The sequence below is a fragment of the Sunxiuqinia sp. sy24 genome, assembly GCF_052677165.1.
On the sequence record NZ_JBQYLH010000009.1, the window covers coordinates 107,583 to 164,625 of the forward strand.

Annotated in this window: 56 protein-coding genes (2 of these 56 only partly in view); 30 read left to right on the forward strand and 26 right to left on the reverse strand. The window is 43.8% G+C overall.

All coding sequences use genetic code 11. The features are described 5' to 3' along the window. From ACUNWA_RS09750 to ACUNWA_RS09770, 5 genes are all read right to left on the reverse strand, one after another. A protein-coding gene (locus ACUNWA_RS09750; RefSeq protein ID WP_445591711.1) for an alkaline phosphatase crosses the window boundary here: on the reverse strand, positions 1-1,113 show its 5' portion. 36 nt of this gene lie to the left of the window's left edge; the window shows 1,113 of its 1,149 coding nt (coding positions 1-1,113); the start codon lies at positions 1,111-1,113; its stop codon lies off the left edge, out of view. A 171-nt stretch (positions 1,114-1,284) separates the two neighbouring features. Further along, positions 1,285-2,061: a hypothetical protein gene (locus ACUNWA_RS09755; RefSeq protein WP_445591712.1), complete on the reverse strand. Its 777-nt coding sequence runs from the start codon at positions 2,059-2,061 to the stop codon at positions 1,285-1,287. Positions 2,062-2,210: 149 nt separating this feature from the next. Next, a complete protein-coding gene (locus ACUNWA_RS09760; protein ID WP_445591713.1) occupies positions 2,211-2,879 on the reverse strand; it encodes an AlbA family DNA-binding domain-containing protein in 669 nt (222 codons plus the stop codon). A gap of 46 nt (positions 2,880-2,925) precedes the next feature. Beyond that, positions 2,926-3,807 carry a VIT1/CCC1 transporter family protein gene (locus tag ACUNWA_RS09765; protein WP_445591714.1) on the reverse strand — a complete coding sequence of 294 codons (882 nt, stop codon included), beginning with the start codon at positions 3,805-3,807 and terminating at the stop codon, positions 2,926-2,928. Between the two features lie 3 nt (positions 3,808-3,810). Next, the gene (locus tag ACUNWA_RS09770) at positions 3,811-4,260 is read right to left on the reverse strand and encodes a GNAT family N-acetyltransferase (RefSeq protein WP_445591715.1); all 450 of its coding nucleotides are present in this window, start codon (positions 4,258-4,260) and stop codon (positions 3,811-3,813) included. Positions 4,261-4,335: 75 nt separating this feature from the next. On the opposite strand from ACUNWA_RS09770, the gene yjjX reads away from it, so the two are divergent. Beyond that, on the forward strand, positions 4,336-4,860 hold the full coding sequence (gene yjjX, locus ACUNWA_RS09775; RefSeq protein ID WP_445591716.1) for an inosine/xanthosine triphosphatase: 525 nt from the start codon (positions 4,336-4,338) through the stop codon (positions 4,858-4,860). A 16-nt stretch (positions 4,861-4,876) separates the two neighbouring features. Here yjjX and ACUNWA_RS09780 read toward each other — a convergent pair whose 3' ends face one another. From ACUNWA_RS09780 to miaB, 3 genes are all read right to left on the reverse strand, one after another. Next, positions 4,877-5,185 carry a NifB/NifX family molybdenum-iron cluster-binding protein gene (locus tag ACUNWA_RS09780; RefSeq protein ID WP_445591717.1) on the reverse strand — a complete coding sequence of 103 codons (309 nt, stop codon included), beginning with the start codon at positions 5,183-5,185 and terminating at the stop codon, positions 4,877-4,879. 42 nt (positions 5,186-5,227) lie between these two features. Beyond that, positions 5,228-5,572, reverse strand: coding sequence for a carboxymuconolactone decarboxylase family protein (locus ACUNWA_RS09785; RefSeq protein WP_445591718.1), 345 nt, complete (start codon positions 5,570-5,572; stop codon positions 5,228-5,230). Between the two features lie 118 nt (positions 5,573-5,690). Continuing rightward, positions 5,691-7,022 carry a tRNA (N6-isopentenyl adenosine(37)-C2)-methylthiotransferase MiaB gene (miaB, locus tag ACUNWA_RS09790; protein WP_445591719.1) on the reverse strand — a complete coding sequence of 444 codons (1,332 nt, stop codon included), beginning with the start codon at positions 7,020-7,022 and terminating at the stop codon, positions 5,691-5,693. A gap of 215 nt (positions 7,023-7,237) precedes the next feature. On the opposite strand from miaB, the gene ACUNWA_RS09795 reads away from it, so the two are divergent. After that, positions 7,238-7,714, forward strand: a complete 477-nt coding sequence (locus tag ACUNWA_RS09795; protein WP_445591720.1) for an SPOR domain-containing protein — start codon at positions 7,238-7,240, stop codon at positions 7,712-7,714. Beyond that, entirely contained in the window at positions 7,707-9,605 is a 1,899-nt protein-coding gene (locus ACUNWA_RS09800; protein ID WP_445591721.1) for an amidophosphoribosyltransferase, read from the forward strand. Before ACUNWA_RS09795 ends, ACUNWA_RS09800 begins: the two co-directional genes overlap by 8 nt. A 114-nt stretch (positions 9,606-9,719) precedes the next feature. Here ACUNWA_RS09800 and ACUNWA_RS09805 read toward each other — a convergent pair whose 3' ends face one another. After that, a complete protein-coding gene (locus tag ACUNWA_RS09805; protein ID WP_445591722.1) occupies positions 9,720-10,676 on the reverse strand; it encodes a GNAT family N-acetyltransferase in 957 nt (318 codons plus the stop codon). A gap of 76 nt (positions 10,677-10,752) precedes the next feature. Then, the gene (locus ACUNWA_RS09810; RefSeq protein ID WP_445591723.1) at positions 10,753-11,595 is read right to left on the reverse strand and encodes a 1-acyl-sn-glycerol-3-phosphate acyltransferase; all 843 of its coding nucleotides are present in this window, start codon (positions 11,593-11,595) and stop codon (positions 10,753-10,755) included. 308 nt (positions 11,596-11,903) lie between these two features. On the opposite strand from ACUNWA_RS09810, the gene ACUNWA_RS09815 reads away from it, so the two are divergent. The 15 genes from ACUNWA_RS09815 to ACUNWA_RS09885 all read left to right on the forward strand — a co-directional run bounded on the left by ACUNWA_RS09815 (position 11,904) and on the right by ACUNWA_RS09885 (position 28,886). After that, complete coding sequence (locus tag ACUNWA_RS09815) at positions 11,904-12,359, forward strand: division/cell wall cluster transcriptional repressor MraZ (RefSeq protein ID WP_445591724.1); 456 nt, start codon at positions 11,904-11,906, stop codon at positions 12,357-12,359. A gap of 2 nt (positions 12,360-12,361) precedes the next feature. Next, positions 12,362-13,264 (forward strand): 16S rRNA (cytosine(1402)-N(4))-methyltransferase RsmH, encoded by a 903-nt coding sequence (rsmH, locus tag ACUNWA_RS09820; RefSeq protein WP_445591725.1) that lies wholly within the window; start codon positions 12,362-12,364, stop codon positions 13,262-13,264. After that, a complete protein-coding gene (locus ACUNWA_RS09825) occupies positions 13,261-13,629 on the forward strand; it encodes an FtsL-like putative cell division protein (protein ID WP_445591726.1) in 369 nt (122 codons plus the stop codon). Before rsmH ends, ACUNWA_RS09825 begins: the two co-directional genes overlap by 4 nt. Continuing rightward, the gene (locus ACUNWA_RS09830) at positions 13,630-15,747 is read left to right on the forward strand and encodes a penicillin-binding protein (protein WP_445591727.1); all 2,118 of its coding nucleotides are present in this window, start codon (positions 13,630-13,632) and stop codon (positions 15,745-15,747) included. It abuts the gene before it with no gap. Continuing rightward, the gene (locus tag ACUNWA_RS09835) at positions 15,747-17,204 is read left to right on the forward strand and encodes a UDP-N-acetylmuramoyl-L-alanyl-D-glutamate--2,6-diaminopimelate ligase (RefSeq protein WP_445591728.1); all 1,458 of its coding nucleotides are present in this window, start codon (positions 15,747-15,749) and stop codon (positions 17,202-17,204) included. The genes ACUNWA_RS09830 and ACUNWA_RS09835 overlap by 1 nt, the downstream gene beginning before the upstream one ends. Positions 17,205-17,214: 10 nt before the next feature. Next, positions 17,215-18,465 (forward strand): phospho-N-acetylmuramoyl-pentapeptide-transferase, encoded by a 1,251-nt coding sequence (gene mraY / locus ACUNWA_RS09840; RefSeq protein WP_445591729.1) that lies wholly within the window; start codon positions 17,215-17,217, stop codon positions 18,463-18,465. Positions 18,466-18,467: 2 nt separating this feature from the next. Further along, positions 18,468-19,805, forward strand: a complete 1,338-nt coding sequence (gene murD / locus ACUNWA_RS09845; RefSeq protein ID WP_445591730.1) for a UDP-N-acetylmuramoyl-L-alanine--D-glutamate ligase — start codon at positions 18,468-18,470, stop codon at positions 19,803-19,805. Positions 19,806-19,876: 71 nt separating this feature from the next. Continuing rightward, on the forward strand, positions 19,877-21,076 hold the full coding sequence (locus ACUNWA_RS09850; protein ID WP_445591731.1) for an FtsW/RodA/SpoVE family cell cycle protein: 1,200 nt from the start codon (positions 19,877-19,879) through the stop codon (positions 21,074-21,076). Between the two features lies 1 nt (position 21,077). Then, positions 21,078-22,178, forward strand: a complete 1,101-nt coding sequence (gene murG / locus ACUNWA_RS09855) for an undecaprenyldiphospho-muramoylpentapeptide beta-N-acetylglucosaminyltransferase (protein ID WP_445591732.1) — start codon at positions 21,078-21,080, stop codon at positions 22,176-22,178. Next, positions 22,179-23,564, forward strand: coding sequence for a UDP-N-acetylmuramate--L-alanine ligase (gene murC, locus ACUNWA_RS09860; RefSeq protein ID WP_445591733.1), 1,386 nt, complete (start codon positions 22,179-22,181; stop codon positions 23,562-23,564). Then, positions 23,557-24,306, forward strand: coding sequence for a cell division protein FtsQ/DivIB (locus tag ACUNWA_RS09865; RefSeq protein ID WP_445591734.1), 750 nt, complete (start codon positions 23,557-23,559; stop codon positions 24,304-24,306). The genes murC and ACUNWA_RS09865 overlap by 8 nt, the downstream gene beginning before the upstream one ends. A 5-nt stretch (positions 24,307-24,311) precedes the next feature. Beyond that, on the forward strand, positions 24,312-25,610 hold the full coding sequence (ftsA, locus tag ACUNWA_RS09870) for a cell division protein FtsA (RefSeq protein ID WP_445591735.1): 1,299 nt from the start codon (positions 24,312-24,314) through the stop codon (positions 25,608-25,610). A 19-nt stretch (positions 25,611-25,629) separates the two neighbouring features. Then, positions 25,630-26,898 (forward strand): cell division protein FtsZ, encoded by a 1,269-nt coding sequence (gene ftsZ, locus ACUNWA_RS09875; RefSeq protein WP_445591736.1) that lies wholly within the window; start codon positions 25,630-25,632, stop codon positions 26,896-26,898. A 19-nt stretch (positions 26,899-26,917) separates the two neighbouring features. Next, positions 26,918-28,336, forward strand: a complete 1,419-nt coding sequence (ftsZ, locus tag ACUNWA_RS09880) for a cell division protein FtsZ (protein WP_445591737.1) — start codon at positions 26,918-26,920, stop codon at positions 28,334-28,336. Between the two features lie 100 nt (positions 28,337-28,436). After that, the gene (locus ACUNWA_RS09885; RefSeq protein ID WP_445591738.1) at positions 28,437-28,886 is read left to right on the forward strand and encodes a GatB/YqeY domain-containing protein; all 450 of its coding nucleotides are present in this window, start codon (positions 28,437-28,439) and stop codon (positions 28,884-28,886) included. Between the two features lie 165 nt (positions 28,887-29,051). Here ACUNWA_RS09885 and ACUNWA_RS09890 read toward each other — a convergent pair whose 3' ends face one another. The 4 genes from ACUNWA_RS09890 to ACUNWA_RS09905 all read right to left on the reverse strand — a co-directional run bounded on the left by ACUNWA_RS09890 (position 29,052) and on the right by ACUNWA_RS09905 (position 32,597). Then, positions 29,052-29,981, reverse strand: a complete 930-nt coding sequence (locus tag ACUNWA_RS09890; RefSeq protein WP_445591739.1) for a glycoside hydrolase family 43 protein — start codon at positions 29,979-29,981, stop codon at positions 29,052-29,054. An 85-nt stretch (positions 29,982-30,066) separates the two neighbouring features. Beyond that, positions 30,067-30,639, reverse strand: coding sequence for a hypothetical protein (locus ACUNWA_RS09895; RefSeq protein WP_445591740.1), 573 nt, complete (start codon positions 30,637-30,639; stop codon positions 30,067-30,069). Positions 30,640-30,774: 135 nt separating this feature from the next. Beyond that, the gene (locus ACUNWA_RS09900) at positions 30,775-31,485 is read right to left on the reverse strand and encodes a LytR/AlgR family response regulator transcription factor (RefSeq protein ID WP_445591741.1); all 711 of its coding nucleotides are present in this window, start codon (positions 31,483-31,485) and stop codon (positions 30,775-30,777) included. Beyond that, entirely contained in the window at positions 31,473-32,597 is a 1,125-nt protein-coding gene (locus ACUNWA_RS09905; RefSeq protein ID WP_445591742.1) for a sensor histidine kinase, read from the reverse strand. Before ACUNWA_RS09905 ends, ACUNWA_RS09900 begins: the two co-directional genes overlap by 13 nt. Positions 32,598-32,822: 225 nt before the next feature. Here ACUNWA_RS09905 and ACUNWA_RS09910 point away from each other — a divergent pair, with 225 nt between their 5' ends. Beyond that, a complete protein-coding gene (locus ACUNWA_RS09910; protein ID WP_445591743.1) occupies positions 32,823-33,206 on the forward strand; it encodes a MotA/TolQ/ExbB proton channel family protein in 384 nt (127 codons plus the stop codon). A gap of 54 nt (positions 33,207-33,260) precedes the next feature. On the opposite strand, the gene ACUNWA_RS09915 is transcribed toward ACUNWA_RS09910, so the two are convergent. The 3 genes from ACUNWA_RS09915 to ACUNWA_RS09925 form a co-directional block, all read right to left on the reverse strand. Next, positions 33,261-34,232, reverse strand: a complete 972-nt coding sequence (locus tag ACUNWA_RS09915) for a GDP-mannose 4,6-dehydratase (RefSeq protein WP_445591744.1) — start codon at positions 34,230-34,232, stop codon at positions 33,261-33,263. A gap of 134 nt (positions 34,233-34,366) precedes the next feature. Further along, positions 34,367-35,056, reverse strand: coding sequence for a lipid-A-disaccharide synthase N-terminal domain-containing protein (locus ACUNWA_RS09920; protein WP_445591745.1), 690 nt, complete (start codon positions 35,054-35,056; stop codon positions 34,367-34,369). Between the two features lie 96 nt (positions 35,057-35,152). After that, complete coding sequence (locus tag ACUNWA_RS09925; RefSeq protein WP_445591746.1) at positions 35,153-36,856, reverse strand: glycoside hydrolase family 10 protein; 1,704 nt, start codon at positions 36,854-36,856, stop codon at positions 35,153-35,155. A 214-nt stretch (positions 36,857-37,070) separates the two neighbouring features. On the opposite strand from ACUNWA_RS09925, the gene lepA reads away from it, so the two are divergent. From lepA to ACUNWA_RS09940, 3 genes are all read left to right on the forward strand, one after another. Further along, positions 37,071-38,858, forward strand: a complete 1,788-nt coding sequence (lepA, locus tag ACUNWA_RS09930; protein ID WP_445591747.1) for a translation elongation factor 4 — start codon at positions 37,071-37,073, stop codon at positions 38,856-38,858. 168 nt (positions 38,859-39,026) lie between these two features. Next, positions 39,027-39,647: a class I SAM-dependent methyltransferase gene (locus ACUNWA_RS09935; protein WP_445591748.1), complete on the forward strand. Its 621-nt coding sequence runs from the start codon at positions 39,027-39,029 to the stop codon at positions 39,645-39,647. A gap of 191 nt (positions 39,648-39,838) precedes the next feature. Beyond that, positions 39,839-41,833 (forward strand): cation:proton antiporter domain-containing protein, encoded by a 1,995-nt coding sequence (locus ACUNWA_RS09940; RefSeq protein ID WP_445591749.1) that lies wholly within the window; start codon positions 39,839-39,841, stop codon positions 41,831-41,833. A gap of 203 nt (positions 41,834-42,036) precedes the next feature. Here ACUNWA_RS09940 and lipB read toward each other — a convergent pair whose 3' ends face one another. Next, positions 42,037-42,705, reverse strand: coding sequence for a lipoyl(octanoyl) transferase LipB (lipB, locus tag ACUNWA_RS09945; RefSeq protein WP_445591750.1), 669 nt, complete (start codon positions 42,703-42,705; stop codon positions 42,037-42,039). A 61-nt stretch (positions 42,706-42,766) separates the two neighbouring features. Beyond that, a complete protein-coding gene (lipA, locus tag ACUNWA_RS09950; RefSeq protein WP_445591751.1) occupies positions 42,767-43,630 on the reverse strand; it encodes a lipoyl synthase in 864 nt (287 codons plus the stop codon). A gap of 116 nt (positions 43,631-43,746) precedes the next feature. On the opposite strand from lipA, the gene ACUNWA_RS09955 reads away from it, so the two are divergent. From ACUNWA_RS09955 to ruvC, 3 genes are all read left to right on the forward strand, one after another. Next, positions 43,747-45,630, forward strand: coding sequence for a tetratricopeptide repeat protein (locus tag ACUNWA_RS09955; RefSeq protein ID WP_445591752.1), 1,884 nt, complete (start codon positions 43,747-43,749; stop codon positions 45,628-45,630). Between the two features lie 148 nt (positions 45,631-45,778). Further along, complete coding sequence (locus ACUNWA_RS09960) at positions 45,779-47,071, forward strand: S41 family peptidase (RefSeq protein WP_445591753.1); 1,293 nt, start codon at positions 45,779-45,781, stop codon at positions 47,069-47,071. Beyond that, positions 47,071-47,625 carry a crossover junction endodeoxyribonuclease RuvC gene (gene ruvC / locus ACUNWA_RS09965; protein WP_445591754.1) on the forward strand — a complete coding sequence of 185 codons (555 nt, stop codon included), beginning with the start codon at positions 47,071-47,073 and terminating at the stop codon, positions 47,623-47,625. The genes ACUNWA_RS09960 and ruvC overlap by 1 nt, the downstream gene beginning before the upstream one ends. 172 nt (positions 47,626-47,797) lie before the next feature. Here ruvC and ACUNWA_RS09970 read toward each other — a convergent pair whose 3' ends face one another. From ACUNWA_RS09970 to ACUNWA_RS09980, 3 genes are all read right to left on the reverse strand, one after another. Continuing rightward, a complete protein-coding gene (locus tag ACUNWA_RS09970) occupies positions 47,798-48,193 on the reverse strand; it encodes an HIT family protein (protein WP_445591755.1) in 396 nt (131 codons plus the stop codon). Between the two features lie 3 nt (positions 48,194-48,196). Beyond that, entirely contained in the window at positions 48,197-48,670 is a 474-nt protein-coding gene (gene greA, locus ACUNWA_RS09975; protein WP_445591756.1) for a transcription elongation factor GreA, read from the reverse strand. Between the two features lie 151 nt (positions 48,671-48,821). Then, positions 48,822-49,256: a hypothetical protein gene (locus ACUNWA_RS09980; RefSeq protein WP_445591757.1), complete on the reverse strand. Its 435-nt coding sequence runs from the start codon at positions 49,254-49,256 to the stop codon at positions 48,822-48,824. 76 nt (positions 49,257-49,332) lie between these two features. Between ACUNWA_RS09980 and ACUNWA_RS09985 the strand changes: the two genes are divergently transcribed. Next, positions 49,333-49,767: a Rieske (2Fe-2S) protein gene (locus tag ACUNWA_RS09985; protein ID WP_445591758.1), complete on the forward strand. Its 435-nt coding sequence runs from the start codon at positions 49,333-49,335 to the stop codon at positions 49,765-49,767. Here ACUNWA_RS09985 and ACUNWA_RS09990 read toward each other — a convergent pair whose 3' ends face one another. From ACUNWA_RS09990 to ACUNWA_RS10000, 3 genes are all read right to left on the reverse strand, one after another. After that, positions 49,768-50,202, reverse strand: coding sequence for a hypothetical protein (locus ACUNWA_RS09990; RefSeq protein ID WP_445591759.1), 435 nt, complete (start codon positions 50,200-50,202; stop codon positions 49,768-49,770). A gap of 49 nt (positions 50,203-50,251) precedes the next feature. Beyond that, on the reverse strand, positions 50,252-51,670 hold the full coding sequence (ahcY, locus tag ACUNWA_RS09995; protein ID WP_445591760.1) for an adenosylhomocysteinase: 1,419 nt from the start codon (positions 51,668-51,670) through the stop codon (positions 50,252-50,254). A 120-nt stretch (positions 51,671-51,790) separates the two neighbouring features. Beyond that, positions 51,791-52,732 carry a bifunctional riboflavin kinase/FAD synthetase gene (locus ACUNWA_RS10000; protein ID WP_445591761.1) on the reverse strand — a complete coding sequence of 314 codons (942 nt, stop codon included), beginning with the start codon at positions 52,730-52,732 and terminating at the stop codon, positions 51,791-51,793. Positions 52,733-52,899: 167 nt separating this feature from the next. On the opposite strand from ACUNWA_RS10000, the gene ACUNWA_RS10005 reads away from it, so the two are divergent. The 3 genes from ACUNWA_RS10005 to ACUNWA_RS10015 all read left to right on the forward strand — a co-directional run bounded on the left by ACUNWA_RS10005 (position 52,900) and on the right by ACUNWA_RS10015 (position 56,012). Beyond that, complete coding sequence (locus ACUNWA_RS10005) at positions 52,900-54,048, forward strand: thioredoxin-like domain-containing protein (protein WP_445591762.1); 1,149 nt, start codon at positions 52,900-52,902, stop codon at positions 54,046-54,048. A gap of 102 nt (positions 54,049-54,150) precedes the next feature. Then, on the forward strand, positions 54,151-54,924 hold the full coding sequence (locus ACUNWA_RS10010; RefSeq protein ID WP_445591763.1) for a UDP-2,3-diacylglucosamine diphosphatase: 774 nt from the start codon (positions 54,151-54,153) through the stop codon (positions 54,922-54,924). Positions 54,925-54,929: 5 nt separating this feature from the next. Beyond that, a complete protein-coding gene (locus tag ACUNWA_RS10015; RefSeq protein WP_445591764.1) occupies positions 54,930-56,012 on the forward strand; it encodes a 3-oxoacyl-ACP synthase III family protein in 1,083 nt (360 codons plus the stop codon). A gap of 104 nt (positions 56,013-56,116) precedes the next feature. Here the strand turns inward: ACUNWA_RS10015 and ung are convergent, their stop codons facing one another. Then, a complete protein-coding gene (gene ung, locus ACUNWA_RS10020) occupies positions 56,117-56,779 on the reverse strand; it encodes a uracil-DNA glycosylase (RefSeq protein ID WP_445591765.1) in 663 nt (220 codons plus the stop codon). A 203-nt stretch (positions 56,780-56,982) separates the two neighbouring features. Between ung and rmuC the strand changes: the two genes are divergently transcribed. Next, positions 56,983-57,043, forward strand: partial view of a DNA recombination protein RmuC gene (gene rmuC / locus ACUNWA_RS10025; protein WP_445591766.1) — the start only. The gene runs 1,253 nt beyond the window's last position; only the first 61 of its 1,314 coding nucleotides appear in the window; it begins with the start codon at positions 56,983-56,985; its stop codon lies off the right edge, out of view.

Genomic DNA, 57,043 nt, shown 5'->3' on the forward strand with positions numbered 1-57,043 from the left:
GTCGGTGTTATCCATGATGCCAGTAAATTGCCCGGCTCCGGGGCCAAAGGCAAAAACAGGAACCATTACGCCGGTATGACCACCGGTTGTGAAACCTCCTTTAACGGTTTGTTTGGGCATATTGCCGTTGTTGATTGCCATTCCACCCGTTTCGTGGTCAGCGGTCACAACAATCAATGTTTCTTTATCCTTGGCTGCAAACTCAAGTGCTTTGGCAATGCACTGATCAAAATCAAGAACCTCTTCAACGACGTAAATCGAATTATTTTGATGTCCACCCCAATCAATTTGAGAGCCTTCAACCATTAGGAAGAAACCATCTTTACTTTTGCGTAGAAGGTCAATTGCCTTAGCAGTGGCTTTGGGAAGCATGTCGTTTCGTTCAGGTGCACGGTCATTGTGTTCAGGAGCCGTTAAGCCGGCCAGTTTTCCCGAGTTGAATTTTTCAATGTCGTTGATGTCCTGCAATACAGTGTAGCCTTTGTTTGTCAATTCAGTGGTCAGGTTGCGTCCATCTTTGCGGTCAGTAAAGTGTTTGTATCCACCACCAATGAATACATCGATATCTGTTTTTAGAAAATCGGCAGCGATGTCTTCATATTGATTTCGCGAGGGCACATGAGCGATGAATGAAGCTGGCGTGGCATGTGTAATTGCTGAGCTGGAAACCAGTCCGGTTGCCAGACCTTTGGCTTCTGCTTTTTCCAGAATCGATGGCTGTGCAAGCGTATCGGTGTCAACTCCGATAGCTCCGTTGTAGGTTTTATATCCGGAGGATAGGGCGGTTCCTCCTGCGGCGGAATCGGTCACATAATCATTTGCTGACTGCGTTTTTGAGAATCCGACATGCTTGAAGTTATTCAAAAATAGATGACCACCATTGGCTGTCAGCCCAGCATAAACCTGCGAAACACCCATGCCATCACCAATCATGAAAATGATATTTTTTGGTTTCTTGGCTTTGTGCTTTTCAGTGTAGGTTTTGACCTCATAGGTCTGCTGTCCAATGTAAATTTTTACAGAGTCTTCTTTGGATAGTGTTTTGTAATTTTCTTGTGCCAACACAGGAACGGCTATAAGGAAGGCAAGAATAGCAAATAGTAAATTCTTCATACGATTATATTTTAAATAAATGATTTAGGTCAAGATAAAAACAGGTCGGCCTCGGCTTGGTTCAGATCTTGGTTGAAAATTTAGCTTGTCATGAAAAAATCGCGTCAAATCTAGTGATAAAATGCTGAATTGATTCTTGTGCTTGATTAAAATTTAATTAATCATTTGAGGCTATTTCCCTCCATTGTTCTTTAAATCATTCAGGCATTGTTCCCGGAGCGAGGGAACAATGCCTGCAATAAAGTTGGACAGGAAGTCACTGGTTTCTGCGGTATAATGCATTAGGCAGTTATTGTTTGAGCAATGTTTATCGTGTTGCGTGTCCAGGTGGTTATTAACCATAGGGGTACCCTTGTTTACTAAACCCAGAATGTGGCAAAACTCGTGTTTCAGCACTGTCGATTCAAGGACCTGCGTTGAGGGTTCTTCGGGTTCGCCGCTGAATTCCTGAATTGTTTTTCCAAAAAGTGCCATCGATGAGGCTCCGTATGCAACACCTAATGCTTTTGTGTCGTTTTCGTTTGCTGAGTAGTCTGTATCAACAATGGCAATCCAGACCGATAATGCTTTGTCAGTAGCTTGGTGCGAGCGGTATTGCTCTTCGAGGTCTTCCAAGTCAGTAATGGAGTAAACAACCTTTTCTTCAGATGGAATAGCCTTCGATATGATTGAAATACCGGCGCTTTTATGCAGGCGTTCTTCCATAAAAGAAGCCAGCTGGTAGAGCGAATTGGTATTAAGCTTGAATCCTTCAATATAAACAATTTCAACAATGAGTTGGTCGTATTGCTCTTCGGAAAGAAAGTCAATTGGCTGGATCGTGATTCCTTTCGGATCCTGTTCTTCGGGAACTTCTGCCTCCTGATTAGTTGGTGAATGGGTATTGCAGTTGGTGAGTAGTGCCAAGCACAAGATAGCCAAGAGCAAGTAGTTTATTGGGGTTTTCATTTCATTCTGTTTCTTTAACTAGTAAACTGATTTTAAGATTAAAAGTTTGCCGTTTATAAAGAAATGATTGAGTGATTAGCTCATGACTGGTCTTGTGAAGCTTGAATTGGTGCTGGTTGAAAAGAGGCCGATTTTCTGAGCTTCATTTTCTAACTAAGCTTTTGGGTATTCCATTCTTCGCGATCAAAGTTTTTTGAAATGGCATAACGGATCATATTCTCCTCCGTTTGTATTTCCAAAATGCCCAGAACAATCAGGTCCGAAATGATTCGCTCGGCCTCGCGGTAGGTAATCCGCGCCTTTTTGCTAAATGCAGACTGGCTAATGGTTCCGTTTTTATCCAAAAAGTCGAGCAGCATTTGTTCTTTGTCCGAATAGCTTAGAAAGATGCCTTGTTTTCTGTTTTGCTTTTTCCATACTTCGATCATGATTTTGTTGGCCAGTTTGTTTTCATCATGCAGACGAAAGTAGGCCAGCCATTTCCCCTGGTCATTTTTGGCGTAGTGGGGCTTACGTTTGCTGGGATCTATAGTCACCTCAAGTACTGCTTTGCCATCGATGAGGTGCTGGCGTGTGGTGAAATCAATTTCAGGTTTGCTGAATACTTTCGCGGCCGCTTCCACCATGTAATATTCTTCTTCAGACCGTACGCCGGCAATGTTGCCATTGTCTTTTACACCGATCAGCAGGCGTCCTCCATCCGTATTGGCAAAGGCAACCAACGATTTAGCTATCTTCTTGGAGTCACTGATGCAGTATTTGAAATCTTGTTGCTGGTGCTCTCCCTCTTGTATTAATTTGGTCAGGTAATAGCTCACAATAATCCTCCATTTCTGAAATCAACAAGCCCGGCTGATGATTGTTTTAAAGCTCAATGCCGAATGCAATACGTGCCAGGTAACCTAGCCCGAATGAGATTAAGCCCACTACGGTACTTAAAATGACCATTTCTCCAAAGCGTTTTCGAAAGGGTTGATCGTTAGCAATGGAAATGTAATAGCTGTATAGGAAAACCACGAAAATGGAATCGATGACAGCCACGATTAGAGCCATAAAGGGGGATGTGAAGATTAAATAAGGTGCAACCAAAAATACGACGGCAAACAAGTAGGCTATTCCTGTAAAAACAGCCGACTTTACCGCACCTTCGTCGTTGCCTTCCGAGCGATGAGAAAGGTATTCGGAGGAGGACATGGACAAGGCGCCGGCTATTCCGGCAATAATTCCGGTGAGCGCCACAATTTTGGTATTTTGCAGGGCGAAGGTCAATCCCGCCAATGTACCCAAAATTTCCACCAGAGCATCATTCAGTCCCAAAACGATTGACCCGATGTATTCGAGCTTGTCTTCTTTTAGAATTTTGATCAGCTCTTCTTCATGGTCATTCTCCTCTTTACTGATGGTTGCTGCCTCGGGAATTTCTTTTGCTAGCTGATCGTAGTTGATTTGCGCACTCTCTTCTCCTTTTTCCATCAGTTTGATACCGAAGGTGATTCCGAAAATAAGGGCAATCCAGTAAAATTTGAAAATTTCCCAGCGACTGGGGTTTACTGCTCGTCCGGTGTAGTTCTCCCAGATTTTGTAGTGCTTCAATTCATCTTCTGCAATGGCCTGCAAAACCTGACTGTTGTGCTTGTCTTTAATTTTTGACGCCAGACGCGTGTAAATGGCATGTTCCGTTATTTCATTACGCTGGGCAATGATTAATTGCCTGCGCACTTCGGGCGAGATTGGTTTTCGTTCCATCAATTAGTTTTTTAGCCATTCAAATAGTTGGTAATGTTCGGCGGTCATGCCCAGTTTTTGATAAACCTGCTGTGCACGGGTGTTGTTTTGGTCAACGTAAAGCCGAATCCCTTTTAGTTTCGAATTTTTCTCAACCAGCTGCTGAATATGTTGATACATTTTTTTATACACGCCACCTCCGCGGGAAGCTGGCAATACGAACACCGATTGAATCCAAAGCACGGTGCCATTTCGCCAGTCGCTCCACTCAAAGGTGGTCAGTAGCGAGGCAATGACCTGCCCGTTTTTTTCGGCTACATAATAAGTTCCTTTGGTACGATCGTTAAATACGTGGTTTACACCAAGCTCAACCGTATCTTTATTGAGTTGAAGATTTTCAGTTTCCATTGCCATTTCCAATTGAAAGGCTGCTATTTGCCTGGCATCTTCTTTTTTAGCTTCGCGAATAATCATTTTCGGATTGAAAATTTGAAGTTTGTAAAATGTAAAAGTAGTTTTATTGACTGAATATTTAAACGATTTAAAGGAATGAAGATTCTCATCGCGTCTCAAAATCCGGTTAAAGTTAATGCCGTTAAAGAAGCTTTCAAAATTTGTTTTTCAGAGCCTGTTCACGTTTGTGGGCTAGCTATTAATTCAGGAGTTTCCGATCAGCCAAGCAGCGATGAGGAAACCCTTGTAGGAGCTAAAAACAGGGTGTGCGGTTTGTTGCAGAGTGGTGAGTCGGCTGATTACTTTGTGGGTATTGAAGGTGGAATTGAGCTGGTGGATGGCAGCTTGCAGGCTTTTGCCTGGCTTGTTGTTTCAGACGGCGAAAGGCAGTCGTTGGGGAGGACCGGAAGTTTTGAACTGCCGCCTGAAGTAGCTCGCTTAATAGCAGAGGGAATGGAGCTGGGCGATGCCGATGATCAGGTTTTTAAAAAGCAAAATTCGAAGCAGCAGAACGGGGCTGAGGGCTTATTAACGCATGACAGGGTGACTCGTCAGACATTATACCAACATGGTTTGGTGCTGGCATTAATCCCTTTTATGAATAAAGAACTTTACCGTTGAATGAAAATAGATTGTGCTAGAAACTGATCTTTTTGAGAACCTGGTTAATCTTGATGCGCTCTTCATCAAGCATAATGATTTGGATGTTTCCCTTTTGCAAACTCGTATGTGCTTTGGGCCCAACTTCACCCGTAATTATCCTATCCACTTTTTCTTCGGACAATAACTTTACGACCCGGGGGGCTACATCATGTTCTTCGTGACAATAGGGATTCACGATAAAGCGTGATTCATTGCCGTCGGTGAGGTAGAAATAGGGCGCTCGTCCGAACCGGAGATCCATCGGAGCAGTCAATTTTTTGTCAGTGGCGCTGATTGCAATCATATTCATTTATTTTTATGTATTCACGTTTTTAGCTTGGGTGTATTACTTCGCCTGAAGTGCTTCCCAATACTCCACAGCTCGTCTTGTATGAGGAATAACAATCGTACCTCCAACAAGGTTTGCAATACTGAAAACTTCAAAGATTTCTTCAGTTGTGGTGCCTTGCTCAAAGCATTTTTCCAGATGGTATTTGATGCAATCGTCGCAACGTAAGACCATCGATGAAACTAATCCCAACATCTCTTTGGTTTTAACATTTAAAGCACCATCCTGATAAGCAAGGGTGTCTACGCTGTAAATTCGCTTCATGACTTTATTGTCAGACGAAAGTATTTTGTCGTTCATTTTTGAACGGTATTCCTGAAAATCATCGATTAAGTTGCTCATTGCAATTCATTATTATAAGTTCGAATTTCTAAATTCAACGATTCAATTAGCCGGCTTGGCAATTGAGGCGTTTGCTGCTTCGACTGCCAAGCCTTGGGTCTTTTGAGTGCTGCCTGATTTAGTCAACCAATTCTCCAATCAAGGTCGTTTGTGTACATCGGGTCACCCTGACTTTAACCAATTCGCCCTTCTGAAAGTTGCGGTTCGGAAAAACAACGACTTTATTGGTTGGTGTTCTTCCGAAAAGCTCGGCATCGCTCTTTTTCGAAGTACCTTCAACCAGTGCTTCTACTACGCGACCAATGTCTGTTTGGTTGCTTTCCAGCGATAATCGGTTTTGTAGGGCGATAATTTCATTTAACCGACGGGTTTTGATCTCCTCCGGAACATCATCTTCCAAATGCTTGTGTGCATACGTTCCCGGCCGTTCTGAATATTTAAACATGAAGGCCATGTCGAATTTAGCCCATTCCATTAGCGAGAGTGTTTCCTGATGGTCTTCTTCCGTTTCGGTGCAGAATCCGGAAAAAACATCTGTTGAAATACCACAGTCAGGAAGAATTGAGCGGATAGCCTCAATGCGTTTCATGTACCACTCCCGGTCGTATTTGCGGTTCATCAAATTCAGAATTTTCGTGCTGCCCGATTGCATGGGGAGATGGATGTGCTGGCAAATGTTGGGGTAGGCTGCAATTACTTTCAACACTTTGTCCGACATGTCTTTGGGGTGCGATGTGGTAAACCGGATGCGCATTTTGGGAAATTCTTTGGCAACTTGTTCCAGTAGGTCCCAAAATTTCACCGGTTTGCGTTCTCCTTCGGGCAACCATTTGTACGAGTTTACATTTTGCCCCAGCAAAGTTACCTCCTTGTAGCCTTTCGTGCTTAGGTCGCGCACTTCGTTGATAATGTCTTGTGGAAAGCGGCTTCGCTCGCGGCCACGGGTATAAGGCACAATACAGTAGGTGCAAAAGTTGTTGCATCCGCGGGTAATGCTCACAAAGCCACTAATGGTTTTATCGCCAATGCGGACCGGCGTTATTTTATCGTACGTTTCGTTGGTCGAGAGTTCCACATTAATGGCCGGCTCGTGATCCAGCGCCTTGTCCATCAGGTAGGGCAGGTCGCGATAGGCATCCGGGCCTGCTACAAGATCAACGGCATCGTGTTCCAAAAACTGCTCACCTACACGTTCGGCCATGCAACCCAAAATGCCAACCACCAGTTTTTTGTTTTTCTTTTTAAATGCTTTCAGGTGGTTTAGCCGCCCCCAAATACGCTGCTCAGCATTGTCGCGAATGGAGCAGGTGTTGATGAAAATGGCATCGGCATCTTCTGCTGTATCGCATAATTGGTATTGTCGGTCTTGCAAAATGGCAGCGACAACTTCACTATCGGCTACATTCATCTGGCAGCCATATGTCTCAATAAATAGTTTTTTCTCTCTCATCTCTTTCAGAATCAGTTGGCAAATTTATCTATTTTAAACAGAATGAGAAATGCAAAATTTTTGTTTGGAGAAAACGTTATACCTTTTTATAGGAATTGGAGATGAGGCCATCTGATGTTAATGTAAAGTTTTTTGATTTTTTGGAATGATAAAAACCGTGCGCTGTTGTATTCCGACAATTAAATATATATTTGCACTTTTAAAGGACACCTGTTATGAAATTTGTATTTGTAGGGATCTTTTTTATCCTTTTTTGCTTGACCCTCAGTGCTCAAGAGTCCTCTTACAGCCCCGGTCAGCATGCTTCTGATAACACCTCCGGAACACTTACTCAGCATTTTCCAGTAATTCAAGATGCCCGAATTGACACCTTGTTGGAAAGGCATATTGGGATGAATAAGCGTTTGAATGGTACCGAAGGATATCGGTTGGAGATTTTTTTCAGTTCGGGCTTGCTGGCTCGCGATGAAGCGATGGATGTGAAGACGGAGTTCTTAAGGGATTACCCCGATGAGCAGGCTTATATGATCTTTCGAAGCCCCGACTTTAAGGTTAGGGTAGGGAATTTCAGAACAAAAAATGAAGCATTGGCGTTAAAAGCAAAAATCAGAAAGAGCTACCCCAATGCCTTTATTGTGAAAGATATTATTCAGTTTCCAAAATTATTTACTGACAAACAGAGCAATGAGTGAATCGATTAAACACGAGTGTGGAATTGCGCTAATCCGACTGAAAAAACCATTAAGTTACTACCAAGAAAAATACGGCACCTGGCAGTACGGAATCAACAAACTTTACCTTTTGATGGAGAAACAGCACAACCGCGGGCAGGATGGTGCCGGGGTGGTGAGTGTGAAAATGAATCTGAATCCAGGACAGGAATACATCAACAGGTATCGGTCAATTGAGCAAAATCCGATTAAGGATGTTTTTGATAAAATTGGCAAAAGTGTGAAGAAGGCTATCAAAGGCGGCAATAATATTGATGATACCGAATGGGCATACGAAAATTTACCCTATGCTGGAGAGCTTTATTTGGGACACTTGCGTTATGGTACTTTCGGCCGGAATAGTATTGATTTTGTGCATCCGGTGATGCGTCAGAACAACTGGAAATCAAGAACCCTGGTTTTGGCTGGTAATTTCAACCTGACCAATACCGATGAGTTGTTTCAAAAGCTGATTGACTTGGGGCAGCATCCCAAAAATTATACGGATACGGTTACCGTACTCGAAAAAGTGGGTCACTTTTTGGATGAGGAGAATCAATTCCGCTTCCGTCAATATAAGAATGAAGGCTACAGTAACCGGGAAATTTCGCCATTGATTGAAGAAAACCTGGATGTGCAAAGCGTTCTGGAAAATGCCAGCAAAGATTGGGATGGTGGTTATGCCATTGCCGGAATGGTTGGGCATGGCGATGCTTTTGTGGCCCGCGATCCGTGGGGAATTCGTCCGGCACATTATTATGAGGACGACGAAATTGTGGTTGTTGCTTCGGAACGTCCGGTAATTCAAACGGTCATGAATGTGAAGGCTGATCAGGTGAAGGAAATCAAACCTGGTGAAGCGATGATTATTAAGCGAAACGGAAAAGTGTCGCATGAAATGGTTCGGGTGCCACACAAACGGGTTTCCTGTTCGTTCGAGCGGATTTATTTCTCTCGCGGTAGCGATAAAGATATTTATCAGGAACGCAAGCAATTGGGCCGCTTATTGGCTCCTGCCATTCTGAAGTCCATTGATTTTGATATTGAGAATACCGTATTTAGTTATATCCCCAATACTTCAGAAACGGCCTTTTATGGCATGATGCAAGGGGTTAATCAGCACTTGCTGGAGCGGAAGAAAAAGTTGATTCGCGCCGGCAACGGAACGATGACGGAAGAAGAGTTGGAGGAAATTATTTCGCTGGAGCCTCGGGTTGAAAAAATCGCCATTAAGGATGTTAAGCTGCGAACGTTTATTGCAGACGATGCCAGTCGCGATGATTTGGTGGCTCACGTGTATGACGTTACTTACGGTGTGATTCGCGAGAATAAGGATTCGCTGGTAATTATTGATGATTCGATTGTTCGGGGAACGACCCTTAAGACCAGTATTCTGAAAATTCTGGATCGATTGAATCCGAAGAAGATTATTGTCGTGTCGTCGGCTCCGCAAATTCGTTATCCTGACTGCTATGGAATTGATATGGCTGTGCTGGAGAAATTCATTGCTTTCGAGGCTGCTATTGAGTTGTTGAAAGACAAGGGACTACAGTCAGTTATTGATGAAGTATATAAGAAGTGTAAGGCGCAGGAAAATCTTCCGAAAGAGGAGATTATGAATTATGTGAAAGATATTTATCGTCAATCTACCGCCGAGGAAATCTCAGCTAAGATTGCCGAGCTGTTGAAACCTGAAGGTTGTAATGCGGAAGTGGAAATCGTGTACCAAAGCATCGAAAATCTTCATGAAGCTTGTCCGGGCGATAAGGGCGACTGGTATTTCACCGGCAATTATCCGACTCCTGGGGGAAATAAGGTTGTTAATACGTCTTTTATCAATTTTGTTGAAGGTGTTCATGGGCGTGCCTACTAATCGAGGTGGCTGCTCAGCATTTTCGAAAGATTGGAAAACGTTAAAAATAAAGCATAAAAAAAGCAGGCTAATTAGTCTGCTTTTTTTATTGTATGTTGTTCGATTGGATCTTCTTTATTCGGGCATTGGGAAATCATCTTCTTTTCCCTTGATGTAGGTTTCAATGTGCCTGTCTTTTTTGGCTTCGTAAATGTCTTTGATGGTCAGGATGATTCCTGTTTCTTCAACATCGCCAAACCGGTCGTTAAGAACCGTTCCAAAGGTTTTCATGGAAGGACTCAGGTTCATGTAAGCATTAATTAGTGGTGGAATGTTTTCACCATGCTCACGTACTTGCTGAGTCAGTATTTTGTAATCTTCTTTATATGATCCGCCATTGAAAATCGGCTCCAGAGCTTCCATGTTCATGTGCAATTCCATGGGTTTTTTCGGACTCACCAAGTTGTCATGATCACGGAAGTATTTCAGGAAGAAATATTGGATTAGATTTCGTGCATCCGACTGGAAGTGCGAATACATGGTTACTTTTCCAAAGAAATATTTCATTTCCGGGTGGTCTACTATTAGAGCGCCAAGGCCGTCCCACAGGTTATCCAGTGCAAAAAGTGCTTTAGCTCCTGCTTTACTCGATTGGTAAGCTGGCTGAACAAATGAACGGCCAAGCTCCAGGGTATAGGGCAGATACTCTTTTTTAAATTCTTCGGAAAAATGAAACAGGCGAGAGGTTGCCAGTATTACATCCCCGTTTTCATCAACAGGAAGGTTGGGGCACATAATGTAGCGATAGCCGCCAAGAATCTCCTGTGCGTCCGGATCCCAAACAATCAGTTGTTTGTAAGGGTTTTCACTTGTGTCGTATTGGTCAATGTCGATCTCTTTCCCTGTACCGCCTCCTGCATCGCGAAATGTAATTTCACGTAGGCGGCCAATTTCATGCATAATACAAGGAGAATCGTGATATGTAATCACGTAGATCTCATTGGCACCTTTGTTCGTCTTCCGTAAAAGCTTTTGGGGTGTTAGTTCCGCAATTACAGCTTCTTTGGGCATCGGTGCAACAATATCTTTCATACTTCGTTCGCTAATTTTGTTGAGGTACAAAACTATAAAAATTTATTGAAGAAATAGAGTTCATAGTTCTTTAAATTCAGTGCTTGTGTGATTCTGCCATCGAGTAAACGTGGTCGCGCACAACCTTAGCCCATTCCTTATGTTTTTTGCCTTTGTCAAAGCTTGTCCAGGGGATCGGTTTTCCAAAGGAGATAGTGAATTTCTGTCCCCGGTGTCGGAAGGTTTCATCGGGCAGGAAAAATTGCTCCAGGTTCCACTTTAGGCGCAGCCATTTTCGCAGGTTGGCTAGCCTGTAGAAAAAGTTTGAGTTTCTTCCGCTGACATGAACCGGGATGATGTCGCGTTGGTACTGGATTGCCTTTTGGATGAAGTGTTTCTTCCATTCCATGTCGGTAATCTGTCCTTTTATTTTCCGGGAAGCGTAGCCTGAAGGGAAAATCAATATCTGGGCATCTGAATGGTATTGCTCGTGAACGATTTTTGCAATGTCACGCCCGTGTCCTCCTTGTTTGTTGATAGGCACAAAGACACCCTCAAGTTGAGGGATGTTCATGAGAATATCATTGACCAAAAAGCGAACTTCTCCAAGCAGTTTATTTACGTTAGACATCAGTAGTAGTCCGTCAAATCCGCCCAATGGGTGGTTGGCTGCAAAAATGAATCGGCCTTCTGTTGGCACATTTTCAATACCAATTACACGTTCTTTCACATCGAAGTGATTCACGATCTGGTGGACGAACTCTATTCCTTGAAGCTCCCCATAGTTTTCCAGAATCTCGTTTACATCGTGAATATGCATAATCCGTGTGATGTAGTTGTAGATAAATCCTGGTATAAGTTGGGCCAGCTTCGGGTTTTTTTCCTGAAAAACTTTTCGAATGTCAATTGGCTTTACTTTCTTTGGACTTTGATCATCCATTGTCTTTTGTTTTAGGGGCGAAAAATAGAAAATATAATCGAACCCCGTAAGGCTTGCCTCCATTTTGTATTTTTATATTCTTTGAACTTCCGTTTTATTAACCATTGTTGAAAAATGATTGCTCTCGTGCATGTTGTTGATTGATAATGATTTGGCGCTCCGTGTGTCTGCGCTTTTCGGGGTTGTCAACAACATATGAACAATTTGGAGATAGTAAAAAAGTGGAGGATGGTGACTTAAAGTGACTTAAAGTGGTATTTAGATGAAGAAATTACTATTTTTACGATAGGAAAATAGACATTTTACGCATGGATTTCTCAGCAGAAAAAAAAGCAACATTTGACGAAAAAGGACGTGTTGTGCTGCCTGTCGACTACAAGAATGAGATGGGGGGGCGGATTCCTAATGGTCAGTTAGCTGTTGAGATTGACCCGTTTGAGAAGTGTTTAAATGTTTATACGATTGAGGCTTGGGAGAAAAGGCTGGCCTCATTTAAAGCAAAATTGAATAGAAATAATCGCCGGCAAAGTCGTTTGCTGGATATGATTTACCGCAATTTTAAAATCATAAGCGTACCTGAAAGCTGCCGGATGAACTTCCCCAATAATTTTCTGGAGGAAGTGAATATCACCAAAGATGTCGTCTTTGTTGGGGTTGGCGACCGGATTCGTTTGTGGGATGCCTTGGAATACGACGCTTACCTGGATACAGGTGGCGACTACGGAGAGTTATTTTCAGAGTTTTTTGGATCAGAGGAGGAATAATAGTGGAGCAGCCGTATCATATACCGGTTTTATTGAATGAAAGCATCGAAGGGCTAAACATTCAAAAGGAAGGTGACTATGTTGATGTTACCTTTGGAGGGGGAGGTCATTCCCGCGAAATCTTGAAATTTATTGAGTCTGGGCACTTGTTTGGTTTCGATCAGGACGAGGATGCAGCCAATAATGCGTTTGATGACCCCCGTTTTATTTTTGTACGACACAATTTTAAATACATCCGCAATTTCTTGCGTTATCATGGTGTTGAAAAAGTCGATGGCATTTTGGCTGATTTGGGAGTTTCATCGCATGATTTTGATGTCGCTGAGCGTGGGTTTTCTTTTCGCTTTTCGGGGGCGCTCGATATGCGAATGAACCGAGACGCCAAGATGACTGCAGCTGATGTGGTGAATGATTACAGCGAGCAGCGGTTGGTGAGAATCTTCAGAGAATATGGTGAAGTGGACAATGCATACCGCCTGACGAAGCAGATTGTAGCTGCCCGTCAGCAGCAGCATATTGATACGATCGATGAGTTTAAAGCGGTTATTGCCGATTGTGTATCGAAAAAGAATGAGGCCAAATATTTAGCGAAGGTTTTTCAGGCGCTTCGGATTGAAACCAATAGGGAGCTGGATGTGTTGAAGGATTTTCTGGAGCAAAGCGCCGAATTGCTGAAGCCGGGTGGTCGTCTGGTGGTCATAACCTATCATTCATTGGAAGACCGACTGGTTAAGAACTTTATTAAAGCCGGAAATTTTGAGGGTAAACAGGATAAGGATTTCTATGGAAATGTGAGCTCTGTATTGAAGGCCATCAACCGAAAAGTGATTATTCCGGATGAGGAGGAAATAGCGAGAAATCCGAGAGCTAGAAGTGCAAAACTTCGAATTGCTGAAAAAGTATGAGTGTTGAAGAACTGAAATCAGGAAAAAGTAAAACCCGGAGGATTGGGTTAAAATCGTTTTTGGGAGGTAGTCTGTTGGCTAGCGAAAAGACGATGCAGCAAATGCCTTTTTTCTTTTTTCTTGCTTTTCTTGGTATTCTGCTAATCTCGAACCGGTATTGGTCAGAAAAAACCATTCGAAAGATGGAGGCGGTGCAGGATTCGATAAAAGAGCTGCGTGCCGAATCAGTAACCTACGAAACCGAGTTGATGAAGATGAATCGGCCATCGGAAATTGTAGGAAAAATAAAAGCCAGTGGACTGGACTTGTTGGAGCCCACAGAGCCAGCCCGTAAACTGAATGTTGAAAAATTGGATAGGGAATAAATGGAGATTAGAAAAGACATAACAGCCCGTTTTGGGATTATCTATTTTCTAGCCGTGCTGATTGGGATCATCATCGTGGCTAAAATCTTCATGATCCAGAATATGGATACCAATAAGTGGAAAGGTATTGCCAAAAATTTGAAAAACAATACAGCGGAAATTCCTGCGAAACGAGGAAATATTTGTGCTGATGATGGTAGTATTTTGGCTACTTCAGTACCGCAATATGAATTGCGACTGGATTTGGCAGCTCCCATGGTTAAGCGCGTATATCAGGAAAAGGCCGATGCTTTTGCGCTGGAAGTGGCCGAGTTTTTTGGAATCTCAAAATATCGGTTTAAGCAGAAATTGGACCGATCATTTAAAAAAGGGAATCGCTGGTTTTTGATTTATCCGCATGAGGTCAACTATAACCAGCTTCAGCGTTTCAAGCGCCTGCCCATGATGGAGCGCAGTAGCTTTGGGTCTGGTTTGATTGTGGTTACCGAAAACGAACGAGTCATGCCGCACACCGATCTCGCCAGTCGAACAATTGGCACCTTAAATAAAGGTGCCTTTGGTGGTATTCATGGTAATGTTGGTTATTCCGGCATTGAAGGACTGATGGAAGGGTACCTGAGTGGGGAGAACGGAAAAGCGGTTAAGCGCAACTATTCCGGTCGGTGGATCAATGTTCCGATTATTGAGCCGAGAGATGGAAGCGATGTGATTACAACGCTGAATGTCAATTTGCAGGATTTTGCCAGCAATGCTCTGCATCGTCAGATGAAAACTTCGCAGGCCGAATGGGGAACAGCCATTGTGATGGAAGTTAAAACCGGAGAAGTGAAAGCCATTGCCAACCTGGGGAGGCGCAAGGATGGTGAATATTCAGAGATTTATAATTACGCACTCGGAAATGAAGGCTGTAGTGAGCCCGGATCAACGTTTAAGTTAATGTCCTTGATGGTAGCTATGGAACACGGGTTTGTGGATACCTCGGATGTGTTTGATACGGGTAATGGAGCCTGGAATTATCACGGTCAAACGATCTATGATAGTGATTACCATCGTGGAGGGCATGGTAAATTGACTATGAAACGAATTTTTGAGCTTTCGTCTAATGTGGGGGTGGCCAAAATTATCACCAAGTACTATGAAGGACGCGAAGAAGAATACATCGACAGGATTTACAATTTTGGATTGAACAAGCCATTAGGGCTGGGATTTGCCGGCGAGGGTGTTCCATACATTAAATATCCGGGAGATAAGGTTTGGTGGGGCCCATCGCTGGCTTGGATCTCCTATGGTTATGAAATAAAGTTGACTCCTTTGCAAACGGCCACATTTTATAATGCCGTAGCCAATAATGGAAAGATGGTGAAACCAAAGTTTGTGAAGGAAGTGCGCCGGAACGGCTTGTTGGAAAAAGAGTTTAAGACGGAAGTGATCAACCCGGCTATCTGTTCAAAGGAAACCTTGAGCAAAGCTCGTGAATTGCTGAATGGCGTTTGCAGCTCGGGAACAGGTCGTTCGTTGAACAATCCGTATTTTCCCATTGCGGGAAAGACCGGGACAGCGCAGGTAGCATACAATAATCAGGGATATACCAAAGATGGTCGCAAAAATTACCAGGCTTCCTTTGCCGGTTATTTCCCGGCTGACGACCCGCAGTACACTTGCGTGGTGGTGATTGTTGGCCCCAAAGGGTTGTATTACGGAGGCTCTGTTGCCGGACCGGTATTTAAAGAAATTGTTGGCAAAGTTTACGCCAGTTTTATGGAGCCTCGGGAAAGTGAGGTCGATCATTTGGCAGCGCTTCCGCGTGTTAAGTCAGGATTTAAAGATGAAATTGCTTTGACTGCTGACGAGTTAGATTTGGAGATTGATGCGGATGATATTGATTCAGAATTAATCCGGGTAAAACCGGATCATGATAAACTGAATGCCGAGAAGTTGGCAGTGAGTGAGGGGTTAGTGCCTGATGTTCGCGGAATGGGCGGAAGTGATGCCCTTTATTTGCTGGAGAGCTCGGGGCTGAAAGTGAAAATGAAGGGGATTGGAAAGGTGCAGAAGCAATCGCTCAAAGCCGGCCATAGGATCAGAGCGGGACAAACTATTTATATTGATTTAGGCTAATGATGAAGTTAAAAAAGATATTAAACGGACAAGAATACGAATTGATAGCAGGCAGCTTGGCTGTTGAAGTGGGAAGCTTGCATTTCGATTCGAGACAGGTGAAGCCGGGCGATGTTTTCGTAGCCGTTGCCGGAACTCATGTGGATGGACATCAGTTTATTCTGAAGGCTATTGAGCAAGGAGCCGTTGCGGTCATTGCTCAGCAGTTTGAGGGTGAGGAATCAGCCGATGTTAGCTTGATTAAGATAAAGGATACAGCGCTTGCCTTGGGCCAATTGGCGGCTAATTATTACGAAAATCCGTCTTCAAAGTTAAAGGTGGTTGGGGTTACCGGAACCAATGGGAAAACGACCATAGCCACCTTATTGTATCAGCTGTTTAAAAAAATGGGATGCCAGGTTGGTTTAATCTCGACGATTAAATATTATGTGGGTGACCAAGAGTTACCCGCAACGCATACCACGCCGGATGCCTTACAAATTCAATCGTTGATGGCGAAGATGGTTGATGCCGGATGTGAGTATTGCTTTATGGAGGTTAGCTCGCATGCTATTCATCAGGAGCGAATTTCCGGAGTGACATTTGACGGCGGCATCTTTACAAATTTGACGCATGATCATCTGGACTACCATGAAACCTTTGCAGAATATCTGAAAGCGAAGAAGAAATTCTTTGATCAATTGCCACAAGAAGCTTTTGCGTTGACCAACGCCGACGAAAAGAATGGTATGGTGATGCTTCAGAATACAAAGTGTACGAAAAAAACGTATGGTTTAAAATCTTTGGCCGACTATAAATGCAAGGTGCTGGAAAAACACTTTGATGGCATGCTATTGCGAATTGATGAGCACGAAGTATGGACACATTTTGCTGGCTTGTTTAATGCCTATAATCTGATGGCAGTTTATGCTTCGGCCTTGTTGCTTGGCGAGTCGGCCGAGTCTGTCTTGCCGGTGATTAGTGATCTGAAGCCTGTAGCTGGACGCTTCGAAATCTTACGCTCACCCGATGGTAAATATGGCGTGGTTGATTATGCGCATACGCCTGATGCTCTGAAGAATGTATTGAGTGGAATCACAGAGATCCGTACCGGAAATGAGCAGGTTATTACGGTTGTTGGTGCCGGCGGCGACCGCGATAAAACCAAACGCCCGATTATGGCACGCGAAGCGGTTCAGCAAAGTGACAAGGTGATTTTGACTTCGGATAATCCGCGTAGCGAAGTGCCCGAGCAAATTATTGCGGATATGCAGACTGGCATCGAGCCTCACCAAACCAGCAAGGTGCTGGCTATTGTTAATCGTCGGGAAGCTATTCGCACAGCCTGTATGCTTGCACAGGCTGGTGATATCATTTTGGTGGCCGGCAAAGGGCATGAAGACTATCAGGAAATCAAAGGTGTGAAGCATCATTTTGATGATAAGGAAGTGATTAAAGAGGTATTCAACTTAATATAGGAGAAGCAGGATGTTTTATATACTGTACGAGTGGTTAAGAGGTCTAGATATTCCGGGATCAGGAATGGTTCCCTACATTAGTTTCCGGTCAGGAGCTGCTGTTATTACTTCGTTGCTGATTACAATGGGGTTTGGGCGTAAGCTAATTAATTACTTGCAGCGAAAGCAAATTGGAGAAGACGTGCGTGATTTGGGTCTGGAAGGACAACTTCAGAAAAAAGGTACACCCACAATGGGAGGATTGATTATTCTGGCATCCATTATTATTCCAACGCTGCTTTTTGCACGTTTAGATAACATTTACATCATGCTGATGCTGGTTACTACCGTTTGGCTGGGACTGATTGGCTTTGCGGATGATTACATCAAGGTATTTTTGAAAGATAAAAAAGGATTGGCCGGACGGTTTAAAATACTGGGGCAGGTCAGCCTTGGTGTTATTGTTGCTTCTACACTTTATTTCTCCGACGATGTAATTGTGCGGGAGAAAGTGTTGGGCGTTAGCGGTGATTATAAGAAGGAAATTGTAGTGGACATTGAAACAGGCATGCAAGAGGTTCGTTTTATTACTAATGATGTCAAGTCAACCCGGACTACCATCCCCTTCATTAAGAATCATGAGTTTGATTATGCATGGTTGGTTCCTTTTGCTGGTGAGCGTGGTGAGTTTTGGCGCTGGTTTATTTACGCGCTGGCTATCATTTTGATTATTACAGCTGTCTCTAATGCGGCGAATCTGACCGATGGCATAGACGGATTGGCGACGGGAACTTCGGCTATTAGTGGAGCTACCCTGGGGATTTTAGCTTATGTGAGTGGTAATATTATCTACTCCGATTACCTGAATATTATGTATATTCCTAACATTGGTGAATTGACCATATTTATCGCTGCATTTATTGGTGCTACGGTTGGCTTTTTATGGTATAACTCTTATCCGGCCCAAGTTTTTATGGGCGATACCGGAAGTCTGGCGTTGGGAGGAATTCTGGCTGTCTTTGCGGTTATCATCCGCAAAGAGATACTGATTCCGCTTCTTTGCGGAATCTTTCTCCTCGAGAATTTATCGGTTGTTATACAGGTTGCTTATTTCAAGTATACCAAGAAGAAGTTCGGCGAAGGAAGACGGGTTTTTCTGATGAGCCCGATTCATCATCACTATCAGAAGAAGGGAATTCCCGAACCCAAAATCGTAACCCGTTTTTGGATTGTCGGAATTATCCTGGCTGTGTTTACCATTGTCACTCTTAAAATGCGGTAATAATGGCAAAACGGATTGTGATTATAGGCGCAGGAGAAAGCGGTGTTGGATCCGCCATTTTAGCTCAAAAGCAGGACTTTGACGTTTGGGTGTCCGATGCGGGGAAGATTCAGAATAAGTATAAAGACGTTCTAATAAAGTATGCGATTCCTTTTGAAGAAGGAAAGCATTCGGAAGATCAAATTTTGAATGCAGATTTGGCGGTTAAAAGCCCGGGAGTGCCTGATACGGCTCCCTTGATTGAAGGACTGAAGGCGCGGGCTATTCCGGTGATTTCGGAAATTGAGTTTGCCGGTCGTTACAACCAGGCAAAAACGATTTGTATAACCGGAAGTAATGGAAAGACGACCACGACCATGCTGATTTATCATTTGCTGAAAACAGCTGGATTGAAGGTTGGCTTGGCCGGAAATGTAGGGCAAAGTTTTGCCTGGCAGGTGGCAGAAAAAGCGTTTGATTATTATGTGATTGAGTTGAGCAGCTTCCAGCTCGACGGCATGTATGATTTTAAAGCAGACGTGGCCATCTTATTGAATATTACGCCAGATCATCTGGATCGATACGACTATCAATTGCAGAATTATGTGGATTCAAAATTCCGGATTCTGCAAAATCAAGCGGCAGATGATTTTTTCATCTACGGTGCAGACGATCCAATCATTCAAGAGGAGCTGAAAAAACGAGATATACCAGCTATGTGTTTGCCATTTGGCTGGACAGAGACTCCGGAAAACGGAGCAGGAATAGAGGGAGACGATTTAGTTATCAACTGGAAAAAAAAATCATTCAATATGTCCATTTTTGATATTGCATTACAGGGAAGACATAACACATACAATTCCATGGCCGCAGGGCTGGCAGGTGTTGTGCTGAATATAAAGAACGAGAAAATCAGGGAGAGTTTGTCTGATTTTAAGGGAGTTGAGCATCGACTCGAACGGTTTTTGACCGTGCACGGAATTGAGTTTATCAACGACTCGAAAGCAACCAATGTAAATTCGACTTGGTATGCCTTGGAAAGTATTAATAAACAGATTATCTGGATTGCCGGAGGGGTCGATAAGGGGAATGACTATGCGGCACTGGATGAGTTGGTGAAAAACAAGGTGAAAGCTATCATTTGTCTGGGAGTGGACAATAAAAAAATTAAGGAGGCCTTTGCTGGTATAGTGACCGACATTGTAGAGACAGAAGATATGACAGAAGCTGTTCGGTCGGCTTACTATTTGGCTAAAAATGGCGAGACTGTTTTGTTATCGCCTGCCTGTGCCAGCTTCGATTTATTTGAAAATTACGAGGATCGTGGTCGACAGTTTAAAAACGCCGTGCGCGAGTTGTAAGTAGAAGCAAGCGTGTAAGGACGGTTGAATATGATTTTTTTTGATGCTGAATAACAAGACTGAAAATTGAAATGAATTTATCCTTGGGTAAAATATTAAAAGGAGACCGGATATTATGGGTGGTGCTGGTTTTTTTATCGCTCACTTCACTGTTGATTGTTTTCAGTGCTACCGGACGTCTGGCTTATCGCGAAGCTGGTGGAAATACTTTTTATTACCTGGGGCGGCAGCTCATTTTTCTTATGGCCGGTTTTGGGCTTATTGCTTTTCTGGTCAATGTCATCCCAGTCAAGTTCTATACCTACATAGCCCCGCTGCTCTTGATGATTACCATAGGAGCGCTGTTGGCCGCTATTGCTCAGTATAAGCTGAGTTCGGGTAAAGCTACCCCACGTTCACTCGACTTGGGATTTCTAAGCTTTCAGCCTGCCGAACTGGCCAAAATATCGCTGATGATGTTTGTGGCTAAGGTGCTGGCTAAACGACAAAAATCAAAGGAAGAGCTGAAGAAGGCTTTTTACTGGGTGATGGGCGTTAGCGGTTTCGTTTGCAGCATTATTTTTTATGGAGATATTTCTACTGCAGCATTGATTTTTTTGTGTATTATGATTTTGATGTTGATAGCTCGTATTCCGGCAAAATATTTATTGATGACGGTAGGAATAGGATTGCTTCTATTGACGTTAGTATATTTTACAGCTGATTATCTTCCGGCTTCGGCTGGACGTGTTCATACCTTTAAAGAGCGAATCGATGATTTTATTTTTGGCGATGATCAGGCGGAACTGGGGACAACTCAGGCTGACTATGCCAAATTAGCAATTTATCAAGGAGGCATGCTCGGGAAGGGGCCGGGCCGAAGTGAAGTAAGTAATTACATGGAGGCGGCCTACAACGATTTTATTTTTGCCATCATTATTGAAGAGTATGGGATGGTTGGTGGTGGTGCAGTCGCCTTGTTGTATTTGATTCTCTTGTATCGGGGAGTGGTCATTGTCCGGCGGTCGAACCGAACCTATCCTGCATTTTTAACGGCGGGCTTGGTGTTGCTGCTGGTTTTTCAGGCGATCATCAATATGGCTGTTTCAGTCGGTGTTGCTCCGGTTACGGGGCAGCCTATGCCCTGGGTAAGTATGGGAGGTACTTCCATGTTATTTACTGCTTTTTCTTTTGGCGCAATTTTGTCGGTCAGTTATCACAATCAGCGAAACAAAGAAGTTGTAGAACCACCGGTAATGGTTGATATGCCGGATGAAGATGAGGAACTGTAAAATGGAAAAATTAAAAGTAATAATCAGCGGAGGAGGAACTGGAGGACATATTTTCCCGGCCTTGGCCATCGCGAACGAAATTAGGGCTCAGACTCCTGAAGTTGATATTTTGTTTGTTGGAGCACAAGGTAAAATGGAAATGGAGCGCGTTCCGATTGCTGGCTATCCGATTATTGGATTGCCTGTCATTGGCTTGCCTCGTAGATTGTCGTTCAAGCTTTTTAGCTTTGTCTGGTTCTTGTTTCTGAGCATGCTAAGAGCCCGCAAAATCATTCGCGAATTTAAGCCCGATATTGTGGTTGGCGTGGGTGGATTTGCTAGTGGTCCGGTTTTAAAAGCTGCATCCCGAAAAGGTATTCCTACGGTCTTGCAGGAGCAAAATTCGTACGCCGGAAAAACCAATAAATGGTTGGCTAAGCGGGTGAAGAAGATTTGCGTGGCCTATCCTAATATGGAGCGATATTTCCCAAAATGGAGAATTGTAGTTACAGGCAACCCTTTCCGACAAGCTCTATTGAATAAGGTGGACAAGCAAGTGGCGTACAAAACGTTTGGGCTTCAGGAGGGAAAGCCGGTTATTTTGGTAATGGGGGGAAGTTTAGGTGCCCGCACCTTGAATGATAGTATCCTTTCCAATCTCGACTTGTTGGACAAGTCTGGCGTTCAGGTTATCTGGCAGTCCGGATCTTTTTATTATAAAGCTATTTTGGAGCGCTTCAACGGGCAGCTGCGCAAGAATATTCACTTATTCGAGTTTCTGTCGCAGATGGATTTAGCTTATGCCGCCGCTGACTTGGTGATTTCGCGGGCAGGAGCAAGTACAATTTCTGAAATCTGCTTGCTCGGAAAAGCTTCCGTTCTGGTTCCTTCGCCAAATGTGGCCGAAGACCACCAAACCAAAAATGCCATGACTTTGGTTGAAAATGATGCGGCAGTGATGGTGAAAGATTTTGAAGCGGTTAAAAAGTTATTTCCAGTGGCGCTGGAGCTCGTTCAGGATGAGGAGCGATTGAAAACATTGTCGGACAATAGTTTGAAGATGGCTAAGCCAAATGCGACATTCGACATTGTGAAAGTGATTTTAAACGAAGTGAAAAGGTAAATGATTGGTTTAACACATATCAAGCAGGTTTATTTTCTCGGCATTGGGGGAATTGGGATGAGTGCACTGGCACGCTATTTCAAGCATGCTGGCTATTCGGTGTCGGGCTACGACCGGACCGAAACGAAGCTGACGCTTGCCTTGCAGGCTGAAGGAATCGATGTGCATTACGATGACCGGGCCGAATGGCTTGCTGAACACTTGCAGAGAGAGACTTGCCTGGTGGTTTATACGCCGGCAGTTCCTGCCGATTTGGCTGAGCGTATTTTTATTGAAACCAACGACTTTACGATGAAAAAGCGCTCGGAAGTGCTGGGCATGATTTGTCATGAACTGCAATGCTGCGCGGTGGCGGGAACCCATGGAAAGACTTCCGTCTCCACCATGTTGGCGCATATCCTGCATAACTCGGAGTTGGGATGCACGGCTTTTATGGGCGGAATTTCGAAGAACTACCAATCCAACCTGTTGTTGGATGCCAAAAGCGATTGGGTGATTGCCGAAGCTGATGAGTTTGACCGCTCGTTTTTGCAGCTGTTTCCAAACTTGGCCGTGATCACTTCCATGGATGCCGATCATCTGGATATTTATGGAACTGAGCAGGCTATTGTCGATTCGTTTAATGCCTTTGCCGGACAAGTAAAAGATGGTGGTTCCGTGGTGGTGAAAAAGGGCCTCGTGGTCGATCAGAAACCGGGTGATGCCATTCGTTATTATACGTATTCACTAAAAGAACAGGCTGATTTTTATGCCGAAAATATAGAACTGGTTGACGAGGCTTACCAGTTTGACTTGGTTCATCCAAAAGGTAAAATTGAGGGCGTACGTCTTAATTACCCAGGATTGATGAATGTAGAAAATGCCATTGCCGCTTCATCGTTGGCCTTGTTGGCGGGGGTGACTTCTGAAGAGCTGATGACAGCTTTGGCTGCTTATCAAGGAGTAAAACGTCGGTTTGATATTCAATATCGTAGCAAGCGGTTTATCCTGATTGATGATTACGCGCACCATCCGGAGGAGTTGAAAGCAACGATCGCCTCAGTGCGGGACATGTTTTCCGATCGCAAGGTAACGGGTATTTTTCAACCGCACCTTTTTAGTCGCACCCGCGATTTTGCGGATGGCTTTGCACGTGAGCTCAATCTGTTGGATGAAATTATTTTGCTCGATATTTATCCGGCGCGCGAAAAGCCCATGGAAGGGGTGAGTTCTGCATTGATTTTCGATCAAATAGAAAATAAGAATAAGCAACTGGTTTGCAAAGCGCAGTTCCCAGCATGGGCTAAAGACTTGGGTGATGGGGTGATTCTGATGATGGGCGCCGGTGATATTGATACGCTGGTGGATCCTGTTAAAACGATTTTAATGGAAAAGGAGCATGTTTAATTCGGTCATGAAAATAGGGTTTTTGGGGTTGCTGGTGGTTGTGGTCGCCATCACGATGGCTTTCTCTTCCGGCAGGCTGGCTCAAGTCGGTTGTCAGGAACTGATCGTCCTTATAGATGAAGATTCTCCCCGTTTTATTGATGAGCAGGAGATTATGAGGCTCGTGAAGAAGGCTGACAGCGAACTGTTTGACAAGAAACTGAATGATATCAATACCGAAGAGCTTGAAAAGGCTTTGAAAAAAGAAACAGCGATTAAGAATATTGAAATTTACCGCCGGGCTGTTGGTCTGGATATGGACTTTAAAGGGAAGTTGATTGTTGAAGTGGAACAGCGGGATCCGGTTGTACGCATTAGGAATGATAAGGAAGATTTTTACCTCGACAAAGAGGGCGTTCGCATTTCGGCAAGTGGTGCCTTTACCAGCAAGGTGTTGTTGGTTAGTGGACAGTCCGACGAGAAATATGCCCGGGAAAAGTTGCTGCCGCTGGTCAGTTTTATTCATGAAGATGAATTCTGGAATGCCCAAGTGGAGCAGATACAGGTAAACTCAAACGGAGAATTGATCATGTCAACTTTGGTGGGTGATCAGTTAATAGAATTTGGAAGACCAGCTGACTTTCAAGTCAAGTTACGAAATTTGAAAGCCCTTTACGAACAGGCGTTTTCAACAATCGGATGGGATCAGTATTCGAAAATAAATTTGAAATATACGAACCAGGTCGTGTGCACTAAAAAATAGAGTATATGGGCAAGAGTGAAAAAATAATAGCGGCAGTTGATGTCGGCACAACAAAAGTAGTTGTGGTCGCAGGCAGGAAAAATGAAGCAGGCAAAATTGAAATCTTAGGTTACGGCAAAGCCCGCTCGATGGGAGTGAAGCGTGGAGTTGTCCTGAACATTGATGAAGCCTTTTCTGCTATTCACGAGGCTATTCGTCAGGCAGAAGATGCTTTTCAAGGAGACATTGAAGAGGTTTACGTCAATATTGTTGGCCAGCAACTGAAAACCCTCACCAATCATGCCGAGCGCTACATTGGCGAGCGACGTATTGTGTCGGAGGAGGACGTAGATGCCCTGTTTCAGCAGGTGAAAAAAATTGACCTGCCTGCCGGATATAAGATCTATCATACCTCTCCACAGCTCTTTACGATTGATCATGAGGTTGGCGTCCCAAATCCAGTAGGGATGGCTGGCGAAAAGATGCAAGCTGATTTTAAACTGCTGGTTGCTCCTGAAGTGTATGAAGAGAACTTGAAACTTTGTTTTGAACGTGCTGGAATTACGATTCGGAGATCGATGATTGATCCGCTGGCCTCCTCGGAAATATTGCTTTCGGACGATGAGAAAGAAGCTGGAGTGGTCATGCTCGACATTGGTGGAGGAGCCACAAAAATGGCTGTTTATCACGATGGCGTTTTGTGTTACTCGGCATTGATTCCTTTTGGCGGAAATGTGATTACACATGACATTAAGGAAGGGTGCACCATTTTGGCGCGTCAGGCTGAATCGTTGAAAGTTCAGTTTGGTGAAGCGATGGGCGATTTTGCACCTGACGATAAAGTGGTGACCATCCCCGGAATTTCGGGTTGGGAGCCCAAGGAAATTTCATTCAAAAGCCTGGCATTTATTATTCAGGCGCGTATGGAAGAGATTATTGAAGCTTTTTTCTTTCAGCTTGAAAAATCGGGCTATATGGATAAGGTGGGGGCAGGTATTGTCCTTACAGGTGGTAGCGCGCTGATGCCTAATCTTGGGCAGCTGATTAAATTCCAAACCGGATTGGATGTTCGTAAAGGTATTCCACGGTTGAAGTTAGGCGGACAATGGAAAGAACTGGAAGATCCACGAAATGCAACCGTTTTGGGCTTGCTGCTAAAGGCTTTGAACGAAACCGAACAAGAACCGACCAAAGAATTTTTCTTGAAACCCAAGAAGAAGAAGGTACGCTCCACTCAACCTGGCTTTTTCTCGCAAATGAAAAAAGAGGTGACTCGCCAAGTGACGCTGTTCTTCGATGATGAACAGGATACGGAAATGTTTTAACCATGAAAAATCCCCGAATATGACGGAGGACATCTTAAATTTTGGATTTCAGGAATCGAAGTCGTCTATCATCAAAGTGATAGGAGTGGGCGGTGGCGGATGCAACGCGGTCAACCACATGTTTGAAGAGGGTATTGAAGGTGTTGACTTTTTGATTTGTAACACGGATGCGCAGGCTTTGCGAACAAGCCCGGTAGCAATCAAAATTCAATTAGGTGTCAGTTTGACGGAGGGACGTGGTGCTGGCAATATGCCCATGCAAGGCGAGCAGGCTGCCATTGAGAATCTGGAAGATATTCGCGGTGTATTGGAAGGCACAACCAAGATGCTCTTTATTACTGCCGGACTAGGAGGTGGAACCGGAACCGGAGCTGCTCCGGTAATTGCCGGGTTGGCCCGGGAGTTGGATATTCTGACCATCGCCGTAGTTACTATTCCAGCTCCGGCCGAAGGAAAGCGACGTTTTCAGCAAGCACTGGAAGGCGTTGAGAAACTGAAGGAGCATGTGGATAGCTTGCTGGTTATCAGTAACGAAAAGTTGCATAAGATTTATGGTGATTTGCCGGCCTCACAAGCATTTAAAAAAGCTGATAATATTCTAGGAACAGCCGTTAAAGGAGTTGCCGAGATCATTACGCTTCACGGGAACATCAATATTGACTATGCCGATGTGCATACGGTAATGGCCGGAAGCGATGTCTTTATTATGGGAACTGGTGTTTCCGAAGGTGATGGCCGTGCCATGGACGCGGTAATGAAAGCGTTGGAATCTCCTTTGTTGGATAGTAATGACATTAAGGGAACCAAAGATATTTTACTGAATATTACCTCCGGGCAAGAGGAGATACGGATGGGTGAGATTGGAGACATCATTGAATTTTTGCAGGAGAAGGCCGGTCAGGATGCCAATATTATTTGGGGAAACAGTCTTGATAAGCGACTCGATAACAAGGTGAGTGTAACCTTGATTGCCACGCGGTTTGATAAAAACCCCAACAGCCTGCTACAGAAAAAGGAACCTAAAGAAGAGGTAGTCCTCGAAGAACAGGCTTGCGAGATTAACCTGGAGGATGATGATGAGTTTGTGGAATCCTCTGGAAATGAAGATCAAAAAAAACAGCCCGATGCGGATGCATTCACCCGAAATACCCATTCCCGAAATCAGAAAACAAAACGTAACAGGGAGTTGGTCTCTGAACAAACACAGGAAAATGGAAATACCGATAGCTGGTTTCAGCGCCAGTTTAACCGTTTTTTTGAGGATCAGGATGAAGAAATTGAGAACTAACGATTAAGAAGAAAAATTTATGTCAAGCGATATCATGAATTTCGATTTAAATACAACTTCAGAAGAAATCATTAAGGTGATTGGCGTTGGAGGCGGTGGTGGAAACGCTGTAAACCATATGTTTCAGCAAGGAATAAAAGATGTGGGTTTCATGCTTTGTAATACCGATGAGCAGGCCCTGAAAAATAGTCCAGTTCCGCTGAAACTGCAACTTGGCGAATCGCTGACCGAGGGGCGTGGCGCAGGAAATAAACCGGAGATAGGCCGAGAAGCGGCAATCGAAAGTATTGATGAAATTAAAAGTATGTTGCAGCCTACAACCAAGATGGTGTTCATTACGGCCGGAATGGGTGGAGGAACCGGTACGGGGGCTGCTCCTGTAATTGCTGAGGCGTGCAAGGAATTAGATATTCTGACAGTGGGGATTGTCACCTTACCCTTTCGCAATGAAGGGCGCAGACGGATTAAACAAGCGATTGATGGTATCGCTGAAATGGAGAATCACGTCGATTCCTTGCTGGTCATCAACAATGAACGAATCCGCGAGATGTACGGCGACTTCAAAATTTCAGAAGCTTTTGCCAAGGCGGACAATGTGCTAACTACCGCTGCTAAAGGAATTGCCGAAATTATTACGGTTCCGGGCTACATCAATGTGGATTTTGCTGACGTAGAAACGGTGATGCGTAGTAGTGGCGTAGCCGTCATGGGATCGGCTAAAGCAGAGGGAGAAAGCAGGGCTCTACGGGCTGTTGAAGAGGCTTTGAACTCACCCTTGCTCAATAATAACGATATCAATGGTGCCCGCAATATTTTGCTCAACATTACGTCGGGCGACGAAGAAGTTACCATGGACGAGATCGGTGAGATTACAGACTATGTTCAGGTTAAAGCCGGGCACGATGCTGACCTGATCTGGGGTAACGGTCAGGATGAATCACTTGGGAATGAAATTTCGGTGACCATTATTGCTACCGGTTTTAGTGTGAGCAGCATTCCGGAAATGATGGCTGCCCGCAAGGTGGAGAAAACTTATCATACCTTGGTCGATGAACCGCAACCGGCTGCCCCACCTCGCCCGAGACCTGAAGCACGCGTGCCATTTACCGGAGGCGAAACGAAGCGGGCGAGCATCAATCAGCAGGCTATTGAATTTGAAATCAATAAGCCGGAGGATGAATTTGATGAGCTGTATCGCACCTCGAACACGGCTGATCCACTGAAAGAATATTCGGTGAAATTGGATTATTCCTCGTCGACGGATGAAGAAGTGGATGAGTTGGAAAATATACCGGCTTATCGCCGGAAGAAAGTGAATCTTCAGGATGTGAAGAAGAAATTTGAGGAGAAGTTGTCGCGCTTCTCTTTGTCTCCCGATGAGAATGACAACACCAAGTTGCGCGATAATAACTCTTACCTGCACGACAAGGTCGATTAGCGGAAAGAAGATAACTGACACTGGTGCGTTCTGCCAAACAAAAATAAGACTAGTGTGAAAAAATATATCATTAATCACTTATATAAAAACATTAAACAGAATGGGATTATTTGATCAGATCAACGAAGATATGAAATCGGCTATGAAAGCCCGTGAGAAAGATAAACTGGAAGCCTTGCGCGGTATTAAGAAAGTTTTGCTTGAAGCAAGAGTTGCCAAAGGAGCAACTGCAGAACTGGACGATCAGGAGGTGGTGAAAGTGATTCAGAAGTTAGCCAAGCAGGGGCGCGATTCAGCTACGATTTTTCGGGAGCAGGGGCGCGATGATTTGTATCAGCAAGAGATGAAGCAGGTCGAAATTTTTGAAGTTTACCTGCCAGAGAAAATGAGTGATGAAGTGTTGGAAGCCACTATTAAAACCATTATCGAGTCGGTTGGTGCAAGCGGCATGAAAGATATGGGGAAAGTCATGGGTATGGCCTCGAAACAGCTAGCCGGTCAGGCCGATGGAAAAGATATTGCCGATAAAGTGAAAGCTTTGCTAGCCTAAGTGGTATTCAGTATTTATTTGGAAGGTACTTTACCCCGACTTCCGGATTTCAAGAAACAACGAATTGAAGGCGGTGAAAGACATTTGTATTCAGTTGTCTTTCACCGCTTTCAATGGGTTTTAGTGTCAATTCCTTTAGTTTGAAATTAAGCTGAGAGTATCTGCCTACTCTACTTTCAGTAGTTTGTTTAGCACGCTTTCCGGAGCTTTGAAAACGGTTCCATGCCGAGTACCTTCGGGAAAGCTGATCTGATCGTTTATTACCGTCCAGGTTTTCAGGTCGGGACTGCTAATTGCACCCATGTTGTGTCGCGTATACTCATCATAAAAAACAATCCACTTCCCATCAATTTGAGTTACCGTTGGTCCTTCCACCCAGTCCGGGCTAATGGGGTCGCTGGTTAGCTGATAACCTTCCGTAAGTTGATCACTTTTAGCTATGCGGATGTGTTTTTTAGCGGGAGTTTTGGTTTCATCCTTCAGAAACATATAATAGCTGCTGTCAATTTTTTTGATCACGGCATCAATGACGTTAAAGCCCTCGTCATAGAGCAATTTCGTTTCGCTGAAGGTTTTAAAATCTTTGGTGAGCGTACCGTACATACGATGATTGTATTGGTCATCTCCCTGAGTGTCTCCTTCCTTAAAACGCCCCGGGATGGTTGTTGCCCAGTAGATCATATATTGGTCGATGGCCTCATCGTAAAATAGCTCGGGAGCCCAGCAGTTTAAGGCTTCTGGCTCGTGTTGCATCACGGGGATTAATTGTTGTTCCGACCAGTGAATCAGGTCTTCTGACCATGCATAGCCAATTCCTTTGTCCTTCCAGCTCACCGTCCATACCATATGGTATTTTTGATCCGGCCCCTGGATGATGCAAGGATCACGCATGAGTTTATCATCAGCAACTTGTGGTTTTAAAAATGATTGGTTGTTTTTGAGGGCTTCCCAGTGATAGCCATCGTAGCTATAGGCTAGGTGAAGGCCGTCTTGTCCATTGTCCTGGAAGTAGGAGAAAAGGTAAACCTCCTTTTCGGGAGCTTGGCAGCTGATAAGAAAAATAGCAAGAAAGAAACTAAGCAATAAGGTTTTCATAGGTAGTTGTTTTCAACAAAAATAAAGAAACGTTCTAAAAGTATAAAATACTTCAAATACCTTTTTTGTTAAATTGAAAACTTATTTAGGCGGTCCATTTATTATCGGTGTAGGTGAAATAGGTGCTCACTAGTTCAATGGCACGTTTAATGGCTTGGTTGATGGGCAGACTCTCGTTGGCCAGCTGCCAGTCAATGGAGGCCAGTTTCATGTAATAATCCTGAAATGAAGGAGCTTTCAGCAGGGTGTCGGCTTGCATGGTCTGATAATTGGGTGTTTTTTTCAGTGTTTTACAGCTCACCATGCGTTTTTGTGCCATTTTGTCGGAGGTGGTGGAGTAGCCAAACAGCCGACAGATCAATCCGCGGTATGCATATTCGGTACAGCCCCAACCATCAGTGCTGATGGGGGAGAAGAGGCTACAAATCGTATTCTCCGGCTGGTTTTCTATTTGGTCGTAAAAACTGTCAGCCGTGTTGGTTTGGTATAAGTGGAAGGCAAGAGGGAAGAATTCCAGCGGACTGGCGTAGATATCTTTTTTCAGGCAGCAATTGAAGCATCCCGAGGGACAGCTCGTTTGGCTTGTTCTTTGAAATTGTTCTGCGTGCAAAGCGGCTTCTTCCAGTACTTTTTGCACTTGTTTTATTTTCTTGATCATTTTTTGAGAACCTGTGAAAGCTATTTTGTTTCTGGCAACAAAACTAATCATTTGAATAATAGGTTTTTTTAGAAAAATGCGTTTGTGATATTTTTTTTAAGTGGCGAGCGTGTTGTCATTTTAAAGTCGGTCAATTCAGGGGGAAGTAATTTTATCCACCTCTGCTTTGTAGCTCCGGCCAATAGGGACTTTGTATTCGCCAAGCTCGATCAGGCCCGGGAGTATGGCGGTAATCTTTCGGATGGCAATGATGTAGCCTCGATGTACTCGCAAAAACTGGCTTTTGGGCAGCTGTTCTTCCAAGTAGCTGATCCGTTCCTTGGTTGTAATTTTTCCTTTACCGGTGTGGGCAATTACATAATCGCCAAAACTTTCCAGATAGATAAGTTCGTTAAATAAGATTTTATGCAGCTTCTTGTCTGCTTTTAGAAACAGATGGTCTGCCTGTGTGTCTGAGGCGATAGCTACCGGTGCCGTTTCGTTGATCCGCTGGTAGAATCGGTTGATGGCTTTGGAAAATCGTAGCAGTGAGATGGGTTTCAGCAGGTAGTCTACTACATCCAGCTCAAACGCCTCAATGGCATAGTCGCGGTATGCTGTCGTGAAAATAACCTTGGGAGGATGATTCAAGCTTTTGAGGAATTCAACCCCGGTAATTTGTGGCATCTGGATATCCAGAAATAGCAGGTCTACCCGGATTTTCGATAACACTTCAATGGCTTCAATAGCGTGGCTGCATTCGCCTACCAGTCGCAGGTTTTTAAATTCCGTGAGGTGATTCTTGATCACCCGAATGGCGATGGGCTCATCGTCAATGATCAGACAGTTGTAGCTTAGTTCGTCCATGGGCTTTCTTTTTGTGGTGTTGATCGCACATCCAGTTTAAGCTGAAGCTTAATTTCAAAGGTATCGTCTCCTGCTTTGATTTGCAATTGGTGCGTGTCGGGATAAATCAGTTCCAAGCGTTTTTGCACGTTTTTTAAGCCAATTCCATGGGTGTAATCTTCACTTTGATTGCTCATCGGGGTGCGGCTGTTGAGGATTTGGAGCTCAAATTGTTGGTGGTCAATGTGCAGGCTAATGCGAACAAAGGGATTCTGAATCGATTTACTCACCCCGTGTTTAAAAGCATTTTCGAAAAAGGCCAGCAGCAACATGGGCGCAATTTCCAGTTGCTCCGGATTGCCTTCCATTTGTAAATCAATCGTTAACTGCCTGCCGTAACGAATTTTTTCAATCTCGATGTAATTTCTCAAATGATCCAGTTCGCTCTTCAATGCAACCTTGGGACGGTTGCATTTGTATAGCATGTAGTCCATCAAATCCGAAAGTTTGAGCACGAGTTCAGGGGCTAGGTCCGACTTTTCGAGGGTTAAGCCATACAGGTTATTGAGCGTGTTGAATAGAAAGTGCGGATGAATTTGAGCCCGCAGTACCTTCAGTTCCGATTCCCTCAGCTTGAGTTCGGTTTCCAATTGTCTTTTTTCCAGGCGGGTATTTTCTTTTTTTATCTCGAAAGCACGCTTGACTTGCTCAATGGCAATGAATGCCAGGATGATGAAATAGAGTCCGACCAGCAGAAAAACAACATCAAACGAGGTGGGATCGAGTTTGTAGAACTGGAAGTCGCTGACAATAACAAAGACGAACATGCTTATCATGAGTTCGGCCCACAGTGTAAATGCGAAGGTGTATGCCAGGAAAAGCAGAAAACGCCAATAGCTGTCTTTGTAAAGGAAACGTGGAATGAGGTAGTAATTCAGAAAATAGCTGGTAACGATTGCTAGCGGAAACAGCAAGGATGCAAAAATAATGGTGGTTTGATAATCGCGGTTGGCCCGACCAAAAAACAGAATGAAGAACAAATAGGAAACCACCCAGAACAAGAAATGCTGTCCGGCTTTTATGAAACTGACTTGTTGCAGTTGCCCTGGTGTTAGCTTCTGAATGATCTTCATTGGTGTCAAATCGAGGTTCAAATTACTGAAAAAATGAGGTAAAATGACAAAAATGTCGATGAATAACATCAAATCGCACCCAAATGCCACCAAGCATTAGCTGAAAGCCGGCGAACAGCCTTTTGGTCGTATCGTTGGTTTTTTTGGTCGTTAATCGATAAAATGAGGCAAAAAAATTGGCTTGCCGTAATTTAGTGTCATGATTTCACCTTAAATTTAATGATCATGAAACTAGTTGAATTGTTTTACATGGGAGGACCATTATTTATGTCACTCGTTACGATATGGGGGATTGGCATACTGGTCTTTACAGCACAAAAACTGATTCATTTTTTTGTGCAGGGAAAAGTAACGAAAAGTGGCCTGGGTTTAATTTTACTGTTTGGAAGTTTAGCGATGGTAACTGGTTTTTTAGGGCAGGCCATTGGACTGATTATGGCTTTCAATGCCATTGAAGCTGCGGGCGATATTTCTCCGGCGCTGGTTGCCGGTGGTTTACGAGTGAGTATGATTACTCCAGTTTATGGAACCATCCTCTTTATTTTTTCACTGATTTTTTGGGGAGCGCTGAAGGAAGTGTATACCCGGAAAAGTGAAAAGCTGGTTTGAGCTGAAAAGCGATTGTTTCGGAAGAATCAGCTTCCGTAACAATCGCTTTGCTTATTATATCGCTTGGACTTCGCGATACCAGTCCACAAAATTTTGTACGCCTTCTTCAAAGGAATACTGCGGGTTGTAGCCCAAAAGTTTTTTCGCTTTTTCAATATTGGCAAAGGTAATATCCACATCTCCTGGCTGCATCGGCATTTGTTTGACGTTGGCTTTCATGCCGCAGGCTTTTTCAATGGCCGCAATCATAACACTCAGCTTTACCGGTTGGTTGTTCCCCAGGTTAAATGTTTCATAAACGCTGTCGTTTGCATTCAAGTAGCTGATGGCTCCACGAATACCGGCTACGGTATCTTCGTAGTAAGTATAATCGCGCGAGGTGCTGCCATCGCCAAACATCTGAATTTCCTCCCCGTTTAAAATCAGTTTTGTAAACTTGTGAATCGCCAGGTCGGGGCGCTGGCGCGGGCCAAACACGGTAAAGAAACGCAGGTTGATAATGTCCAACCCATGCAAGGAATGGTAGGTGTAATTGATCAGTTCGCAGGCTTTTTTTGTGAATGCGTAGGGCGAAATGGGCTGGCTTACATCTTGCTTTTCATGAAAAGGCGTTTCTTTGGTGTTGCCATAAACCGAGGATGAAGAAGCGAAGGCCAGTTTTTTGGTGCCTTTGTTTTTCATGACATCCAGAATGTTTTGAGTGGCTAAAATATTAGCACGGATGTAGCCTTGCGGATCTTCAATTGATGGGCGAACCCCGGCTTTTCCGGCCAGGTGAACAATCACATCAATGGTGTCTTTTTCGAGTTCCTGGCTTAAGGCTTCAAAGTCGGCCAGATCCACTTCAATAAAGCGAAAATGGGGGTGATTCCGGAAGGCTGACAGGTTGCGTTCTTTTACTTGTCGGTCGTAAAACGGATCGAAATTGTCAATACCGATGACCTGATTTCCTTCTGCCAACAGTTTTTCACTTAGATGGGAACCTATAAAACCGGCACATCCGGTAACGACTATCGTTGATTGCATAAGCTTGAATATTTTTAATAGATGTCTGCAAATTTAAGGAAGATCATTCAATAGTCATTTAAACTACGGTTAAAATCACTGAAATGAGAAAGAGTGCAGGCAAAGAGAAATCTAGTCGTATATGCGTTGGATCGTTATTTTATTTTTCCTGAAACAAAAGCGATGAGCTTGTTCAGAACAGGAATCTTCAACCGGCTAAACAGGCTGCGTTTGTTATAATGAATCAGGATATTGCGCAGGTAGACAAACATGCCGAGGCTATGCGCAGCCACCAACACCGGGTCGAGCCGGTAAACCCCGTAGATGAAATTCATGGCCGATCCAACAATGCTGATAATCCAAAATCCCAGGGGCAGAATCGATTCTTTCCGGTTTTCAGAATAAAGCCACTGGTAAAAAAAGCGGGAAATAAAAATGATTTGAGCTGAAATACCCCATATCATTAGTAACAGCGGGTTGTTCTCATTCTTGAAAAAGGTAGCCAGTGAGTAGTCGGTTCCAAAAAACAGAAAACTCAGAATAATTGCTGGCATAATCAGAATCCCCAGGCGCATGGCTGGCGACATGGGTTTCCAGTCGTTTTTCAGCTGGATATTTCGCACATAGATAAAGTAAACCAGGATTTGGCCAATCAGAATGGCGGCATCGTTACGTAAAATGCCGTAAGTCAGCATGAGGATGGAAGCCAGCAGGCTGATCTTCCAAAACAGGGTCGGCGATAATACTTTCCCCTCGTGTTCCGACTTAAACCACTGGATGATGGTACGCGCAAAAAACAGAATCTGACTTAAAAATCCGATGCTATAGATCAGGTAATCTTTCATGTTAAAACTTTTTCAAGCGCTGCAAAGATAACTGAATTCTTATGGATCTGACTTTTTCATTTCACTATTCGATGCCCCTGCAGGGATGCTTAATTATTATTCTGATTTCCGGTATGGCCCTTTTTGAAGTGCATATTTTTGATCTTCGGTGAGTGCATTGTACAGAAACAAGCATGTGCCATCGAGTTGTTTTTGGCGTCCGAGGTCAATTTCTTCAACCAAAATCTCGGGTTTCATGCCTGCAAAAGGGCCCAGGCCCGCAATGCCACGGTGTTCTCCACCTGTTTGAGATACCATGTAGTCGATATGACTGGCTACCAAGTCTACATCCGAGGAGTAGGACATGATATAGACCGTATTGAGCCAGTTGTTGTCGAGCCATTTTCCCCATTCCTGTTTTTTCAGTTTGAGCGAGGCTGCCCGGTCAGGCACTACCGCAGCCGATATATTGACCTCAGGAAGCAGGTCACTTACCGCTTCAACAAACCGATTGACATTGGCCTGCCTGTATTTATCCCACTTAACCCAGCGTTGCGGATTGCTATCGGGGGTAATGTCGAGTGGGTCGACACCGTCGTTTTGTTCAGCGAACTTCTGGCGGCATACCTTGCAGTAGCAATAATCATTGGTCCAGGGTTCTCCCGGGTAACGAATATAATCCAGTTGAAGGTCTTTGATTTTGTATTTTTCGTGCATGTGCTGGTAAATCTGCAGCCAGTAGTCGCGCACTTCATCGCGGCTTGGACAGAAATAGTAGAATCCGGCTTCGACCACTGATGGGAGTTTGCCTTGACGTGATACTGCCAACCACTCGCGGCGGTTGTTGATCAGGTCGGGGAAGTGGTCTACGCCAACAAAATACACCCAAACCCATGGGATTACCTTGATGTTGTATTTTTCACCCAGCTCAATCATTTCCTGCATCGGATCGCGACCAATAAAGTCGGGATATTGGTTTAAGCCATTGGGGGCGTCGGGGAATATAGACCAGCCCCGGTAAATTACTTCCGGGCAAACGGCATTGAATCCGATTTCTGCCAGGTCTTTAAAAGCGTCTTCAATATCATTTTTACTCATTCCGTGTATTTCCAGCCAGGCCGAGCGTTCGTCGTTTTCAAGTGCTGGAAAGGTGTAATAGAAATAGTCTTTTCCGAGTAATAAACTTTCCTCGGCTAGCTGTTGCACATGGGACGAATCACCTGCTTGCTTGGCGGCCTTAAAGGTCTCAATTTTGATATTGAATTTCTGTTCAAGAGTAGACAGATATTCCGGATCAATGGATGGATGCTTGATTTGTGCACTTCTGCTTTTCCCTTTGCTGATAAACACCTGGGCCCGGTTGATTAAGGAGTTTTCGGAACAAATAACGCGAATGATGTGCCCATTTTTTTCAATGTTGTCGCCCACTTCAATGTTGTCATTGATCCATTGGGCTGCCTGTCCATGACCTGATAGAACCATTCCGTTTGGTGGAATAGAAGAGTCATTACCGCCTACTTTCATTACAACACCATCTTCAATGATGGCTTCAACACCCCAGGGGTTGGTGTAGGTATGATCGCCATAGGTCGGAGTGTAAATAATCATTTGATTTTCGCCTCGGCCCCCGTTTTCAATATAAGGAGGGTTTACTCGATCGGCCTGATAGGTTTTTTCAGACGGAAAAAAAGGTTGATTCCAATGATCTTCAGCGACAGGAGGATTTGGATTGTTGAGATTTTGGGTGTTTTCGCAGGAACAAGCGGAAGCCAAGGGAATTAGCGAAAGAAAAAAGAGTTGAAATAAGGGCGAAATGTTCATGGTCGTTTAAGCTAGGTATTCTTGTAAAGAAAAGGAATGTTCTTGATTTGATTGTTTAAGAATTCAAATTAATCCATTTTTGTTAATTCCCACAATATCTTAAATGGATATTAAACTTTCTTAAGGGTTGGGGCATTGTATTATTGTTATCAAATTTTGAATATCTTTGCGCGGAATCGAACAGGGAGTAATTGAAAGAAAGGTTTTTAAATACATGAAGAATATACGTAACTTTTGCATCATCGCACACATTGACCATGGAAAGAGCACCTTGGCAGATCGACTTTTGGAAATGACTAAAACCGTGAGTGAGAGAGATATGAAAGCACAAGTGCTTGATAACATGGATCTGGAAAAGGAACGGGGAATTACCATCAAGAGCCATGCCATTCAAATGGACTATGAGCAGGACGGGCAAAAGTATGTGTTGAACCTCATTGATACTCCCGGACACGTTGACTTTTCGTATGAAGTATCGCGCTCCATCGCAGCCTGCGAAGGGGCGTTGCTGATTATCGATTCTACACAGGGAATTCAGGCGCAAACTATTTCCAATCTTTATTTGGCGATTGAGCACGATCTGGAAATTATTCCTATTCTGAATAAAATGGATTTACCCAACGCCATGCCGGAGGTAGTCGAAGATCAAATTATTGATTTGATTGGTTGCCGCCGCGAAGATATAATTCGTGCCAGTGGTAAGACTGGTGAAGGGGTAGCCGATATTTTAAGCCGTATTGTGGAAGTGATTCCGGCACCCAAAGGTGACCCGGAAGCTCCGCTTGAAGCATTGGTGTTCGACTCCGTTTTTAACTCGTTTCGGGGGGTGATTGCTTATTTCAAGATCGTTAATGGTACGATGAACCAAGGAGACTCGGTGAAATTTGTCAATACCAAGAAAGAATATCATGCCGATGAGATTGGCGTACTTCGCCTGAATATGGAAAAACGCAAAACGTTGAGCACTGGCGATGTGGGCTATATCATCTCGGGGATTAAAACGGCCAAGGAAGTGAAGGTGGGAGATACCCTGACGCATAAGGAGCGACCATGCCCGAAAGGCATTGAAGGCTTTGAGGAAGTGAAGCCTATGGTGTTTGCCGGTGTTTACCCGATCGACTCGGATGATTACGAAGATCTGCGTTCGGCCATGGAGAAGTTACAGCTGAACGATGCTTCGCTGACCTATGAACCAGAATCGTCTGCCGCACTTGGATTTGGCTTTCGTTGTGGATTCCTGGGCATGCTGCATATGGAAATTATTCAGGAGCGTCTGGATCGCGAGTTCGATATGAACGTGATTACTACGGTGCCCAACGTGTCGTATAAAGTGCACACAACCAGCGGCGAAACCGTTACCGTATATAACCCGTCGGGCTTGCCAGTATCGACTACTATTGAGATGATTGACGAGCCTTATATTCGGGCACAGATTATTACCAAGTCTGATTTTATCGGGCAGGTAATGACTTTATGTCTCGAAAAGCGGGGAACCCTGACGAAACAAGATTATTTGACCGCTGAACGGGCTGAGCTGACTTTTGACCTTCCTCTCGGGGAAATTGTATTTGACTTCTACGATAAGTTGAAATCGATTTCGAAGGGCTATGCTTCGTTTGATTATCATATGACCGGATACAAACCGGCGAAACTGGTGCGACTCGATATTTTGCTAAACGGAGAAATGGTGGACGCCCTGTCTTCATTAATTCACTTCGACAATGCTTACCCGATGGGACGTCGCATGTGCGAAAAGCTGAAAGAGCTGATCCCACGTCAGCAATTCGACATAGCTATTCAGGCTGCTATTGGCGCCAAAATTATTGCCCGTGAAACGGTTAAGGCGGTGCGGAAAGATGTGACTGCCAAGTGTTATGGTGGTGATATCTCGCGAAAGCGCAAGCTGCTCGAAAAACAGAAGAAGGGTAAGAAACGGATGAAACAAGTCGGTAACGTTGAAGTGCCCCAAAATGCCTTTATGGCTGTCCTAAAACTAGACTAGTAGGCGAACTTGATATTTTCGTTGTTTCTTGGGCATCGGTTTTTGTGCTTGGTTCGTTGGTTTTGCGATTTGATAAGAGGCTGGATCTTTGCTGCTGCTGAGTTTTGAACCGTGCGACTATTCTAATCCAAATCCCTATTTTTGTAGGAACGTAGCTAAGTGATAGCCATGAATGAATTTGACCGCAAAAAACATTGGGAGCATATTTACCAAACCAAATCGCTGAATGAAGTCAGTTGGTTTGAGTCGAAACCTGAAACCTCGCTGGACTTTTTTACGCAATTTCAGGTGCTCACCACAGCCAAAATAATTGATATTGGAGGTGGCGACAGCTTGTTGGTTGATCATTTGCTTGATTGGGGCTACCAGGACCTGACGGTGTTGGACATTTCGGAAGCAGCCATCCAGCGCGCGCAACAACGGCTGGGCGTGCGGGCTGCTCAAGTGAAATGGATTGTGGCTGATGCTGCGACTTTTCAGCCAACAGCGCGCTATGATTTTTGGCATGATCGGGCGGCTTTTCATTTTCTTACCCAAGACCAAGAAATAGAGAATTATCTCCAAACAGCTCAGCGAAGTATCAATCCCGCCGGTATTATGGTCATAGGCACCTTTTCGGAACAAGGCCCCAGCGAATGTAGTGGCATTGCGATTAAGCGCTATTCGGAAACAGCGATGACCAATCAGTTAAAACGATATTTCGAGAAGGTTAAGTGCATTAAGGTGGATCACAAAACCCCGTTCAGCACCATTCAGAATTTTGTTTTCTGCAGTTTCCGGAAAGTATAATTTCTCTAAAATGATGATTTCGGCTAAAAAAAGCTGTTAGGGTAGTGTGCCATCTTGATAGAAAGAACAAGCAAGAATTAGTTTTTCGGTCATTTGCTTACACGGCATAATTTCAGAAAATGTCGTACTTTAAGGCTGAAAACTTGACCAGTGTGTCTTTTACCTTTTTTTTTAGATTAAAAACTAAGCATATGGAGCTCCCGCTGTTAAAGGATATTGTTATCATCTTTGCCTTGTCGACCTTTGTAAATTTCTTATTTACAAAGATAAAGATACCAACCATTATTGGTTATCTGCTGACTGGCGTACTTACCGGCCCGTATTTGTTAGGCATTGTTGGCTCGAATCACCAGATTGAGCTACTAGCCGAAATTGGTGTTATTTTGCTGATGTTTACCATTGGTCTGGAGTTTTCAATCAACCATTTGTTACGAATTCGTAAAATCGTCTTTTTTGGCGGCTTCATGCAACTTATCTTGACGGCGGGCATTACTATGCTGGTGGCACGCTTATACGACCTTAGTTGGTCCGGGGCTTTGTTTGTCGGTTTTTTAACCGCTCTCAGTAGTACTGCGGTAGTGCTTAAACTGATGCAGGAGCGCTCAGAAATTACTTCGAACTACGGGCGTACGGTTTTGGGAATCCTCATCTTTCAAGATGTTATCCTGATTCCTTTGTTGCTTTTTACACCCATGCTGGGCAGCGAAGCTTCGGACGCCGGATCGCAGCTCTTACCCTTACTTGGCAAGACGGTGGTGCTGGTCGGTCTGGTGTATGTTGGTAATCGCTGGCTAATGCCGAAAGTGTTGCAGATGGTGGCGCACACCAAAAATCAGGAGTTGTTTATGATGAGCATCTTTGCCATCTGTCTTTCGGTAGCTTTGCTGACCTCAGAGATGGGCATCTCGCTGGCTTTTGGAGCCTTCCTGGCTGGGCTGATGATCTCAGAATCAGAGTACAGTGCTAACGCATTTGGGCACTTAATCCCGTTTAAGGATACATTTACCAGCTTTTTCTTTGTCAGTATTGGCTTGCTGCTCGACCTCAGCTTTGTAGCCAATCATCCGGTACTCGTTTTTTCTACGGTGTTGCTGGTTCTGCTCATCAAAATGCTGGTGGCTGCCGGTACGGCTTTTGTGTTGGGGCACACTTTTCGGGGAACTATCATGGTCGGCTTTGCCCTTTGTCAGGTGGGAGAATTTTCCTTCATCCTGGCGCAATCGGGTCTGAAATACAACATTATCCCAGATTATTATTACCAGCTATTCTTGGCGGTTGCTATTATTAGTATGTCGGTTACCCCGTTGTTGATGATGGTTTCGCGGCAAACAGCCGATCTGTTGTTAAAGTTGCCTGTTCCGAAGATCTGGGTAAATGGCCTGTTTCCCCTTCCCCAGGTTGAAGTTCCAAAATTGCAAAATCATGTGGTATTTATTGGTAAGGATTCGCGCTCGTTGAATCTTTCGGTAATGGCGAACTACTTGAAGATGCCTTACATCTCTATTATTTTTGATCCGGGGATTGTTAAGAAATTGCAGGAAAAAGGGGAGATGGTGATCTATGGTGATGCGACCAACGAACCGATCTTGGAAAAGGCGCACATCAAAACGGCCGACGTGGCAGTTATTTCTGTTGGAAATTTGATTGTTTCGATGGCAATTGTAGACCGGGTCCGACAACTGAATCCGCATGTGTTTATCATTGTTCGTACGAAGAAAGTGGTGGATATTGAAGAATTATACAAGCTTGGTGCTAACCAGGTGATTCCTGAAGAGTTTGAAACGGCTATTGAATTGTTTGAACGAATCCTGAAGCAGCGCTTAGTTCCGCAGCGCGAGATTAATCGGCTGACAGCCAAAATACGGGATGAGCATTATGGTATTTTCAGAGAAGAAATGGACACTTCTGATCAGCTTTTCCGGGAGCTTCCCAACCTGGAGATTATGGCGTTGAAAGTGAAGGAAGGATCTTTTGTGATCGGAAAGTCAATTCGGGAAATTAAGCTTCGAAAAGTTTTTGGCGTAACGCTGGTCGCTATTCTTCGGAAAGATAAATTACTGGAGCATCCGGATGGAAATAAGAGACTGGAGATGGATGACACTGTCTACATCATGGGGCGACCCGAACAAATGGCGAAAGCCTTCGAACTATTTGGCCCAGAAGAATTAGTGTCTGAGGATCAGTAGCTAGTCGGGAGAAATGAGTCTTGAGTCTCGGGTTTTTAATTGCAAATATCACGGAGCATAGGCAACGAGCGCAACGAAGAAGTGTTGAAAATCACAGGGATTCTGTTACTTCATATTCTTTGACTAGCTCCGGCCTGTAAACGATAGAAATAACGGGAGGGAAACTGTCAGTCACAAGTGTCGAATATCCAGCAGTCAGCCCATCAATAGATGGCGTTGAACTTTTCTTTCACCAGCTCTTTTACTTCTTTCATGTCGATTTTTCGTCCTAGTTCCTTTTCAATGGAGGTAACGCCATAGGTTACAAATCCACAGGGATTGATGTAATTGAAATAGCGTAAGTCAGTATTCACGTTGAGGGCAAAGCCGTGCATGGTGACGTAGCGGCTCACACGCACGCCCATGGCACAGATCTTTCGTGATTTGGCTGGGATCTCTGCATCAAGCCACACGCCGGTTGCTCCTTCCTTTCGACTGCCTTTCAATCCGTAATGACCAATGGTGGCAATAATGGCGTCTTCCATTTTTTCGATGTACTCGCGTACACCAATTTTATAGTATTCAAGATCGATAATGGGGTAGCCAACCAGCTGTCCGGGACCGTGATAGGTGATATCGCCTCCACGATTGATTTTATAATAGGTCGCTTCAATCTTCTTCATGAAATCTTCATGAATCAAGAGGTTGTGCTCATCGCCACTTTTACCTAGCGTGTAAACATGCGGATGTTCGACTAACAAGAAACGGTTTCTTTCACTTGGCGCATGGGTTGCTTTTTTATCTGCTTGAACTGTCTCCAGTATTTTTTCCTGGTAGTTCCAACAGTCTTTATAGTCTTTTAGACCAATATCTTCGTAATTAAAATCTGCCATAGCATTTCAAGTTCCAAGTTTCAAATTCTAAATTTTAGCATTGTCCGGATGATGTCTTTGGTTAGGCGGTTACGTGCTGCTCTGCACGATAACTTGAGCGCACCAACGGGCTGCTTTCGACAAAATAAAAACCCTTTTCAAGCCCAATTGTTCGGTATTTTTCAAATTGATCGGGACGAATATATTCCACCACAGGAATATGGCCTTGAGTTGGAGCCAGGTATTGACCGATCGTCATCACTTTACATCCGGCCGTTAGCAGGTCGTCCATCGTTTGCAGGACTTCCACTTCGGTTTCTCCTAGTCCCAGCATGATGCCCGATTTAGGTACTGCGCCGCTTTCGGCAATCGTGGTAATCACCTTCAGGCTGCGTTGGTATTTAGCAGCACTCCGAATGGCCGGGGTGAGTCGTTCAACCGTTTCCATGTTGTGCGAAATGACTTCAGGATGAGCTGCTGCCACCTGCAAAATCAATTCTTCTTTACCTTGAAAGTCGGGTATCAGCACTTCCAATCGGGTGTCAGGATTCAGCTTTTTGATGGTGCGGATGGTTTCGGCCCAGATGGTAGCCCCCAAGTCGGGCAAATCATCGCGGTCAACCGATGTAATGACGGCATGCTTCAGCTGCATGAGCTGGATGGATTGTGCTACTCGCTCGGGTTCGTTGGGGTCTGGAGGAAGAGGCTTTCCTGTGGTTACACCGCAAAATTTACAGTTACGGGTGCAAATTTCTCCTAAAATCATGAAGGTGGCAGTTCCCCGGTTCCAGCATTCGCCAATGTTGGGGCAATTGCCACTGGTGCAAATGGTGTGTAGTTCGTGCTTATCGACCAGATTTTTCACCTTCGAATAACTTTCCCCTTTGGGTAAGTTCATTTTCATCCATCGCGGCAAACGCGGCCGACCTTGCTTCGAATCACTCATGATTTTTGGTAATTTTCTTCCAAAATTAGTTAATTCCTGAAGATGGGAAAACACAAAGCAGAGAATGTCTGAATTTGATGACACAATACCCCAAGGGATTGTTATTTTTGTAACTGATGGAAATAAAAGCAACGAAATACTGGCTGATTGTCATCTGTTTTTGGATGTTGTTGATCCCTGCCTTTAGCTTTGGGCAACAGCTCAAAATGGATTTTAATAAATTGCAACTAGCCAATCAGTATTACCGCGATCAGGATTTTGAAAAATCAGCTGTTCTGTATTTCGAAATCTATAAATTATCGGGCGGTGAGCATTATTTCAATATGTACCTAAACTGTTTGCTTGAGCTGAAGAATTATGCACAGGTTGAAGAGGCAATCAAGACACAGTTGCGGCAAAGGAAAAACGATCCGGTTTTATTCGTTCAGTGGGGATATTTGCTTAGCCTTCAAAACCAGAAGGAGGAAGCGAATCAGAAATATGAGCAGGCACTTGAGATGATGCCAAACAGCAAAGGTGACTGCATCCGGTTGGCCAATGCTTTTTTAAGCAGGCGCGAGTATGAATATGCCCAGCAGGTTTATCAGTTGGGGCGCGAGCGCATGCCTAACGAGTCGTTTCATTATGAGTTGGCGCGTATTTTCTTGTATCAGCGAAATTATGAACGCATGTTTCAGGAATACCTCGATTTATTGAAGATGGATGATAGCAACCTGGGGCGTGTGCAAAGTAGCATGTCAACTGCTTTTCGACTGGATGTTGACAATTCGTTGCGTGATGAGTTTCGGGTAGCTTTGCTCCGGCAAATTCAACAAGAACCTCAGGTGAGCAGCTACAATCATTTGTTGATCTGGCTGTTTATCCAGGAGAAACGTTTTTCGCAAGCTTTACGGCAGTCTATTGCTTTGGATAAGCGGATTGGCTCGGGTGACGCACAAATAGCCAACTTGGCGCGCATTGCCGCAGGTAATGATGGGATTGAAGAAGCGATCAGAGCTTACGATTATTTGATTGAGAAGGGGGCTGCCGGAGAGTTTTATATGGAAGCTTACCAAGGGAAAATGCAGATGATGTATCATCAATTTGTGAATAGCACAGAGCAATACCGCGATGCCGGGAAATTACAATCCCAGTTTGAAGCAACTTTTCAGGTGGTTGGCTATCAGGCTGAAACTTCCTATTTAGTTATTGATTTCGCTCATTTTTTGGCGTTCTATCAGCATGATGTTGAGCGTGCTTCATCCTTATTGCAAGACCAGATGACGATGAGTGGGGTTACACCTTTGCAGCGTGATCAGCTGAAAAATGAATTAGCTGATATTCATGTGTTAAAAGATGATTTATGGGAAGCCATTTTGCTTTATTCGCAGATCATTGATGATAATAAAAACAACCCGTTGGGTGATGAGGTGAAGCTTAAAAAAGCCAAACTGGGCTATTACATGGGAAACCTCAGCTGGGCGCAAGCGCAGCTGGATGTACTAAAAGCCAGTACATCGAAGTTGATTGCCAATGATGCGCTGGAGCTTTCTATTTTTATCAGCAATAACACGGCCTTGGATACGACAGCTGTTCCGATGCAACTATTTGCTAAGGCCGATTTATATCGATTCCGCAAGCAGGATTCGCTGGCTTTGATAATGTTGGATTCTATTGAAGCGCAATACAGCTATCACAGTTTGCTGGATGATATTTATTTTCGCAAAGCTAAAATGTTGATCGATCAGGGACGTTTCGAGCAAGCGGCGGCTTTGTTGGAAAAGATTACCTCCGGTTTTGCTTATGACTTGCTGGGAGACGATGCCCTGTTTTTACTGGCTGAGTTGTATGAGCAGAAATTGGATCGGCTGCCGGAAGCTGCTGATCTTTACAAAAAGATGCTCCTTCAGTATTCCGGAAGTATTTATGTGGAGGATGCCCGCGAGCGTTATCGACGGTTGCGGGGCGATGTGCCGGTGAATAAAGAGATGCCTATCATCGGAGAGCAGGGAATCAATTAAACGGGGTATTTTATTGTTTCCTATTGAAAACAACGTAGTTCATTTACTTTTTCTGTTGGCCTGATCGTTTTAATTTTTGGCATCTTTGTTCAGCATTTAAATAGCTTGCGTTAAGTTGGGTGAATTTATAAATACAAGACTTCAACCTATGAAAAATATAAAAAGAAAACATTTGATAAGCTTTTTTCTTGTGGTCGTGCTAGCCCTCGGACTTTCATGTTCCAAGGAGAATGCAATTCTGGAAATAGAGCCCGTTGAAAAGGTGGGTGTTGAGAACAGTCAAACCTTTATTTATGATGTTTTCAAGGATTGGTATTTTTGGTTGGATCAGGTTCCGGAACTTGACCCTACTAGTTATGACTCCAATGAACGATTGATCCAGGATTTGATATATGATGAGCTTGACCGCTGGAGTTTTGTGGTGAGTCTCGACGCTTACCGGGCCCTTTTCGAGGAAGCACAGACCAAAGGTTTTGGCGTTGGAATGGCGGTAACGGCTGATAACCGATTGATGGTTCGTTTTACTTACAAAGAATCGCCAATGGGGCTGGCAGGTGTAGATCGTGGATGGGAGTTTATTGAGATTAATGATGTTCCTTTAGCCAATATTCAAGATTTGGGTGCTGCCTTTGATACCGATGCTGAAGTGAAATTTACCTTTATTACGCCCGAAAATGAAACGGTCTCTTATTCCATGAGTCGGACCGATTATAAAATGAATACCGTGCTGTATCGAAGCGTGCTTGAAACAGAAGGTAAGAAAGTAGGCTACCTGGTATTTGAAAGTTTTCTGGCTCCATCTGAGGCCGAGCTGAACGAGGCATTTACCTATTTTAAATCCGAAGACATCGATGAATTGGTTGTTGATCTTCGCTATAATGGCGGGGGGAATTCTGGAATTGCCTTCCTTTTAGAGGAATTGGTCGGAGGACAGGCAATTGAAGATAAATTACTGGGGCGCATCATTTATAATGAAAATCACAGCGATGACAATGTCAATTTTGGAACCAAGGGAAACGAGCTGTCGGTGGATCTTGACCGGTTGTTTTTTATTACTACCGATGCTTCAGCCTCGGCCAGTGAGATGGTAATCAATGGGATGTTTCCGTACAAGGAGGTGGTGCTAATCGGATCTACAACTGCCGGCAAACCGGTAGGTATGAATGTATTCGAATCTGAAAAATACAACATCGCCTTGGCTCCGATAACTTTTAAAATTTTGAATGCGAATGATCAGGGAGATTATTTTGATGGTATTCCGGTTGACTATCTGGTGATGGATGACATTTACCATGGATGGGGAAACCCGGAGGAAGCTTGTTTGAAGGCCGCTCTGGATATAATCAATGGCAATACGGTTACGGCACTTAAATCAATCCAGATGCAGCCACAGGGATTACCGCTAAAGCGTGGTTTGCAGGAAATAACAGGAGCATATTAATGGGAATTACGTCGAAACGAATTTTAGGAATTGACCCGGGAACGGTGGTCATGGGCTATGCCTTGATTGAAATTGTTGATAAGAAGCCTGTCATTCTGCATACTGGGGTGGTGAAAACGGGCAACATGAAAGATCACTACCTGCGGTTGAAGCAAATCTTTGTTCGTTCGCAGCACCTGATCAATGAATATTTGCCCGACGAACTGGCCATTGAATCCCCGTTTTTTGGAAAAGATATTCAGGCCATGCTGAAATTGGGGCGGGCTCAGGGCATCGTTATGGGAATTGCTCTTGAAAAAGATATTCCCGTGTTTGAGTACGCGCCGCTACGTGTGAAACAAGCCATCACCGGGATGGGGCGAGCATCGAAGGAACAGGTCGCTTTTTTTCTGAAAAACATGTTTAAAGAAAATGAATTACCACCCGAACTTGATGCAACCGATGCATTAGCCGTAGCTGTTTGTCATTATCTGCAACTAAATAGCCCCATGAAAGGGAAGTCCTACAAAGGCTGGGGCGATTTTGTCAAAAAGAACCCAGGACGGGTGAAATAAACAAGAATGCTAGCTGCAACATATTTTGTCAATCAAGACTATTTGGCAGTCATGACTTGTATACAGCTAATCATCTGTTGATCATTGGTACTCTAAATTCAAACCTGATTTTAAGACAAAAAAAGCCATTCTGAAAAAACAGAATGGCAGTACGATCTTTTTGATTGATTCTTCAATCAATTTCTTTAGCAATTTTTTGTCGAAGGGTTTCAAATTCCTCCGGGCTCATGGTCACTTTGTCTGAAAAATGAAGCAAGTCCTTCTCTGATTGCATCGGCACCAGGTGGATATGAGCGTGCGGCACTTCAAGGCCCAACACCATCACACCTACTTTTTGGCAAGGAATCGCTTTTTTCAAACCGACAGCTACTTTTTTGGCAAATTGGTTTAGCCCGATGTAGGTTTCATCATCCAGATCAAACAAGTAATCCACTTCTTTCTTGGGGATCACCAGCGTGTGTCCTTTGGCGGTTGGAAAGATATCCAGAAACGCTAAATAGTTTTCATCCTCAGCCACTTTATAGGCGGGGATTTCTCCTGAAATGATTTTTGTAAACAGGCTTGCCATAGCTTAAAGTGAAATGTCAATAATTTCAAACGGAATGATACCGGATGGTACCTGAATGTCTACAACATCGCCCACCTTTTTGCCTAGTAACCCTTTGGCAATTGGTGTTTCAATTGAGATTTTGCCGGATTTCAAGTCTGCTTCATGCTCCGATACAATGGTGTATTGCATGGTGGCATTGTTTTTCTTGTTCTTGATGGTTACTTTGTTCAGAATTTGCACCGCAGAGGTGTCAATCTTTGACTCATCAATAATACGGGCATTGGCGATTTTGCCACGGAGCTGAGCAATTTTTGCTTCGAGCATACCCTGGGCATCTTTCGCTGCGTCGTATTCTGCATTTTCTGAAATATCACCTTTTTCAATGGCTTCCCCAATTTGCTTAGAAATTGCTGGTCGCTCGACATTCATTAGGCGTTCGAGTTCTTTTTTTAATTTGTTTAAGCCCTCTTGAGTAATAAAGGTCACTTTTCCCATTGTTATTCACTTTTTTGTTGTGACTACATAAAAAGAAAAAAGAATTCCGAACGAGCGGAACTCTTTAGCTATGCAAAGCTATATAAAATATTTGGTATTTGCGAGTGTGTAGGTCTTAATAGGCCTATAATATCTTGTTTATGAAAACGTTCTAGTATTTTCTTTCTAGGATTTCAGCATAAATAACAGCTTTCCGTAGTGAGAAATTGCTTAGAAGGGAGTCGTTACCGGCTTCGGTTTCGACCTCCTCCGTGTTAGGACCGGAAGCAATTTTATTTTTATGAATCGCGTCTCCAATTTCAGTCTTTTTTAAAACTGATGACCGTAAGGGAGTTCGTTCGACTCTCTCTTGCTGCATTGTTTTTTTTACGAACGTTTTTGTTTTTTCAACCACAACGGATTTTGGTTCCGGCATGGGGTCTTCCCGAAAAACAGGATCATCAAAAACCTGATCGAAAAAGGAAGGCTGATGGCTTGGTGCTTCCTCCTCTTCTTCCATTTGGGCCATTTTTTTCTTCTGATTTTTGTTGATGGCTCCAAAGATGGAAAGAACAATCGCGATAAGAATAAATATATAGTCTTCCATTTTCTTCTAATTTTGCTAGTGGAATGACAAAATAAGTTTGCCATTTCGTTTGTTTAGTTTTATAAAGATATAAAAAATGAATGGCATTAAATGGTTCACCCGAAGGTTTAGTTTTTTTCTACTTCTTTTATTGCTCGCTAGTCCGGCTTGTAAGGATGATTTTAACTCATCGATTCCTTATGTTGAGGTGAACTTCTACGTAAACTTGATCAATAATAATGCTTTAAATACCGTTGGCTACCCCGTTTATTTTAACGGCGGTTATGGCGGTATTGTTGTCATTAACAATGGCGTCTCGTTTTATGCTTATGATATGACTTGCCCCTATGAAATTGATTTTAACTGCAAGCTGAAAGACGATCATGATGTGATTGGAACCTGCTCGTGCTGTGGTTCTCAATATCATTTGCTCGATGGGGGCTATGTACTGGCGGGAACCGGACCATCCTCTGAGCCTTTGCGGCATTATCGGGTCAGCGTTTCGGGAAACCGCTTGCATGTGACCAACTAATCACGAATAAATTTCATGCAGCTCGCGGCTTGTTTCTTCCAGCAAAAAAATACGGTCGAAGGAAGAATTGAAGTCCCAGTTGGTTATTTTATTGCGGTAATTAAAAGTCAACTCATTTTGGAAAGAACGCAGATGAATCAGTAGCCACAATTCTACAGGCTTGACTTTTTGATACAGGTAAATTTTTGCTTCTTTGGCTGAAATGGTGTGTTCAATGTTTTGAAGCAGCAGGTCGGGTTGGTTGTAGTGTCCTTGATTGTCGAAAAAGGTTTGCCCGTGGAGTTCGGTCAGTTCAATGCCAATGACCTTTCTCCGGTTGAGTCGAACCAAAAAATCGGGCGATTCTGTTTGTACTACTTTCCCCTTTGGGAAATCGGCAACCAAATTACGAAAGATCTGAAGAACGTGGTTCTCATGTGCTTTTTTGTCTGGCATGCCCGAAGATACAAAAAAAGCAGCTCGTAAGCTGCTTTTCTGATATCAATTAATAACGATAATGATCGGGTTTATAGGGACCTTCCATTGGAACTCCCAGATAGTCGGCCTGGTCTTTCGACAGCTTGGTCAGTTTCACTCCCAGCTGGTCGAGATGCAGCCGCGCTACTTCTTCATCCAGGTGTTTGGGTAAGCGGTAAACATCGGTCGGGTAATCCGTTTTCCACAATTCAATTTGGGCCAGCGTTTGGTTGGTAAACGAATTACTCATGACAAACGATGGGTGACCAGTAGCACATCCGAGGTTAACCAAGCGACCTTCGGCTAGCAGATAAATGCAGTGACCATCTTCGAACAAATACTTGTCAACCTGAGGTTTGATATTTATTTTTTGAATTCCAGGCCATTTTTCCAATTTGGCAACCTGAATTTCATTGTCGAAGTGACCGATGTTGCAAACAATAGCCTGATCTTTCATGCCAGCCATGTGTTTTGCCGTGATGATATCTTTGTTTCCAGTGGTTGTGACAAAAATGTTTCCTTCATCCAAGGCATCTTCCATCGGTTTAACTTCGAAACCTTCCATGGAGGCCTGCAGGGCGCAGATTGGGTCAATTTCAGTAACAATAACGCGGGCTCCATAGCCACGCATCGATCGGGCGCACCCTTTACCCACATCGCCATAACCAGCAACAACCACAACTTTTCCTCCAATCATGACGTCGGTGGCACGTTTAATACCATCGGCCAGCGATTCGCGGCAGCCATACAGGTTGTCAAATTTCGATTTAGTAACGGAATCGTTTACATTAAAGGCGGGGAACAATAAAGCTCCTTTATCCATCATTTGATACAAGCGGTGCACGCCGGTTGTTGTTTCTTCAGATACACCTTTGATATCAGGAGCGGTGCGTTGCCAGCGTTGTGGGTCTTCTTGCAGAATACGTTTTAGGGTGTTGTGCAGCTCGATTTCGTCTTCGGCCTCTACTTCTACATCCAGAATGGATGGGTCTTTCTCTGCTGCATATCCCTGATGAATCATGATGGTGGCATCTCCTCCATCGTCAACAATTAAGTTTGGTCCTAGTCCGTTGCCAAAATCAAGAGCCTTCTCGGTGCACCACCAGTAGTCGGCCAGTGTTTCGCCTTTCCAAGCAAATACGGGAACACCGGCAGCAGCGATGGCTGCAGCGGCGTGGTCTTGTGTGCTGAAAATATTACAGCTGGCCCAACGAACATCTGCACCCAATTCAACAAGCGTTTCAATCAATACAGCTGTTTGAATGGTCATGTGTAAAGAACCCATGATGCGTGCGCCTTTCAAGGGTTGTTCCTTCGCATATTTTTGGCGAATGGACATCAGTCCCGGCATTTCTTTTTCGGCAATCTCAATTTCTTTTCGTCCGAAATCGGCCAGCGATATATCGGCTACTTTATAGTCTATTTTCTTCTCTGTCATCATCGTCATAATGTGTGCAATTTTTGTGGTGCAAAGATAGTTATTCCAGTTTAATAACTGAAATGAAATCAGATTGTTTGATTAAGGCATCAGTGGATGTCTGTAGTTGACTTACAGGGGGGATTTTGTTTAGCAGTATTCGCTCCTGAAAAATTCGAGGATAGTTGATTTGTCTTTTCCAAGTTGCATGCGTAAGCCTTCAATAGAACCAAATTTCTGCTCTTCCCTTATTTTCTTAATAAATTTCAGTTCAAGCTGTTGGTTGTAAATGTCTTGGTCGAAATCAAAAATATGTACCTCAATGCTTCGGTGATCAGCATTGTTATTGATGGTTGGGCGGGTGCCTATATTCAGCATTCCGCGGTGGGTCGCGCCGTTAAGATTGATAAGAACGGCATAAACGCCATAGCCGGGAATGATTTTATGTGGATCAGAGGCTTCAATGTTGGCTGTTGGAAATTGAATCTTGCGTCCTAATTTCTGGCCTTCAACCACCGTTCCGTGCAGGCTGAATGGGTAGCCCAGGTAACGGTTTGCTTTACTAATGTTTCCGTTTTGAAGAGCCTCGCGTATTTTGGTTGAACTGATATTCGCATTATCCGAGAGCAGAACATCCAGTTTTTCCAATTTGAAATTAAATGCCAGCGAAAGACTCTGGAGCATGTCAAAATCACCTTTGCGATCTTTCCCGAATTTGTGGTCGTATCCAACAACAAGGCTGTCGATATGAAGCTGGTTGACTAAAAGGGCACGGACAAAATCGGTGTAACTTAACTCAGAAAAGGCTTGGGTGAAAGGATAGATAATCAGGTGATCGACACCTGCCTGTTCGAGTTGCTCAATTTTTTCGTCCAGAGTGGTGAGTAAGCGTAAACTACCCGGATCTTTTTTGAGAACTAATCGTGGATGCGGCGCAAACGTAAAAATTACAGATTCACCTCCATTTTGTCTGGCAATTTCATTGAGGTGCTTAATTACTTTGCGGTGTCCCAAGTGAACTCCATCAAATGAGCCGACCGTAAGAATCGGTTTTGCTACATTGAATTGGCTGACGTCACGATAAACTTTCATTCAAGTTTCATTTTGCAGTGCCAAAAGTAGTATAATTTTAGATTTTTGACTCCCAGTTGCTGACAAAACAAGGACACGGGTTAAAAGATTTTACACTAGCCCGTAATTTGATCGGTAATTTATTATTTTTACCCTTCGTTAAAAAAATGATAAAAAATTTCGATATCGTGAAAAGATTATTTGCCCTAGTAATTTCAATGGCTGCGATCATGGTCGCCTGCGATGATTCAACCCAGTACAAAATTTCCGGGAGAATCAGTAATGCCGAAGGACAGTATGTTTACCTGGATGAACTCAAGGTGACTTCATCCGAGAATGTGGATTCAGTTAAAGTCAACAATTCGGGTGAATTTGAATTTGATGGCATTGTGCAGCATCCAACCTTTTTTCTTTTAAAACTAAGTGAAAAGAATTTCATCACCTTGCTGGTTGATTCAGCAGAACAGGTAGAGGTTGCCGGAGATGCTGCTAACTTTTCACGCGATTATATTGTGAGTGGTTCTGAAGGTTCCGCACTGGTTCAGGAGCTAAATCAGCATTTAAGTCACACCAAACATCAACTCGACTCAATAAGTTCGTTGCATGTTCTTTTCCGAACGGACCCCAATTATTCGACCCTAAAAAAGAAGTGGGAACAAGAATACAAGGAAGTGGTAGAAAATCAAATCCAATATTCTCAGGATTTTGTGACCTCTCATCCCTTTTCAATGGCGAACGTTTTGGCGCTCTACCAAAAGTTTGATAATGATAATTTTGTGGTTCAGGATATCCAGTCGTTAAAAACAGCGGCTTCTGCACTAAATTCGTTTTATCCGGAGTCGGAGCATGTAAAGGCCCTGTACGCTAATACGGTTAAACTGATTAAAGATGAACGCAATGCCCGGATTAACCAGTTGATTCGTGAGCAAGGAAAAAATAGCCCGGACATTGTTCTGCCCAATCCCGATGGAAAAGAAATCGCACTTTCGTCTTTGTTGGGCAAACATGTGTTGATTCAGTTTTGGTCGGCACAAGATCGTGGATCACGAATTATGAATCCGGTGTTGGTTGAATTGTATAAAAAATACAACAAGAAGGGTTTTGAGATTTTTCAGGTGAGTGTGGACGAAAATCGCTACGAGTGGGTTGATGCCATTGACCAGGACAAGTTGAGCTGGATTAATGTAGGCGATATGGAAGGAAGTCGGACGGCATTAATGAATTATAATGTGCAAAAGATTCCCTACAATTACCTATTGGATGAAGAGGGCGAGATTGTTGCAAAGGACCTGAAGGGACCAGCGCTGGATCGTTTGCTGAAGGCAGAATTGAACTAGTTATACCGCATTTTTTCCTGCTTCCTTTTTTAGAAGGGAAAGCGTGAAACTTAATTTTATACTGGTATCTTTGTCCGGTTTTTGACTAAAAATACAAGCAAATTGACTGATTACCAAGGTAAAATATATTTCATTTCTGATATTCACCTCGGCGCACCGGCCTTAAACAATAACCGGGAACGAGAAGTACGTTTTGTAGCTTGGCTTGATGATATTAAGAAAGATGCAGCCGCTCTATTTTTAATGGGTGATATTTTCGATTACTGGTTTGAATATAAAACCGTTGTTCCCCGCGGTTTTACCCGTGCTCTGGGAAAAATAGCCGAACTGGCAGACTCGGGTATTCCGGTTCATTTTTTTACCGGTAACCACGATGTTTGGGTGTTTGACTATTTGCCGTCAGAGCTGGGAGTACAGGTGCATCGCGAAGAAATGCGCGTAAGCTTTTCCGGGAAAAAATTCTTTCTGGCTCATGGTGATGGACTGGATCCATATGACAAAGGGTATCACTTATTAAAAAAACTATTTACCAATCGGTTTTTGCAGTGGCTCTTCGGTTGGATACATCCAAACTTTGGTGTTTCGCTGGCGCTGGCCTGGTCGAAAAAAAGTCGCTTGTCCAAAGGTCTGTTTTTCCCTTTTCAGGGAGAAGACAAAGAAGGACTTTATCTTTTTGCTAAATCAGTCCTTGAAGATGAAGAAGTTGACTATTTTATTTTCGGGCATCGGCATTTGTTACTAGATTTACCCCTTGAAAAAAATACCCGTTACATTAACCTGGGAGATTGGATTACTCATTTCTCCTACGGTGTTTTTGACGGTGAGAAATTTGAATTGAAAACTTATAAAGGTCCGGGCGATAAGCCTATGAATTGATAGTTATGGCTAAGAAGTTATATACAAAAATTATTGGTACGGGAAGTTGTGTTCCCGAGCAAGTGATAAAAAATGATCATTTTTTAGGGTACAATTTTTATGATCCTTCTTCTGAAAAGCCTTTTGAGAAGACCAATGAAGAGATCATCGAGAAATTTCATGAGATTACTAATATCGAGGAACGCCGCTGGGTGAATGATGATCAGGTAAACTCGGATATTGCTGCTGAAGCGATTAAGGATGCCTGTGAATCGGCCGGAATTGAGCTGGATGACTTGGACTTTATTGTCCTTGGCCACAACTTCGGAGATGTTGAGTCCGGACGAACTCATTCGGATATTGTTCCTTCTTTGGCCAATAAGGTTAAAGGAAAACTGAACTTGAAAAATCCTTTTTGTATTTGTCACGATGTCGTTTCGGGCTGTCCCGGATGGACTCAGTCCATGATTGTGGCTGATGCTTATATTCGCAGCGAAACCTATAAACGTGGTGTGGTTGTTGGTTCCGACGTGCTTTCACGCATTTCCGATCCTCACGACCGTGATAGTATGATTTATGCTGATGGTGCTGGAGCTACCGTTGTTGAGGGGGTTTGGTCTGAAGAGCCAACAGGAGTCCTGGCGCATTCGAGCCGATCAGATGCTACTCCGTATGCCTCCTTGTTGACGATGGGAGGGTCCTTGAATCCGGATTATGAAGGCGATGACTTGTTCATTAAAATGAAAGGTCATAAACTCTACGTTTACGCGCTGAGCCATGTGCCTGGCGTTGTTAAAGCAAGCTTGGATAAAGCAGGTTTGGATTTGAGCGATGTAAAAAAGGTTCTGATCCATCAGGCCAATGAGAAAATGGACGAAGCGATTCTCAAAGGAGTTTTCAAATTGTATAATGAGAAGACGATTCCGGAAGGGATTATGCCAATGAGCATAAATAAGCTGGGCAATTCATCGACAGCAACGGTACCCACCTTGCTCGATTTGGTTGTTAAAGGGAAGATGGAAAATCAAAGTATCAATCCCGGCGATTACATTGTTTTATGCTCTGTTGGAGCTGGAATGAATGTTAATTCCATCGTTTATAAGTGGTAGAAAGCAAAATGAAAATATAGAAGCTGTCTCAAGGAATTGGGACAGCTTTTTTATGCTCTGTATTTTTCCATCAACCCAGCGAATGGGCAGCTTGTAGGGCATCGTTACCAGTTGACTGGCCCCAGCTTGTGTTGCTTGAGAAAATCATTTGTTTGGCTAAAATGCTTATTGCCAAAATAGCCGCGGCTGGCCGAAAGAGGGGATGGATGCACTGAGGTAAGAACCAGATGCTTGCTCTGGTCAATGAGCTCACCTTTTTGGATGGCGTAATTCCCCCATAAAATAAAGACGACATGTTCTTTTTGCGCATTGATCTGCTGGATAACAGCATCGGTAAATGTCTCCCAGCCCTTTTTTTGATGCGATGCCGCTTGCCCGGCACGAACCGTCAAGGTGGCATTTAAAAGCAGTACGCCTTGTTTGGCCCAGTCGGTTAAGTTGCCACTTGTTGGGATGGTCTTGCCAACATCCTGTTGAAGTTCTTTAAAAATATTGCGCAGACTTGGAGGAACCCGAATTCCATCGTTGACCGAAAAGCACAGGCCATGAGCTTGCCCTGGTCCGTGGTAGGGATCTTGACCAAGGATGACCACTTTTAACTGGTCGAAAGGACACTGGTTAAACGCATTGAAAATAAGCTTAGCGGGCGGATAAATGCTTTGCGATCGGTATTCTTCATGCACAAAGGCGCTAAGCTTTTCGAAATAATCTTTTTTAAACTCATCGGCCAGTACATTTCTCCAGCTGGCATCAATCTTTACATCCATCGAGCAGAATATTTATTTTTGGAGCGTTAAAATACGACTAATGTTTCAAAATGCAAGGCTCAGATTGTAGCATCGGGATGCGAGTTGTTAGTATCCAAAACATCAAGAATCAAGTATCCGGAATCCAGCATCCTGCCTGGTGCAATTTTCCCTTTTCGTCTTCGCATTCTTCTTTGTACTTTTAGCTTTCAAAATAAGAAAATATGAGTATGATCTATCTGCTTGCCGGGCTGGCTATTGGGTTTGTGGTGGCCTTGCTGGTGT

What these genes read in the sequence shown, in the direction of transcription:
- ACUNWA_RS09825 (WP_445591726.1), top strand. Translation starts at nt 13,261, where the DNA reads ATGAGTGTTGAAGAACTGAAATCAGGAAAAAGTAAAACCCGGAGGATT.
- ACUNWA_RS09780 (WP_445591717.1), bottom strand. Translation starts at nt 5,185, where the DNA reads ATGATTGCAATCAGCGCCACTGACAAAAAATTGACTGCTCCGATGGAT.
- mraY (WP_445591729.1), top strand. Translation starts at nt 17,215, where the DNA reads ATGTTTTATATACTGTACGAGTGGTTAAGAGGTCTAGATATTCCGGGA.
- ACUNWA_RS09795 (WP_445591720.1), top strand. Translation starts at nt 7,238, where the DNA reads ATGAAATTTGTATTTGTAGGGATCTTTTTTATCCTTTTTTGCTTGACC.
- ahcY (WP_445591760.1), bottom strand. Translation starts at nt 51,670, where the DNA reads ATGACGATGATGACAGAGAAGAAAATAGACTATAAAGTAGCCGATATA.
- miaB (WP_445591719.1), bottom strand. Translation starts at nt 7,022, where the DNA reads ATGAGAGAGAAAAAACTATTTATTGAGACATATGGCTGCCAGATGAAT.
- ACUNWA_RS09990 (WP_445591759.1), bottom strand. Translation starts at nt 50,202, where the DNA reads ATGCCAGACAAAAAAGCACATGAGAACCACGTTCTTCAGATCTTTCGT.
- ACUNWA_RS09800 (WP_445591721.1), top strand. Translation starts at nt 7,707, where the DNA reads ATGAGTGAATCGATTAAACACGAGTGTGGAATTGCGCTAATCCGACTG.
- ACUNWA_RS09885 (WP_445591738.1), top strand. Translation starts at nt 28,437, where the DNA reads ATGGGATTATTTGATCAGATCAACGAAGATATGAAATCGGCTATGAAA.
- ung (WP_445591765.1), bottom strand. Translation starts at nt 56,779, where the DNA reads ATGGATGTAAAGATTGATGCCAGCTGGAGAAATGTACTGGCCGATGAG.
- greA (WP_445591756.1), bottom strand. Translation starts at nt 48,670, where the DNA reads ATGGGAAAAGTGACCTTTATTACTCAAGAGGGCTTAAACAAATTAAAA.
- ACUNWA_RS09895 (WP_445591740.1), bottom strand. Translation starts at nt 30,639, where the DNA reads ATGATCAAGAAAATAAAACAAGTGCAAAAAGTACTGGAAGAAGCCGCT.
- ACUNWA_RS10000 (WP_445591761.1), bottom strand. Translation starts at nt 52,732, where the DNA reads ATGAAAGTTTATCGTGACGTCAGCCAATTCAATGTAGCAAAACCGATT.
- ACUNWA_RS09865 (WP_445591734.1), top strand. Translation starts at nt 23,557, where the DNA reads ATGTTTAATTCGGTCATGAAAATAGGGTTTTTGGGGTTGCTGGTGGTT.
- ACUNWA_RS09830 (WP_445591727.1), top strand. Translation starts at nt 13,630, where the DNA reads ATGGAGATTAGAAAAGACATAACAGCCCGTTTTGGGATTATCTATTTT.
- ACUNWA_RS09805 (WP_445591722.1), bottom strand. Translation starts at nt 10,676, where the DNA reads ATGAAAGATATTGTTGCACCGATGCCCAAAGAAGCTGTAATTGCGGAA.
- ACUNWA_RS09755 (WP_445591712.1), bottom strand. Translation starts at nt 2,061, where the DNA reads ATGAAAACCCCAATAAACTACTTGCTCTTGGCTATCTTGTGCTTGGCA.
- ACUNWA_RS09900 (WP_445591741.1), bottom strand. Translation starts at nt 31,485, where the DNA reads ATGGACGAACTAAGCTACAACTGTCTGATCATTGACGATGAGCCCATC.
- murD (WP_445591730.1), top strand. Translation starts at nt 18,468, where the DNA reads ATGGCAAAACGGATTGTGATTATAGGCGCAGGAGAAAGCGGTGTTGGA.
- ACUNWA_RS09985 (WP_445591758.1), top strand. Translation starts at nt 49,333, where the DNA reads ATGAATGGCATTAAATGGTTCACCCGAAGGTTTAGTTTTTTTCTACTT.
- ftsZ (WP_445591737.1), top strand. Translation starts at nt 26,918, where the DNA reads ATGTCAAGCGATATCATGAATTTCGATTTAAATACAACTTCAGAAGAA.
- lipA (WP_445591751.1), bottom strand. Translation starts at nt 43,630, where the DNA reads ATGAGTGATTCGAAGCAAGGTCGGCCGCGTTTGCCGCGATGGATGAAA.
- lepA (WP_445591747.1), top strand. Translation starts at nt 37,071, where the DNA reads ATGAAGAATATACGTAACTTTTGCATCATCGCACACATTGACCATGGA.
- ACUNWA_RS09785 (WP_445591718.1), bottom strand. Translation starts at nt 5,572, where the DNA reads ATGAGCAACTTAATCGATGATTTTCAGGAATACCGTTCAAAAATGAAC.
- ACUNWA_RS09815 (WP_445591724.1), top strand. Translation starts at nt 11,904, where the DNA reads ATGGATTTCTCAGCAGAAAAAAAAGCAACATTTGACGAAAAAGGACGT.
- ruvC (WP_445591754.1), top strand. Translation starts at nt 47,071, where the DNA reads ATGGGAATTACGTCGAAACGAATTTTAGGAATTGACCCGGGAACGGTG.
- ACUNWA_RS09770 (WP_445591715.1), bottom strand. Translation starts at nt 4,260, where the DNA reads ATGATTATTCGCGAAGCTAAAAAAGAAGATGCCAGGCAAATAGCAGCC.
- ACUNWA_RS09935 (WP_445591748.1), top strand. Translation starts at nt 39,027, where the DNA reads ATGAATGAATTTGACCGCAAAAAACATTGGGAGCATATTTACCAAACC.
- ACUNWA_RS09970 (WP_445591755.1), bottom strand. Translation starts at nt 48,193, where the DNA reads ATGGCAAGCCTGTTTACAAAAATCATTTCAGGAGAAATCCCCGCCTAT.
- ACUNWA_RS09910 (WP_445591743.1), top strand. Translation starts at nt 32,823, where the DNA reads ATGAAACTAGTTGAATTGTTTTACATGGGAGGACCATTATTTATGTCA.
- ACUNWA_RS09850 (WP_445591731.1), top strand. Translation starts at nt 19,877, where the DNA reads ATGAATTTATCCTTGGGTAAAATATTAAAAGGAGACCGGATATTATGG.
- ACUNWA_RS09915 (WP_445591744.1), bottom strand. Translation starts at nt 34,232, where the DNA reads ATGCAATCAACGATAGTCGTTACCGGATGTGCCGGTTTTATAGGTTCC.
- ACUNWA_RS09960 (WP_445591753.1), top strand. Translation starts at nt 45,779, where the DNA reads ATGAAAAATATAAAAAGAAAACATTTGATAAGCTTTTTTCTTGTGGTC.
- murC (WP_445591733.1), top strand. Translation starts at nt 22,179, where the DNA reads ATGATTGGTTTAACACATATCAAGCAGGTTTATTTTCTCGGCATTGGG.
- ACUNWA_RS09905 (WP_445591742.1), bottom strand. Translation starts at nt 32,597, where the DNA reads ATGAAGATCATTCAGAAGCTAACACCAGGGCAACTGCAACAAGTCAGT.
- murG (WP_445591732.1), top strand. Translation starts at nt 21,078, where the DNA reads ATGGAAAAATTAAAAGTAATAATCAGCGGAGGAGGAACTGGAGGACAT.
- ftsA (WP_445591735.1), top strand. Translation starts at nt 24,312, where the DNA reads ATGGGCAAGAGTGAAAAAATAATAGCGGCAGTTGATGTCGGCACAACA.
- ACUNWA_RS09955 (WP_445591752.1), top strand. Translation starts at nt 43,747, where the DNA reads ATGGAAATAAAAGCAACGAAATACTGGCTGATTGTCATCTGTTTTTGG.
- lipB (WP_445591750.1), bottom strand. Translation starts at nt 42,705, where the DNA reads ATGGCAGATTTTAATTACGAAGATATTGGTCTAAAAGACTATAAAGAC.
- ACUNWA_RS09835 (WP_445591728.1), top strand. Translation starts at nt 15,747, where the DNA reads ATGATGAAGTTAAAAAAGATATTAAACGGACAAGAATACGAATTGATA.
- ACUNWA_RS10015 (WP_445591764.1), top strand. Translation starts at nt 54,930, where the DNA reads ATGGCTAAGAAGTTATATACAAAAATTATTGGTACGGGAAGTTGTGTT.
- ftsZ (WP_445591736.1), top strand. Translation starts at nt 25,630, where the DNA reads ATGACGGAGGACATCTTAAATTTTGGATTTCAGGAATCGAAGTCGTCT.
- ACUNWA_RS09940 (WP_445591749.1), top strand. Translation starts at nt 39,839, where the DNA reads ATGGAGCTCCCGCTGTTAAAGGATATTGTTATCATCTTTGCCTTGTCG.
- ACUNWA_RS09920 (WP_445591745.1), bottom strand. Translation starts at nt 35,056, where the DNA reads ATGAAAGATTACCTGATCTATAGCATCGGATTTTTAAGTCAGATTCTG.
- yjjX (WP_445591716.1), top strand. Translation starts at nt 4,336, where the DNA reads ATGAAGATTCTCATCGCGTCTCAAAATCCGGTTAAAGTTAATGCCGTT.
- ACUNWA_RS09890 (WP_445591739.1), bottom strand. Translation starts at nt 29,981, where the DNA reads ATGAAAACCTTATTGCTTAGTTTCTTTCTTGCTATTTTTCTTATCAGC.
- ACUNWA_RS09765 (WP_445591714.1), bottom strand. Translation starts at nt 3,807, where the DNA reads ATGGAACGAAAACCAATCTCGCCCGAAGTGCGCAGGCAATTAATCATT.
- ACUNWA_RS09925 (WP_445591746.1), bottom strand. Translation starts at nt 36,856, where the DNA reads ATGAACATTTCGCCCTTATTTCAACTCTTTTTTCTTTCGCTAATTCCC.
- ACUNWA_RS09810 (WP_445591723.1), bottom strand. Translation starts at nt 11,595, where the DNA reads ATGGATGATCAAAGTCCAAAGAAAGTAAAGCCAATTGACATTCGAAAA.
- ACUNWA_RS09980 (WP_445591757.1), bottom strand. Translation starts at nt 49,256, where the DNA reads ATGGAAGACTATATATTTATTCTTATCGCGATTGTTCTTTCCATCTTT.